This window comes from Pseudoduganella sp. GCM10020061, from assembly GCF_042683405.1.
GTDB lineage: Bacteria > Pseudomonadota > Gammaproteobacteria > Burkholderiales > Burkholderiaceae_D > Telluria.
In genome coordinates, this window is record NZ_JBHUJS010000003.1 from 858363 (window position 1) to 914315 (window position 55953).

Genomic DNA, 55953 nt, shown 5'->3' on the forward strand with positions numbered 1-55953 from the left:
TCGCTGCTCAAGGTATTCCCGCGCCTTGCGGTTACCCGGCGTGCCGGTGCGGCGGCCTTCGTAGGCCGGCGACGACAGCGTACGCGCGTCGGCGAACAGCTGCTCCCTGTCGACCGTAGGCGCCGCGGGGTGCGCTTGCGCTGCGCAGGCGATCGCGATGGCGAACAGGCAGGTCAAGGCGTGGGACATCGTGATCGTTTTCATACGCTTAAGGGCCGGAAAAAGACGGCAGCATACCCCAAACAACGTAAAATATGGGGGCGATGATTACTCTCCTTCCCCTCCCTGCCATCAACGCCCTGATCGAGGAATCGCTCGACGCAGTCCTGATCATCGACGGGGACAGCACGATCCGTTATGCCAATGCGGCGATGGCGCAGCTGACCGGCTATCCGTCCGGTGAGCTGGTCGGCCAGTCCTTCAACCTTCTGATCGATCCCGAGCTGGTGGCGGAGCACGATGGCTACGTGCAGCATTACGTCGCTGCCCGGCGCAAGTCCTCCGTGCTGGGACGGGTGCGCGAATTCATGGTCCGGCACCGCAGCGGCGAAATGATCCCGGTCAGTATGAAAGCTGTCGACCTGGGAGATACGGACGGCGTGCGCTTCCTTGGCGCGTTCATGGAAGACCAGCGTCCCCGCCGCGCGCTCGAAGCAAAACAGCGCGAGCTCCTCGAACAGCTGGAACACCAGGCGCTGACCGACATGCTGACCGGGCTGCCGAACCGGCGCGCGTTCCAGAACGAGGCGCGGCAGGCGATGGCGCGTGCGCGCCGCGACGGCGCGCCGGTGACGGTGGGCGTGGCCGATGTCGACCACTTCAAATCGATCAACGACCGCTACGGGCACGCGGCGGGCGACCAGGTCCTGCAGGAATTGGCGGAGGTGATCCGCAAGGCGGCGCGCGCCAGCGATGTCGTGGCGCGCACGGGCGGCGAGGAATTCAGCCTGCTGTTCCCCAGCGCGACCGTGGCGCAGGCGATGCGGGTCGCCGAGCGCATTCGCGCGGCGGTGCAGGCGCACGAGGTGGAGACGCCGGGCGGGAACGTGCTGCGCGTGACGCTCAGCGCGGGACTGGCGCAACTGCCGATGGACGATAGCGAATTCGATGCCACCGTGGCGAAGGCGGACGAGGCGCTGTACCGGGCCAAGCATGGCGGGCGCAACCGGGTTGAGGCTGCGTAGCGCCCGGCATCCGCGGACGACTCCAGGCGCACCAAATAATCGGGTGACGGTCCCGCCGGGGACCGTCCCCTGATTCAGTCGACGGCCTTGACCATGTCTTCGATGACCTTTTTCGCGTCGCCGAAGACCATCATCGTGTTGGGCTGGTAGAACAGGTCGTTGTCGAGGCCCGCATAGCCGGACGCCATCGAGCGCTTGTTCACGATGATCGATTTGGCCTTGTAGGCCTCCAGGATCGGCATGCCGGCGATCGGCGATTTCGGGTCCTTGGCGGCCGGGTTGACGACGTCGTTCGCGCCCAGCACCAGCACCACGTCGGTCTGCCCGAATTCGGCATTGATGTCCTCCATCTCGAACACCTGCTCGTACGGCACCTCGGCCTCGGCCAGCAGCACGTTCATGTGGCCCGGCATGCGCCCTGCCACCGGGTGGATCGCGTACTTCACGTTCACGCCCTTCCCGGTCAGCTTTTCCACCAGCTCCTTGAGCGGATGCTGTGCGCGCGCGACCGCCAGGCCGTAGCCCGGCACGATGATCACAGACTCGGCGTTCGACATGATGAAGGCGGCATCGTCCGCGGAGCCCGACTTGACCGGGCGCTGCTCGGTCTTGCCCGCCGCGCCGGCCGCCGCCGGTTCGCCGCCAAAGCCGCCCAGGATCACGTTGAAGAACGAGCGGTTCATCGCCTTGCACATGATGTACGAGAGGATCGCGCCGGACGAGCCGACCAGCGAGCCTGCGATGATCAGCATCGAGTTATTCAGCGAGAAGCCGATACCCGCCGCGGCCCAGCCGGAGTAGGAGTTCAGCATCGATACCACCACCGGCATGTCCGCGCCGCCGATCGGAATGATGATCAGCACGCCCAGCACGAACGAGAGCGCCGCCATCGCAAGGAACGGCGTCCACGCCGGATCGACGCCGGGATCGAAGGTGAACACCAGGCCGAGCGAGATCACGGCGACCGCCATCGCGAGGTTGATCAGGTGCTGCCCCGCGAACTGCACCGGCGCGCCCTGGAACAGGCGGAACTTGTATTTGCCCGACAGCTTGCCGAATGCGATCACCGAACCGGAGAAGGTCACGGCCCCGACGAAGGTGCCGATGAACAGCTCCAGGCGGTTCCCCACCGGCAGCGGGTCGCCGCGCGTGGCGATGTTGAAGGCCCACGGCTCGGACACCGCCGCGATCGCGATGCACACTGCCGCCAGGCCGATCAGCGAGTGCATCGCTGCGACCAGCTCGGGCATCTTGGTCATCTCGACCCGCCTGGCGAGCATGGCGCCGATCGCGCCGCCCACCAGCGTGCCGAGCGCCACCAGCATGTAGCCGAAGGTGCCGTCGGCCGCTTCGGCCTTGAGCCGGACAATCAGCGCGACCGTGGTGGCGAACGCGATCGCCATGCCGATCATGCCGAAGGCATTGCCCTTGCGCGCATTGGCCGGCGAGGACAGGCCCTTGAGCGCCTGGATGAAGCAGATCGATGCGACCAGGTACAGCAGGGTGACCTGGTTCATGCTGATGTAGTTCATGCCTTGTCTCCCGCCTTGGCTTTCGGTTCCTTCTTCCGGAACATCTCGAGCATGCGCTGCGTGACGAGGAAGCCGCCGAACACGTTGACGGCAGCCAGCGCCACCGCAACGGTGCCCGCGACCTGGCCGGTGAGGCCTTCGGTAAGGCCCGCCGCCAGCATCGCGCCGACGATGATGATCGCGGAGATCGCGTTGGTGACGGCCATCAGCGGCGTGTGCAGCGCCGGCGTGACGGTCCACACCACGTGGTAGCCGACGTAGATCGCCAGCACGAAGATGATCAGGTTGGTAATGGTGTCGCTGACTTCCATGTGGTCCTCCTTGTTATTTGCGCAGTACCTGGCCGTCCGCGCACAGCAGCGTGGCCTTGAGGATCTCTTCTTCGCGGTCGATCACTAGCGGAGCGCCGCCCGGCTTGTCGTCCTTGTCGATGATCAGCTTGAGGAAATCGAGCACGTTGCGCGCGTACAGCGCCGAGGCGTCGGCCGCCACCAGCGCGGCCAGGTTCGGTTCGCCCACGATGTGCACGCCGTGCCGGGTGACGGTCTTGCCCAGCTCGGACAGCGCGCAGTTGCCGCCCTGTTCCACCGCCAGGTCGACGATCACGGAGCCCGGCTTCATGGCCTTGACCGTGTCTTCGGGGATCAGGATCGGCGCGTTGCGGCCCGGGATCAGGGCGGTGGTGATGATGATGTCGGCCAGCTTGGCGCGCTCGTGCACCAGTTCGGCCTGGCGCTGCATCCATGCGGCCGGCATCGGGCGCGCATAGCCGCCCACGCCCTGCGCGATCTCGCGCTCTTCGTCGGTCAGGTAGGGAACGTCGATGAACTTGGCACCCAGCGACTCGACCTGCTCCTTGACGGGCGGGCGCACGTCGGACGCTTCGATCACCGCGCCGAGGCGCTTGGCGGTGGCGATCGCCTGCAGGCCGGCCACGCCCACGCCCATGATCAGCACGCGCGCGGCCTTGACCGTACCTGCGGCGGTCATCAGCATCGGCATGAAACGCTGGTAGGTGTTCGCCGCGATCATCACGGCCTTGTAGCCGGCGATATTGGCCTGGGAGGACAGCACGTCCATCGACTGGGCGCGCGTGATGCGGGGCACCGCTTCCAGCGCGAAGGCGAGGATGCCCGCCTGCGCCATGGCTTCGGTGTTTTCCTTGTCGAAGGGATTGAGCATGCCCACCAGGACGGCGCCGCTGCGCATCAGGGCGCGCTCGCCGGCATCCGGGGCGCGCACCTTGAGCACCAGGTCGGCGCCGAACGCGTCGGCGGCGCTGCCGATGCTGGCGCCCGCTGCGGCGTAGGCCTCGTCCGGGACGGACGCATGCAGGCCGGCGCCGGATTGCACGATCACCTGGTGCTTCGCGGCCAGCTTCTTGACCGTTTCGGGCGTTGCCGCAACGCGGGTTTCGCCCGGCCGGGTCTCGGCCGGGATACCAATCTTCATGAGTTGCCTCCTTACAATTGACTTCGGGTCATCTTACAACATTGGCATGACCGCAGCTTATCGATATGAAAGATTGTCAAGAAATATGCAAATACGGAATTTGCCTGATGCGGCGCTGCCTCGGGGCGTCCGCAAGTTGAATTGCGCGCTCCCCCGCCGCGCGGGTGCGGTAGAATGCGCGGCGCGCAATTTCATGCCAAAAAGACAATTATCGGCAAGCGTTGCGCCAGCAGTATTACCCTGCCCCATGTAGAATGTCGGCTCATTAAAAAGGACGCGCATGCCGCACACCTGGAAACCCAACGTCACCGTCGCAGCGGTCATCGAGCGCGACGGACGCTTTCTGCTGATCGAAGAAGAGACCAGCGACGGCGTACGCCTGAACCAGCCTGCCGGCCACCTCGACCCCTTCGAATCGCTGCCGGAAGCGGTCACGCGCGAAGTGCTGGAAGAGACTGCGCATGACTTCAAGCCGACCGCGCTGGTCGGCATGTACATGTCGACCTACCATTCCTTGCGCCGCAAGGAGGACGTGACCTACCTGCGTTTCGCATTCTGCGGCGAGGTCGGCGCGCACTATCCGGACCGGCCGCTCGACCACGGCATCCTGCGCACCATGTGGATGACGCGCGAAGAAATCGCAGCCTGCCAGGAGCGCCACCGCAGCCCGCTGCTGCTGCAGTGTATCGACGACTACCTGCGCGGCCAGCGCGCGCCGCTCGATATCGTGCACACGCACGATTCCGTGTACGGCAATGGCAATGGCAACGGCAAGGCTGCCGCTTAAAGGATCAAACCAAGCATGAGCAAGAAAAAAGTCGTGATCGGCATGTCCGGTGGCGTGGACTCCTCGGTGTCGGCATGGCTGCTGAAGGAACAGGGCTACGAGGTGGTGGGCCTGTTCATGAAGAACTGGGAAGACGACGACGATTCCGAATACTGCTCCACGCGCCAGGACTGGATCGACGCGGCCAGCGTGGCCGACGTGGTGGGCGTGGACATCGAGGCGGTCAACTTCGCCGCCGAGTACAAGGACCGCGTGTTCGCGGAGTTCCTGCGCGAGTACCAGGCCGGGCGCACCCCGAATCCGGATGTCCTGTGCAACGCCGAGATCAAGTTCAAGGCTTTCCTCGACCACGCGATGAAGCTGGGCGCGGACCTGATCGCGACCGGCCACTACGCGCGGGTGCGCGAGAACGCCGGCCGCTTCGAACTGCTCAAGGCGGTGGACCACACCAAGGACCAGAGCTACTTCCTGCACCGGCTGAACCAGGCGCAGCTGTCGCGCACGCTGTTCCCGCTGGGCGAGATCCCGAAGACCGAAGTGCGCAAGATCGCCGAAAAGCTCGCCCTGCCGAATGCGGCCAAGAAGGATTCGACCGGCATCTGCTTTATCGGCGAGCGGCCGTTCCGCGACTTCCTCAACCGCTACCTCTCGTACAAGCCGGGTCCGATCAAGACGGACGACGGCAAGACCGTGGGCGAGCACGTGGGCCTGTCGTTCTACACGCTGGGCCAGCGCAAGGGTATCGGCATCGGCGGCCTGAAATCGTACAAGAACCCGGACGGCACCAGCGACGCCTGGTACGTGGCGCGCAAGGACGTCGAGAACAACACGCTGTACATCGTGCAGGGCCACGACCATCCGTGGCTGCTGTCGCCGCAGCTGGAAGCGGGCCAGGCCAGCTGGATCGCCGGCGTGCCGCCGGAGGCGCGCGCGCTGTCGGCCAAGACGCGCTACCGCCAGCACGATGTGGCCTGCAGCGTGGCGCCGCAGGGCATGGACCGGTTCACGCTCGATTTCGCGGAGCCGCAGTGGGCCGTGACGCCGGGACAGTCGGCCGTGCTGTATGACGGCGACGTGTGCCTGGGCGGCGGCATCATCGACAGCGCCAGCGCGACCCGGCGCTGACTGTTCCCGGGGACCGTCCCGTCCCTACGTTTGCTGTTTGCGGACCACGGACAGGACCGTATTGCGGATCGCCTTGAGCACCGCATCCGCCTTGAACGGCTTGACGATGAATCCGTGCGCGCCGCGCGCCAGCGCTGCCTGCACGGTAGCCGCATCGAGCGTGGCCGACACCACGAACACCAGCGTCTTGGGCGCGGCCATCCGCACCTGTTCGATCATCTCCCCCGTATCGCCCGCCTGTTCCGAGGCCAGGCAGATGAAATGCGGCGCGTGCTTGACCGCCAGAGCCAGCCCCTGCGAGGCATTATGCGTGGCGCCCACCACCTCGTAGCCGCCATCGGCCAGCACCGTGCCCAGCAGGCCGCGCGCAACCGCGTTCGGATCCACGATGACCGCCTTGAGCGTCATGCCGCCACCTGCCCGTAGGCCAGGGCCTTCCAGGTGACGCCCAGGCGCACGTCCAGCTTGAGTTCGACCAGCTTGCGCGACACGTCGAGCGTCTCGCGTTCGGCGCGCAGGCGCTCCCCCACCGGGGTCTTGAGGATGCCTGCGCCGGCGATCACCGCGTCCAGGTTGCCATAGGCGTTGAGCAGGCGCGCCGCGGTCTTCATGCCGATCTTGGACACGCCCGGCACGCCGTCGGTAACGTCGCCCATCAGCGCCAGCAGGTCGGGCAGCAGCTCGGGCGCGACGCCGAAGCGCGCGCGCACCCAGGCGTCGTCGTGCCACTCGCCCTTGAAGTGGTCCCACACCAGCGCGCCGTACCCGATCAGCCCATGCAGGTCCTTGTCGGTGGTGGCGACGATGGCGTCGCCGCGGCCCTCGTTCAGCCAGCGCATCACGCAGGTCCCGATCACGTCGTCCGCCTCCACTTCCGGCACGCAGCACACGTGCACGCCAAGTTCGCGCAGGCGGTCGTAGAAGCCCGGCAGCGCCTCGCGCAGCGGCGAGGGCATCGGCGCGCGCTGCTCGCGGTAGCGCGGGTACAGGGTGTGGCGCCAGGTCATGCCGCCATGGTCGAACGCGGCCAGCACGTGGCTGGGCGCGTGCGCGCCCAGCAGGTTGCGGAACGAGGACAGCGAATGGCGCAGCGCGGCCTCCGCCTTCGCGGGGGAATCCGGTTCGTCGCTGGCGGCTTCGTACACGCGCCGGACGATGTTCAGGCCGTCGATGGCTAACAGCTTGGCCATGGGAGTGGAATGGGTGGGAGACGAGTCCGATAGCTTAGCATTCCGCCTGCCGGCGCGAAAGCGGCCGGCTAGCGCAGGATGACGTGTTCGAACGGCACGCCGTAGCGCCACACGTTGAGCAGCTCGTCGGTGCCGGCCACGCCGATGGTGGCGACCATCCGTTCGACGTAGTGCAGCGCCTCGTCCTTTTCATGGGGGCCCAGGCGGTCCAGGCGCGGCAGTTCGCGCTTGAGGGCGGCCAGCAGGGCCGAGCGGCGCGGCTGCTCGGAAATCGACAGCTCGACCGAGGCGATGATCGCGTCGACCGCGCGCTGCGCCTCGGCGCGCACCATCTCGTTGGGCGCGCCCTGGTACATGGTCTGCGGGTCGGGATAGAACTTGCGCTCCATGCGCAGTCCTTCCAGGCGGGCGAAGGTGTGCGGGTGCAGCACCAGCGAATGGTCGTTGGCGCCGGTAGGCCACAGGTAGAACAGCACGCCTGTCAGGCACGCCGCCGCCAGCGCGGACAGCGCGATCAGGGCGGCAAGCAGGTAACGGCTGATGGTTTCCATGGCGGGGCTTTAGGCTCGGAACGCAAGCATACCTGTTTTAAATTTAACAAAATGCGTTCTTTGTCACGCGTGGCAAAACTGCCCATGCCGCTTTGCTAAAGGAGCCAGGGATCGGTACTATGCAGCGGCGCGATCGTACTGACAGCGAATCGCGCGCCAGCCATTTCACATTCGGAGACCTCATGCCGCGCCGTTCGACCGCCCGACTTTCCCTGCTTTGTGCCCTGCTTGCATCCGGTTTTTCCGCCCACGCCGACACGCCGCCGATGCAGCCGGACATTCCGGCATCGTTCGACAGCGCGCTCCCTGCCAACGCCAACTACGTGCGCCGCGTGGCCATGATCCCGATGCGCGACGGCGTCAGGCTGCACACCATCATCCTCATGCCCAAAGGCGCCGCCAAAGCCCCGATCATGCTGACCCGCACGCCCTACAACGCGGCGCGGCGCAGTGCGCGCGCGCTCAGCCCGGACATGGCGACCGCGCTGCCCGAAGGCGACGACCAGTTCATCGCCAACGGCTACATCCGGGTCTACCAGGACGTACGCGGCAAGCACGGCTCCGAAGGCGACTACGTGATGACCCGCCCGATCCGCGGTCCGCTGAACGGCACCGCGGTGGATCATGTTACGGATGCCTACGACACCATCGACTGGCTGGTGAAGAACGTCCCCGAGACCAACGGCAAGGTCGGCATGGTCGGCTCCTCGTACGACGGCTTCACCGTGCTGATGGCGCTGGCCGATCCGCACCCGGCCCTGAAGGCGGCGGTGCCAATGAGCCCGATGGTGGACGGCTGGCGCGGGGACGACTGGTTCCACAACGGCGCCTTCCGCATGCCGAACCTGTTCTACTTTGCCAGCCAGACCACCGCGCGCGGCAGCGGGGCGGAAGTGGCGACCGGCGTGTATGACGACTACGAGGGCTACCTGCGCGCCGGCTCGGTCGGCGGCCTGGCGCAGCAGCTTGGCGTGGCGGGCCTGCCTTACGTGAAGAAGGTGTTCGAGCATCCGGCCTACGACAGCTACTGGCAGGGGCAGGCGCTCGACCGCGTGCTGGGCAGCCGGCCGCTGAAGGTGCCGACCATGCACGTGGTGGGCCGCTGGGACCAGGAAGACATCTACGGCGCCTACGCCGTGTACGCGGCCACCGAACCGAAGGACAGGCAGAACGACATGAACCACCTGGTCGTGGGTCCGTGGCGCCACAGCCAGGTCAACTATGAGGGCCGCGCGCTCGGGCCGCTGCGCTTCGACGGCGACACCGCGGCCGAATTCCGCCGCGAGACCATGCTGCCCTTCCTGAACCAGCATCTCAAGGACGGCGCGCCGCGCGCGCAGACGCCGCCGGTGCTGTCGTACGAAACCGGCACCGGCCGCTGGCGCCGGCACGCGCAATGGCCGCTGGCCCAGGCCACCACGCCGCTGTACCTCGCGGCGGGCGGCAAGCTGGGCTTCGACAAGCCGGCCCGGGGCGCGTTCGACGAATTCGTGTCCGACCCGTCCAAGCCGGTGCCGTTCGTCCCGCGCCCGGTGCGCGCCACCGATCCGGACGTGTGGCGCCCATGGCTGGTGAGCGACCAGCGCTTCGTCGCCGATCGCCCGGACGTGCTCACCTGGGTATCCGAGCCGCTCAAGTCGCCCGTGCACCTGGCCGGGGCGCCGATGGTCAACCTGTTCGCCTCCACCACCGGCACCGATGCCGACTGGGTGGTCAAGGTGATCGACGTGTACCCGGACGAAGTCCCGAACGAGCCGCGGATGGGCGGCTACCAGCTGGGAATCTCGATGGACATCTTCCGCGGCCGCTATCGCAACAGCCTCGAAACGCCGTCCGCGATCCCGGCCAACAAGGTCGAACGCTACCGCTTTGCGCTGCCGAACGCGGACCACGTGTTCCTGCCGGGGCACCGCATCATGGTGCAGGTGCAGTCCAGCTGGTTCCCGCTGTATGACCGCAACCCGCAGACCTTCGTGCCCAATATCTTCCTCGCGCAGCCGGCGGACTACCGCAAGGCGGTGCACCGCGTCTACAGCACCCCGGATGCTCAAAGCGTGATCGAACTGCCGGTCGTGCAGTAATACCGCCCGCCCGGGGCGGTTGCGCGGCGCCGGGAATAAATGTAGCATTCGTAGTGCATGTTTATTCCCGGCTTACCATGTCTGCGCTGACCCTCGACCGTTCTTCCCTGTCCCGCCTCGTCCACGAATTCTACGGCGACGTGCGCGCCGATCCCGTGCTCGGGCCAGTCTTCGACAATGCCATTGGCGATCACTGGGACGCGCACTTCGAGCGCCTGACCGATTTCTGGTGCACCGTCATGCTGGGCACCCGGGAGTTCCAGGGCAATGTGTTCGGCACCCACATGCAGATCCGGGGCGTCGAGCCGGAACATTTCCGCCGCTGGCTCGACATTTTCGGGGCCACCGTGGCGCGGCTGTTCGCGCCGGACGTGGCGGACGAGTTCATGCTGGTTGCACGGCGCATCGCCGGCAGCCTGCAGTACGGCTACTTCGGCAAGATCGAAGTCCAGTAAGCGTGTGTGGCATGCCGAACAGATAAGCGCCAAGCCCGGGCTTACGCTGTGGGGCATGGGCGGCAAGATCTACATCGGCATTTCCGGCTGGCGCTACGTGCCGTGGCGCGGCGAGTTCTATCCGCCCGGCCTGGCGCAGCACCGCGAGCTGGAATACGCCTCGCGCCAGCTGCCCACCATCGAGATCAACGGCTCCTTCTATTCGCTGCAACGCCCGGAAAGCTACGCGGCCTGGTACGAGGCGACGCCGCCCGGCTTCGTGTTCTCGGTCAAGGGCAACCGCTACATCAGCCACATCCTGCGCCTGCGCGACGTCGATCCTGCGCTGTCGAACGTGCTCGCCTCGGGCATGTTCAAGCTGCGCGAGAAGCTGGGGCCGATGCTGTGGCAGTTCCCGCCCAACTTCGCGTTCGATCCGGAGCGGATGGAGCACTTCCTCAGCATCCTGCCGCACGACACCGCGCACGCGCTGGAGCTGGCGCGCCAGCACGAACCGCGCATGGCAGGACGCGCCGCGCTGGAGATCGACGCCAAGCGCAAGATGCGCCATGCGGTGGAAGTGCGGCACGACAGCTTTGCCGACGAACGCTTCGTGAAGATGCTGCGCAAGTACAAGGTCGCGGTGGTGGTGGCCGACACCGCCGGCAAATGGCCGTACTTCGAGGACGTGACCGCGGACTTCATGTACCTGCGCCTGCACGGCGAGAAGGAGCTGTACGCGAGCGGCTACACGGACGAGGCGCTGGACCGCTGGGCAGATCGCATCCGGGCCTGGTCGCTGGGCGGCCAGCCGGACGATGCGCGCACCGTCAGCGCGCTGGCGCCGCCAAAGCGCGCCAGCCGCGATGTGTTCTGCTACTTCGACAACGACATCAAGGTGCATGCGCCGTACGACGCGCACCGGCTGATGGTGCGGCTGGGACTGCGTGACAGCGTCGCGCCGCGCCCCGCGCCGCCGCTGAAGCCGGGATAGGGCCCGCGCCTACAGGTGCTTGTCGAAAAAGTCCACCACGCTCCGGTTCATCGTCGCATGGAAGGCGCGGCGGTCGAATTCGCCCTGCTCCCTGCACAACCCCGGCGGCCCGACAAGCCCGCAGGGCACCAGGAACGAGAAGTGCCCGGCGCCGCGCACCTCGTGGTACTCGGCCTTGTCGCCCAGTCCGCGGCGCACCGCGTCGATGGCATCGGGCACATTGGTGTCCAGTTCCGCTTCCCACACCTGCACCGGGATGTCGACCCCGTCCAGGGCGCCGGGCCGCATGGCAAAGCCGAGCGCGGGCGCCGCAACCACCGCCGCCCTGATGCGCCCATCCTTGCCCCAGGTGTCGTCCACTTTGGCATCCGCCTGCACCAGCGGAGACTTCAGCTGGCGCAGCAGGCCGCAGGTGAACTCCTGCGCCTTCGCGCAGTGGGTGGCCACATACGCCAGGTCAGGCTTTGCGCCGGCCGCGGCCAGCACCGTCAGCCCGCCGGCCGAGAAGCCATAGGCGCCAACGCGCTTCGGATCGATATGCGCGCGCCCGCCCCACTGGCCGAGCATGTAGTCCACGGCAGCTGCCAGCTCGCGGGTACGGTTGCCGAGGTAGGTGGCCGAAGCGAGCCCGGACTGGTCGGCGTAGTTGTCGCCGGTGTGCATCGGCGCGGCGACGACGTAACCTGCGGAAGCCAGCGCCAGCGCCATGTCGGCGTGGCCGCCCGGCCCGCCGCCGTTGCCGTGCGAGATCACCACCAGCGGCAGCCCCTTGCCGGACACCGGACCGTCCGCCGCGACATCCATCACGACCATCCCGAGCAGCGTGGTGGGCCAGGTGGTGGCGGTGGTCGGATACCACACGCCCATGGCGAAGCGCTGCCCGCCGCCGGTGGTGGCGACCACCGTCTGGAACCCAACCGGGCGTTCCGAGCGCAAGGCGCTCACCCACAAGGCGCCAATGACCGCGCCGGCCAGCAGCAAGACTGCGATCGCTATCCTGCGAACCCATTTCATGGCATGTCTCTCGTGGTTGTTTTGATCAGACGCCTATGGTCGCACGGAAAGGCGGCGCTGGCACGAGGCGTGAGACAGGCGGAGGCCGGTGTCGACCGAAACCGCGCAGGATGGGAGTAAAGCGGACCCGCTCAGTCGCGCGGGTGGATGCGGATGACGCGCCCGGCCGGACCGGCCGGACCGGGCGCAGGGGTGGTGTCGCAGCTGCCGCAGGTATCGCAGCCGCTGCCGCAGCCGGCGGACTGGCCGAACCAGCGCGCCACGCGCGGGTGCGCCGCGAGCCGCAGCGACAGCCTGCGCCGCAGCGCCGCCGGCATGTATTTCATGCCGATATAGATGGCGGCGACGGCGACGATCAGTGCGACGGCGAGTTCCTGCATTTAGCCTCCGGCCAGCGCCAGCGCGGTGCGGTAGGTGATGAACGACGCCACGTAGGCCAGCGCGAACATGTAGCCCGCCATGATCAGGGGGTAGCGGATGCTGTTGGTTTCGCGGCGCACCACCGACAGCGTGGACAGGCACTGCGGCGCGAACACGTACCACGCCAGCAGCGACAGCGCGGTGGCCATCGACCACGATTGCGCGATCAGCGGCACCAGGGCGGTTTCGATGTCGCCCCCGCCCTGCGCGGACAGCGCATACACGGTGCCCAGCGCGCCCACCGCCACTTCGCGCGCGGCCATGCCCGGCACCAGCGCGATGCAGATCTGCCAGCCGAAGCCGATCGGCTCGAACACCACCGCCAGCGCGCGGCCCAGCATGCCGGCGATGCTGTAATAGATGTCCGGCTGGGTGGCGCCTTCCGGGGCGCCGGGGAAGCTGGACAGGAACCACACCAGCACCATCAGCGTCAGGATCAGCGTGCCGACCCGGCGCAGGAAAATGCGCGCGCGTTCCCACAGGCCAAGCGCCAGGTTCTGCATGTGCGGCCAGTGGTAGCTCGGCAGCTCCAGCATCAGCGGCTGCCGGGTCTTGGAGCCGAGCGAATGCTTGAAGAACCATGCCACGCCCATCGCGCTGACGATGCCGGCCGCGTACAGGCAGAACAGCACCAGGCCCTGCAGGCTGACGCCGGCGCCGACTTCGCGGTCGGGGATGAAGGCGGCGATCACCAGCGCGTACACCGGCAGGCGCGCCGAACAGGTCATCAGCGGCGCGATCATGATGGTGACCAGGCGGTCGCGCGGGTTCTGGATGGTGCGCGCCGCCATCACGCCCGGGATCGCGCAGGCGAAACTGGACAGCAGCGGAATGAACGCGCGCCCCGACAGGCCGACGCCGCCCATCATGCGGTCGAGCAGGAAGGCTGCGCGCGGCAGGTAGCCGCAGTCTTCCAGTACCAGGATGAAGAAGAACAGGATCAGGATCTGCGGCAGGAACACCAGCACGCTGCCGACGCCGCTCAGGATGCCCTCCACCAGCAGGCTGCGCAGGATGCCCTCGCCCATCTGGGCGCCGACCCACTGGCCAACCGCGTCCACGCCGGCGGTGATCATGTCCATCGGCACCGCGGCCCAGCTGAACACGGCCTGGAACACCAGGAACATCAGCGCCGCGAAGATTACCGGGCCGGCGACCGGGTGCAGCACCACGTTGTCGATCTTTTCGGTCAGGTTGCCGGTGTCGTGCTCGTGGCTGGTGGCGGCATCGAGGATGCGGCGCACCTCGCGCTGGGTCTCTTCGACCGGCACCGCATCAAGCTCGGACAGCGCGCGCGGCGCCACGGCCGGTCCGAATGCGAGCGCGTCGAGCGCGCGCACCAGCGCCTGCTCGCCGCCGCTCTGCACCGCGACCGTCTCCACCACCGGCATGCCCAGCTCCTGCGACAGGCGGGCGGTGTCGATGCGGATGCCGCGCTTGCGGGCGACGTCGGTCATGTTCAACGCCAGCACCATCGGCAGGCCGAGGCGCTGCACTTCCAGCACCAGGCGCAGGTTCAGGCGCAGGTTGGTCGCGTTGGCAACCATGACCAGCGCTTCGGGCGCGCGTTCGCCGGCGCGCAGGCCGGCCACCACGTCGCGCGTGATCGCTTCGTCGGGGGTCTGCGCGGACAGGCTGTAGGCGCCCGGCAGGTCGAGCACGCGGTAGTGGCGCCCGCCGGGGGAGGTGAAGCCGCCTTCCTTGCGCTCGATCGTGACGCCGGCGTAGTTGGCGACCTTCTGGCGCGCGCCGGTGAGGCGGTTGAACAGCGCGGTCTTGCCGCAGTTGGGATTGCCAAGCAGTGCTACCAGCGGCTGGACGGCCGCCTGTTGTTCCATCGCGCCCATCATTACTCCGCGGTGACCGAAATCAGCGCCGCCTCGAAGCGGCGCAGCGCGAAGGTGGACTGGCCCACCCGGACCGCGACCGGCTCGCCGCCGGGGAAGCCGCGCTTGAGCACGCGGATGCGCTCGCCCGGCACGAAGCCCAGCTCCATCAGGCGGCGCGAGACGTCGATGCCGCTCCAGGCCAGGTCGGCGCTGGGCGCCAGGTGGATTACGGTCGCGCTCTGGCCAACCGTGAGGTTGTCGAGCGTGGTCAGGGTCGGAGCGAGAGTCATCGGGTGGCCTTGAGAGTGGGCGCTGCGGCGCAGGGGCCGCGTACCCTGACATGATACGTCTAAATGCGAATAATTTCTATTTATCGAGGTCGCAACGCAACAAATCGCTTGCATCGGAAACGCGTTTACCGCACAATGAACGTGAATGATAATGATTCTCATTAGTGAAACGGCAAGTGCCCTCACCTGAGATTGACCGGATACCAATAGCCATGATCGTCTGCGTTTGCAACAACATCTCCGACCGTGAAATCCGCCAGGCGGCCGACCTCGGCCTGACCTCGATGGGCGACCTGCGCCGCGACCTCGGCGTCGGCACCTGCTGCGGCAAGTGCGTCAGCTGCGCGCGGCAGGTCCTGCACGACCACATCGAAAGCACCACCGTCGCGGCGACCGAACTGTCGTTCCGCCGCGAGCCTGCCGGCGCGTAAGCCGGCCGCGCATACTCCCCCAGTATCTGCCCCCGGCCCGGCCCGGGGCACATACCCCCCCTCTTTTTCGGGCGGCCCGCCCGTCCGGCACATACCCCCCCTCCCCTCCCGCTGCCTTCATATTTGTTATGATGGCCGACACGACAACAAACACCCGGGAAGGCATCTCATGAAGGGCGACAAGAACATCATCCGGCTGCTCAACGCGCAGCTGACCAACGAGCTCACCGCGATCAACCAGTACTACCTGCATGCGCGCATGTACCGCCACTGGGGCTTCGAAAAACTCGGCAAGAAGGAGTACGACGAGTCGATCGGCGAGATGAAGCACGCCGACAAGCTGATCGAGCGCATCCTGATGCTGGACGGCCTGCCGAACCTGCAGGCGCTGCACAAGCTGCTGATCGGCGAAAACGCGCCGGAAATGCTGGATTGCGACCTCAAGCTGGAGCAGGCGGCGCAGGTCACGATCAAGGAAGGCATCGCGGCGGCCGAGCAGGTCGGCGACTACGTGTCGCGCGAACTGCTGGTGGAGATCCTCGACGATACCGAGGAACACATCGAATGGCTGGAGACCCAGCTGGACCTGATCAACAAGATCGGCCTGCAGAACTACCTGCAATCGCAGATGTGATCGGCGGGGGCCGTCCCCTTTACAGGTGGGGGACGGTATCGCGGAACGACGGGCGCTCGGCCAGCTTGTCGTACAACCGCGCGAGGTTGGCGAAATCGTCGCGCCAGCCGATTTCGGGGAAGCGGAACGACAGCCACCCCAGCATGCATCCCACCGCCACGTCGGCCAGCGTGTAATGGTTGCCGGCGCAGTACGGCGATTCGCCCAGGTTGGCCGAGATCACCGACAGCCCCGCCTGCACCTTGTGCATCTGGCGCTCGATCCACGCATCGCTTTGCTGCTCGCGCGGGCGCAGCGTGCGCTCCAGGCGCACCAGCACGGCCGCGTCGAGCACGCCGTCCGCCAGCGCTTCCCAGCACTTCACGTCCGCACGGTCGCGCCCGTTCGGCGGCAGCAGCTTGCCGACCGGTGACATGGTGTCGAGGAATTCGACGATCACGCGCGAGTCGTACAGCGCGGTGCCGTCGTCGAGGATCAGGCAGGGCACCTTGCCCAGCGGGTTGGCCTCGTGGATGCGGGTCCCTGCGTCCCAGACGTTTTCCAGCTCGTACTGGTAATCGAGCTTTTTTTCCGCCAGCACCACGCGGGCTTTGCGGACATAGGGACTGGTGTTGGAACCGATGAGTTTCATAAAAAATGCAGTAGCGGATTGATCCCAAGTATAGCACCGGGGCCTGCCGCGTCCCCAGCGCCGCGGCCGTTGTGGCAGCCCGCATACATCGGAAGGACGGCTCCTTCGGTGGTAAAATCGCATTCTTTGCGCCTCCCATCCAACGCCATGACCACGACTCCCTACTCCACGCTGTCGGCCCTGTCCCCACTGGACGGCCGCTACGCCGCCAAGACCGACAAGCTGCGCCCGATCCTGTCCGAAGCAGGCTTCATGCACCACCGCGTGAAGGTGGAAATCGCCTGGCTGCAGGCCCTGTCGCAAGCCGGCTTCGACGAGATCAAGCCCTTCTCCGCAGAAGCCAACGCGCACCTGGAGCGCATCGCCGCCGACTTCAACGAAGACGCCGCCGCGCGCATCAAGGACATCGAGCGCGTCACCAACCACGACGTGAAGGCGGTCGAATACTGGCTCAAGGAACAGGTCAAGGATGTGCCGGAGCTGGTCGCGGCGACCGAGTTCATCCACTTCGCCTGCACTTCCGAGGACATCAACAACACCTCGCACGGCATGATGCTCAAGGCCGCGCGCGACGGCGTGATGCTGCCGGCCCTGCAAGCCATCATCGACAAGCTGACCCGCCTCGCGCACGACAACGCGGCGCTGCCGATGCTGTCGCGCACGCACGGCCAGACCGCCAGCCCGACCACGCTGGGCAAGGAGATGGCCAACGTGGTGGCCCGCCTGCAGCGCGCGGTCAAGCGCATCGCCGCGGTCGAAATCCTGGGCAAGATGAACGGCGCGGTGGGCAACTACAACGCGCACCTGTCGGCCTACCCGGAATTCGACTGGGCCGCGTTCTCGAAGGACGTGATCGAGCAGCGCCTTGGCCTGACCTTCAATCCGTACACCATCCAGATCGAGCCGCACGACTACATGGCCGAGCTGTTCGACGCGATCGCCCGCGCCAACACGATCCTGCTGGACCTGAACCGCGACATCTGGACCTACATCTCGCTGGGCTACTTCAAGCAGATCACCAAGGCGGGCGAAATCGGTTCCTCGACCATGCCGCACAAGGTCAACCCGATCGACTTCGAGAACTCCGAAGGCAACCTGGGACTGGCCAACGCGACGCTGCGCCACATGGCCGACAAGCTGCCGGTCTCGCGCATGCAGCGCGACCTGACCGATTCGACCGTGTTGCGCAATATCGGCGTGGGCTTCGGCTACGCGCTGCTGGCCTACGACAGCTGCCTGCGCGGCCTGAACAAGCTGGAAGTGAACGCCGCCCGCCTGGAGCAGGACCTGGACGCGAACTGGGAAGTGCTGGCCGAGCCGGTGCAGACCGTGATGCGCCGCTACGGCATCGAGAACCCGTACGAGCAGCTCAAGGAACTCACGCGCGGCAAGGGCATCTCGAAAGATGCGCTGCGCGAGTTCATCACCGGCCTGGCGATCCCGCAGCAGGCCAAGGACCAGCTGCTGGCGATGACGCCGATGAACTACACCGGCATCGCCGAGCAGCTCGCCCGCGCGATCTGACAGGGAACGGGGACTGCCGCCGCATGCCAGGGCGGCAGCGCTGACCCCGCATTCCGTTCGCATTCGCGGTAGCAGCAATACAGGGGACCGTCCGTCATGGACGGTCCCTTTTTTGTACGCCTCAACGCAGGCCGGTGTTTTTTGCTACTATTTTGTTCTAACAAGAACTATAGAGTCCGGAGACCCGCGTGATGCAGCGCTACACCGCCACCGCCATTGCCCTGCACTGGCTGATCGCCCTGCTGGTGATCGCCAACTTCGCGCTCGGCGTCTTCATGACCGACATCCCCGGCCTCACCCCGGCCAAGCTGCGCTACTTCTCCTGGCATAAGTGGGCGGGCGTCACCATCCTGCTGCTGGCCACGCTGCGCCTGCTGTGGCGCCTCAGGCATCGGGCGCCGGCTCTGCCCGACACCATGCCCGCCTGGGAGAAGATGGCCGCGCATGCTTCGCATTCCCTGCTCTACGTGCTGCTGTTCGCGGTGCCGCTGTCCGGTTATTTCTATTCGCTGGCCGCCGGCGTGCCGGTGGTGTATTTCGGCGTGATCGAGCTGCCCGTGCTGATCGGCCGCGACCCGCAACTCAAGGAACTGCTCGAGACCACGCACTTCGGCCTCAACATGCTGCTGGCCGCCACCGTTGCACTGCATGTGCTGGCCGCGCTGAAGCACCAGTTCATCGATCATGACAGCGTCCTCCGGCGTATGCTGCCGGTCCGCACCTGATTCGGAAAGCCCATCATGAAACGTCTCCTCCTCCCCCTGCTGCTCGCCATCCCCGCGCTTGCGATGGCCGGCCCGCTCAAGACCGATGCCGCCAACAGCAGCGTCACCGCGGTCTTCCGCCAGATGAACGTGCCGGTCGAAGGCGTGTTCAAGCGCTTCACGGCCAGGGTCGACTACGATCCGGCCAAGCCCCAGGCCGCCCGCGCGGACGTCCAGATCGACACCACCACGCTCGATGTCGGCGACGAGGAGATGAACAAGGAGGTGGGCAAGAAGGAGTGGTTCCACACGGCGCAGTATCCGCGCGCGTCCTTCGTGTCCACGGCCATCCGCGCCACGTCGCCCGGCAAGCTCACCGTCGACGGCAAGCTCACCATCAAGGGCCGCACCGCGAACGTGCGCTTCCCGCTGACGGTCAGGCAGACCGGCACCAGGTTCCTGTTCGAGGGACAGCTGCCGATTCGCCGCACCGCGTTCCTCGTCGGCGAAGGCGACTGGCTCGATACCAGCATGGTCGCCGACGAAGTGATCATCAAGTTCCGCATCACGGCAGCACAGTAATCCCACCCCACCGTAAGGATGAACATGAAAGCAAAGATCTTCGCAGCAGCCCTCACCGCAGTCCTTGGCAGCAGCGCATTTGCCGCTGACGTCTACCAGATCGACCCGAACCACACCTACCCGAGCATGGAAGTGGACCACAAGGGCCTGTCCATCCTGCGCGGCAAGTTCAACAAGACTGAAGGCACGATCACCCTGGACCGCGTCGCCAAGACCGGCACCATCAACGTGACCATCGACGCGGCGTCGGTGGATTTTGGCCATGACCGCCTGAACAACCACATCAAGTCGGCCGACATGTTCGACGTCGAAAAATTCCCGACCGCCGTGTACAAGGGCACCTCGATGACCTTCAACGGCGACGTGCCGGCGACGGTGAATGGCGAGCTGACGCTGCATGGCGTGACGCTGCCGGTGCAACTGAAGATCAACAAGTTCAAGTGCGTGCAGAACACGCAGCTCAAGCGTGAAGTGTGCGGCGCGGATGCGTCGGCGGAGTTCAAGCGGACCGATTTCGGCATCGGCTACGGCGGCGCCGCCTTCGATCCGCTGGTGAAGCTGCAGATCGAAGTGGAAGCCATCAAGCAGCAGTAAGCGACACCGGGGGGGGCGGGCCCCGGCCGTATCAGGCGGGCTGATACCTGGCGAAGGCGTGGCCCGGGCCAGGCAGGCCGCGGTACAGGCTTGGCGTGAACTTGCAGCTTTCCACGGCACGCACGGCTTCGGCGCGGGCCGCATCGTCATGCGATCCGCGCTCGGCCTTGATGCCGAACGCCGTGCCCGCCGGCGTGATCAGGAAGCGCAGGAGCACGCCCTGCCCACCGGCAGGCCCCTCCGTCAGTACCAGCCGCCCTGCCGCCGCGCAGGACTCCGGCACGATCTCGGGTCGCGTGCCCGGCGTATTCCCGCCATCCTCCAGCGCCCATGAAAACGCCATCTTCTTCCACGTCGCGCCGGCCAGCTTGCCGTCGCGCGTCATGGGCGTGAAGCGGCAGGCCGACATCGCCCCAAGGGTGGCGTCATCCAGCAAGGCCCAGCCGCTCGACGCGAGCACGCGCTTGTCGTGTACGCGCCCATCCTCTCCGATGAGCAGCTCGATGACGGTTTTCCCTTCCAGCTCATAGCGCCGGGCCTCCGCCGGGTAGGCGGGTCCGGCGCAGTTGCGCGGGATGCCGCCGGCCAGTTCGCCCTGCATCGGCGGCGGGTGCCTGGCCACGAGGTCGTCCGAATTGGCGTACGCAAAGGCGGCCAGCGCGGCCAACGGTAAAAATAGTCTGTTCAGCTTCATGTATTCAGTTGGCGCAGGCGGTGCGCTGCATCGGAAAATCCATCGAAGTGTCCTTGCCGTTCATGCTGCCATCGATGCGTGCGTCCGGCAGCGCGGCGGCGTATGGTTTCATCGATTGCCCGTGTGTTTGTATGTCGAGGTCGTACGTTAACACGGCCGCCAGCCATCCGTCATCCCCGGGCTGCCGCCATCCCAGCGAAGGCTGGAAGCCACCGGCCCGAAGAAAAACAAAAAAGGGCGCTGCCCTTGCGAGGCAGCGCCCTCCTGATTCAAGCCATGGGACAGTCCCGCAGGGACCGTCCCCGGCTGATTAACGGCCGTCGCGGTCCGCGTCGCCCGGCATCGCGCGCTCGACGCGATCCCACGCCGCACGGGTTGCAGACTTGGCCTGCTCCCAGTTCAGGCGCGATTTGCCTTTTACGCGTTCCCAGTCATCCGACAGGTCGTTTTCAGCGCTGTCGAACGAGCCAGGATAGCGGCCGCGGCCGTTGTAGCCCAGTTCGTAGGCAGGACCGTAGTCGTCATAGGTGTAGCCCGGGGTGTAGTAGGACGAGGTCTGGTAGTTCTGGCTCCAGTACTCGCGCTCCTGCTCCGGGTTGACCATGTGGCCGATGCCCTTGCCAGCCATGCCGCCTGCCACTGCGCCGATCGCAGCGCCAGCGGCCATGCCGACCGGGCCGCCAACCGCGCCTGCAGCCGCGCCCACTGCCGCGCCGGAACCGGCGCCGACACCCTTGGCCAGGTTGTGGTCATGCAGCTCGTCGCCGCGCTTCGGATTGACGACTTCGGCCGCGCCTTTGCCTGCCAGGCCGCCCGAGATGCCGCCGATGGCCGCACCAGCCGCCATCCCGATAGGACCGGCTGCAGCGCCGATGCCCGCGCCGGCCAGCGCGCCAGCGCCAGCGCCCAGGCCGGTGCCGATCACGTGCTCGCCCTTGTTGTCCTTCCAGCTCTGTTCGATGTGGGCTGCGTCTTCGTCCGAACGCGGGCTCACGCCCATCACGATGCCGCCGCTCTTGATGCCTTCTTCATAGTGCTTGACGCGCTCTTCCGGGATGCCGGCGCCGATCAGCGCGCCGATCAGGCCGCCAGTCACGCCACCCGCGCCCGCACCTGCCAGCGCAGCGGCCACAGGACCGGCGATCACGATACCCATGCCTGGCAGCACCAGCGTGGTGCCCACGGCTGCGATGCCTGCCAGCACGGCGCCGATCGCGCCGCCGATGCCCGCACCCACGCCCGCGCCTTCAGCGGCCTTGGTGCCCAGTTCGGTCTCCTGATCGCCGAAGTGGCGCTTGCGCGTGTCGTCCGACATCACCAGGTTCACGTCATCCTTGCTGTAACCGCGCTCGTGCAGCGTGTTATATGCACGCTCGGCGCTGTCGCGGTCGCGGAACAGGCCGGTCACCATGCGGTTGCTCTTGGTCGTGTCGTCATAAGTTGCCATGTCTCATTTCCTTTCTGGGAATTGTGTGGTGGGCAGGCTCACTTGCTTGCCGGTCGAACTACGTTAAGCTCTTCGATACCCGGCATCTGTACGGTGCCGCACCTACGCGCCACCGATTCTGCAAGCGTTGCGCTACGTTCGTTGCCGCACCGACCCCGAACTCGACGATGACTAATCTGCATTCACGGCCAGCGCTTTCGCATTGGTCAATGCGTGTTAATTACTTTAGGAGGGATCGACATGTTATTCATTATCTGGATCGTCATTGGCGGTATTATGGGTTGGCTTGCCAGCCTGGTCATGAAAACGGATGCCGAACAGGGCATGATTCTCAACGTTGTCGTCGGTATCGTTGGCGCGTTCCTGGGTGGCTGGCTGCTGTCGCCGCTATTTGGCACCGGCACCATCAACCAGGACGACTTCAGCGTCACCTCGCTGCTGGTTTCCTTCCTTGGCGCAGTCATCCTGCTGGCCATCGTGAACCTGCTGCGTCGTGGCCGCGTTCGTTAAAAAATGTAGTTTGCCCACCGAAACCAACGCTTGATCGGAAAGCGTTGGTTTTTTTTCGCCCCGGAATTTATCCATGAGATCGCCCATAATGATCGCGCTCGTATCCGTACTGCTGACGCTGCTGGCCGTATTCCTGACGTTCAACCTGATGCCCGGCGAGCGGCGCCTCGAGGAAAAACTGTCGCGCAGCTATGGCACCGACGACGAGCAATTCCGCCGTTCCCTGGGCGTGCTGCTCGGACCGCCCATCCTGGAAGGCAACCACGTCGAAGAGCTGATCAACGGCGACCGCATCTTCCCCGCCATGCTCGAAGCGATCCGCTCGGCGCAGAAGACGGTCACCTTCGAAACCTTCATCTACTGGTCCGAATCGATCGGCAAGGAATTTGCCGACGCGCTGTCGGAACGCGCCCGCAACGGCGTCAAGGTACACGTGCTGCTCGATTTCATGGGCAGCGTCAAGCTCGACGCCGCATCGATCGAGGAGATGCGCGAGGCCGGCGTGGAAGTGGAGCGCTACCACAAGCCGGCGTGGTGGAAGTTCACGCGCCTGAACAACCGCACCCACCGCAAGGTGCTCGTGATCGACGGCAAGCTCGGCTTCACCGGCGGCGTGGGCGTGGCGGACCAGTGGCGCGGCGACGCGCAGGACAAGAACCACTGGCGCGACACCCACTTCCGCGTGCGCGGGCCGGTGGTCGGACAGATGCAGGCCGTGTTCAACGACAACTGGAGCAAGTCGACCGGTTCCGTGCTGGATGGCGAGGAATATTTCCCCGCGCTGGAGCCCGCCGGCAACATGCCCGCGCAGATGTTCAGCAGCTCGCCCACAGGCGGCAGCGAAAGCATGCACCTCATGTACCTGATGGCGATCACCGCGTCGCGCCGCGAGATCATGCTGTCGAGCTCCTACTTCGTCCCGGACAAGCTGGCCATCGACGCGCTGGCGGAAGCGGCCAAGCGTGGTGTGCGCATCCGCATCATTACCCCCGGCAAGCACATCGACACGGCCATCGTGCGTGCGGCATCGCGCGAGCGCTGGGGCGACCTGCTCAAGGCCGGCGTCAAGATTGCCGAATACAAGCCGACCATGTTCCATGTGAAGTGCCTGATCGTGGACGGCCTGCTGGTGTCGGTCGGCTCCACCAACTTCGACAACCGCTCCTTCAAGATCAACGACGAAGCCAACCTCAACGTGTTCAGCCGCGAGTTTGCCGCGCGCCAGGCCGAAGTGTTCGAAGCGGACTGGAAGAAATCGCGCCAGATCACGCTTGCCGAGTGGGAAAACCGGCCCCTGCTGGAAAAAATGACATCCAAGTTCTACTCCATGTTCGGCGCCCAGCTGTAACACAATCACAACTCCCCAAAATGGGGACAGACCCCATTTCACATACCGAAATGGGGTCTGTCCCCATTTTTGGGTCTGTCCCCATTTTGGGTATTTTTCATTGACTATTACGGCAGCGGTGCGGATACTCTCAGACGCTCCCGGCAGAGCACATCTGCCGCAATGTATGCATACATATATATTCAAGAGACCGACAAGCATGAAAAAATCACTTCTCGCGCTCGCCATCCTGTCGACCGCCTCCGCCGCCTACGCGGATGAAGGCATGTGGATGCCGCAGCAGCTGCCGCAAATCGCCAACCAACTGAAGGCTGCCGGCCTCGAGCTGGATCCGGCCAAGCTGACCAAGCTGACCGAGTTCCCGGCTGGCGCGATCGTGAGCCTGGGCGGCTGCTCGGCATCGTTCGTCTCGCCGCAAGGCCTGGTTGCAACCAACCACCACTGCGTCTACAACAGCGTCGCCGTCAACTCGACCAAGGAACGCGACCTGCTGGCCAACGGCTTCCTGGCCAAGACCCTGGCCGAAGAACTGCCTGCCGCACCTGGCAGCCGCGTGTTCGTGACCGAAGAAGTGCTGAACGTCTCCGACCGCATCATCACCCCTGCCGTGGCCAAGCTGACCGGCAAGAAGCGCATCGATGCGATCGAAAAGAACCAGAAGGCGCTGGTGGCCGAGTGCGAAAAAGAAGCCGGCTACCGCTGCACCGTGGCCTCGTTCTACGGCGGCCTCGAGTTCTACCGCCTGAAGCAGCTGGAAATCCGTGACGTGCGCCTGGTGCACGCGCCGGCTGAAGGCATCGGCAAGTTCGGCGGCGACACCGACAACTGGATGTGGCCACGCCACACCGGCGACTACGGTTTCTACCGCGCCTACGTCTCGAAAGACGGCAAGGCAGCCGACTACTCCAAGGACAACGTTCCTTACCAGCCGAAGCACCACCTGAAGATCGCCAAGGAAGGCGTGAAGGAAGGCGACTTCATCATGGTGATGGGCTACCCAGGCCGCACCAACCGCCACCGCCTGCCGTCGGAAGTGGCGTACACCTTCGAGTGGAACTACCCGGCATTCGTGCAGCGCTCGGCTGAGACGCTGGCGATCATCGAACGCGAAACCGCAGGCGACCGCGGCGCAGCGCTCAAGTACGCCGGCCTGAAGGCGAACGTCAACAACTACTTCAAGAACCGCAAGGGCATGCTGAGCTCGTACGAGAACAGCGACTTCCTGGCCCGCAAGACCCAGGAACATGCGGACCTGAAGGCATGGGTCAACGCCGATGCCAAGCGCAAGAAGGAATTCGCGGCCGACATCGAAGCGGTCGAGAAGCTGATCGCCCAGCGCGACGCCCAAGTCAAGCGCGACTGGAACCTGGACAGCTCGTCGCCACGCTTCCTGACCGCCGCCCGCACCCTGTACCGCCTGGCGCACGAAAGCACCAAGCCTGACGCGGAGCGCCGCGCCGGCATGCAGGAACGCGACATGGGCCGCCTCAAGGCGTCGGTCGAAGGCATGGACCGCACCTACGTCGAGAAGGTCGACAAGGCACTGGTCCTGAACAGCCTGGTCAAGTACGCAGCACAGCCAGCCGCCGAGCGCAACGCCGCCTTCGACGCAGCGATGGGCATCAAGGACGGCATGAAGGAAGCCGAACTGAAGGCACTGCTGGATACCATGTATGCAGGCTCCAAGCTGGCCAACAGCGCCGAGCGCGCCGCATGGCTGGGCAAGAAGCCGGCCGACTTCAAGGCATCGAACGACAGCTTCATCAAGGCTGCCGTCGCGATGTACGAGGACAGCATGAAGCGTGAAGCGGCCGACGAAGAGCTGGCCGGCAAGATCCAGCAAGCCTACGCCAACTACATGAAGGCCAAGATCGCCTACATGAACAGCAAGGGCAAGGCCGTGTACCCTGACGCGAACGGCACGCTGCGCGTGACCTTCGGCAAGATCCAGGGCCGCGACCACGGCGCCGACGGCACCGGTTCCTGGACCGCGTTCACCACCGTCAAGGGCGTCGTTGCCAAGGCAACCGGCGAAGGCGAGTTCAACGCACCTGTGAAGCAGCTGGCAGCGATCAAGGCCAAGGACTTCGGCAAGTATGTCGATCCGAAGCTGGGCACCGTTCCTGTCAACTACCTGGCCACGCTGGACATCACCGGCGGCAACTCCGGTTCGGCAGCGCTGAACTCGAAGGGTGAGTTCATCGGCCTGGCATTCGATGGCACGCTCGATTCGATCATCTCGGACTGGGACTTCAACGCCGCCAACACCCGCGACATCCAGGTGGACGTGCGCTACATGCTGTGGGTAATGAAGCATGTCGACCACGCCGACAACCTGATCAAGGAAATGGGCGCCGAGTAATCGTCCCCTGCCCCATCAAAAAGCCCGCTTCCAAGCGGGCTTTTTTTATTTACAAGCCCTGCTGGACGAGTTGGCCGACCGGGATCTACAACAGACCGTCCTCGCTCGCCTCGCCGATAAATCGCGGCTGGTCGAGGTAAGCCTTGACGAGCTCTGAACGATCAGCCAGCGCTCCTTACCGTCTCTTCTCCATCAGGATGCGCTCGCCGAGTGGCAAGCGCTCCACGGCTCAGTCAAAACGCTCTTGAATAAGGCGCTGGCAAAGCATGCTGATCGTGCAGGTGCTCGCTGTAGACAAAGGGAGGACAGCGCCGCGTACAGGTCCGCTGTCGCGAGGTTGATTGCCTCGGTAAACCGAGGCAGAGCAGGCTGAATGAAGGGCAGCACGTTTGCGCTGCCCCTGCATAGTATTAGCTGCGGTTCAGGCGCGAGTTGCGCACGCTGTAGGTGAAGTAGGTCAGGACCGCGACCGCCATCCAGATCAGGAAGATGCGGAAGGTCGACGGCGGCAGCCCCACCATGATGTACAGACAGGCTGCGACCGACAGGCACGGGATCACGTACGGGCCGAATGGCACGCGGAAGCCTTCCACCGGCGCGCCCGGCGTCTCGCGGCGGCGCATTACCGGCACCGCGATCGAGACCACGATGAATGCGGTCAGCGTACCCATCGACACCATGTCCCACAGGAAGGTGGAGTCCACCAGGCCGGCGATCACCGCCACCACGATGCACACCAGGACCGTGTTGCTGACCGGCGCTCCGCTGCGCTCGCCCACCTTGTGGAACGACGGCGAGATCAGGCCATCGCGCGACACGGCGTACAGAATGCGGGTCTGGCCGTAGATGGTCACCAGGGTAACAGAGAACACCGAGATCACCGCGCCTGCGGACAGGATCAGCGCAGGCCAGGCCTGGCCGGTGACGTTCTGCAGGATCACGGCAAGGCCGGCTTCCTGGTGCGCGAACATGGCCGCAGGCTGCGCGCCCACGGCGGCCACTGCCACCAGCATGTAGAACACGGTCACGATGACCAGCGCGGCCAGGATGCCCAGCGGGACGTTGCGGCGCGGGTCCTTGACTTCTTCGCCCGCCGTGGCGACGGTATCGAGGCCGATGAAGGAGAAGAACACGGTGCCGGCAGCGGCCGTGATGCCGGCCATGCCCGCGAGGCCCTTGGAGTTGTCGGTATTGAAGAATGGGGTGAAGTTGGCCGCGTCGAAACCGGTAAAGGCGATCGCGACGAAGAACAGCAGGATCGCCAGCTTAATCATCACCATGACGTTATTCGCGGTGGCCGACTCCTTGGCGCCGCGCAGCAGCAGCACGCCGCACATCGCGACCAGCAGGATCGGCGGCAGGTTGATGTGCCCCGGACGGAATTCGACGCCGTGGTCGGTCGAGACGATCATGGGCGAGCGCAGCTCGCGCAATATCTCGTAGCCCGTTGAATTGACCAGGAAATTGTTCAGGTAATCCGACCACCCGATCGCCACGGCGCTCGCGGCCAGTCCATATTCGAGCAGCACGCAGGCAGCGACGATGAAGGCGGCGAATTCGCCCAGCGAAGCGTAGGCAAAGGAATAAGCGGAACCGGATGCGGGGATCTTGAAGGCCAGTTCCGCATAGCACAGTGCCGTGAGGCCGGCGGTAATCGCCGCGAGCAGGAAGGACAGGATCACCGACGGACCGGCCTTGGGAACCGCTTCGACCATGGTGAAGAAGATGCCGGTGCCGATGGTCGCGCCCACGCCGATCATCGTCAGCGGGAAGGCGCCGAGCGTCCGTTTCAGCTCTCCCTGGCCTTGGCCATCGGGGTGCTTTGCTACCGGTTTGGTGCGGAACAGCTTATAGCCAGGGTTCGTGGTCGTCACGGGTGTCCTCAGTCGCGGGAAAAAAACCTAGCGATTATAGGGCCGTTTTACTGAGTGAAAGACAAAAAACGATGCACCGGCCGCAATTTGCACGACCGCGTGCGGCCAACGCCGTCATCCCAGCCGAATGCCGCCCTGGCGCCGGGACGGCGGGCCGCTATTCGGCCGGGACGGCAGGAGCGTCGGCTGCGAACTGGAATTCGATCCGCGCGTCGTTCGGGAAGCGGCGGTCGCCCAGCGGCGCGACGAAGCCCATGCCCTCGTCGCTGAGTTCGAGCGGCTTGCGCACCGCGCCGTCCACCAGCGTCGCCGCACTGATCTTGCGGTCGGCGCGGCTCGACAGCTGCAGCTTCTCGACGCTGCACCAGTCGGTGGTCAACAGGAAGCTGTTGACGAGCAGCTTGACCCACAGCGGCATCTCTTCCTTGGCCACGGCGACCATGACCCGGCATTCCAGGCGCAGGTCGCCCAGCCGGCGCATGCCGTCCGGTACGCCGGCGCTGCGCACGTCGGCATGCCAGCGGAAGCCTCCCTTCTTCTTGTTCAGCATGAGGTCGGCGTTTTCGTCGTCCGCCTGCTCGCTGCGCGGCAGGACGAAACTGCCGTCCGTGCCGATCGGCACGGGAATCGACACGGTGTCGCCGGTGATGTGCAGGGTCAGCTTGTCCATCGCGTCGGACGCGGCGCTGGCGCGTGGACGCAGCTTGAAGCGCAGCTCCTTCGCCTGCGGAGCCAGGGCGCGGTTGTCGTCGAATGCGTCGAGGCCTGCTGCCATGGCGCGGTAACGCTTCAATTCAGGATTGCGCAGGGCGCTGACGTGGACTGGTTCCTGTTCGGCGGCGACGGCTTGCGCGAACGCGGGCACGGAAGAAAGCGTGAGGAGTGCTGCGGCGCAGAGGCCGCGGAGAAGCTTGGTAGGCATGTTGGTCCAGTCAGGCGTTGCAGGGGACCGGTCCCGGGTGCCGGCGCAAGAGCCGGGGACTGCCCCCCATCGGGGACAGTCCCCCGCTCTATTTTAGTTGACGACCTGGACGCGCTTGCCGCTGACGGTGCGCTGCGCAGGATTGCCGTAGACGGTGATGTGGCCGGAGCCGTTCGACTTGGCGATGACCGCGTCCTTGACGATGGCGGAGATGTCGCCGGAGCCGTTGCTGTACAGGTCAGCGGTCTGGCTGGACAGGCGCGCGAAGTTGGCGCCGCCGGAGCCGTGCACGCTGGCGTTGAGCTTTTCGACATTGCCGCCTGCTTCGATCTGGCCGGAACCGTTCAGGTTCGCCGACAGCGAGCGGCCGCTGACGCTGCCCAGCACCATGCTGCCGGAGCCATTCAGGCCGACGTTGGCGTCGCCCACGGTCAGGCCGGTGGCGATGACGCCGCCGGAGCCGGTCAGCTGCGCATTCAGGCGGTCGACGCGGCCGGACAATTCGGTGCGGCCCGAGCCGCTGGCGATCAGCGTGAAGGTGCCGCCGTTCAGGCCCGTCACGTTCAGGCGGCCGGAGCCGGCGGTGGTGACATGGTCCAGCGACGCGACGGTGTAGCGCACGCGGATCGGGTTGTCGGTCTTGACGCTGCCTTCCATCCAGATGCGCAGCGTGTCGCCGGTCTGTTCGGTCCTGACCAGCGGCAGCAGGTTGCTGTCCGCCTCGATCTCCAGCGACGGGGTGCCGCCGACGCGCACGTCGGCCTGCATGCGGCCGCCGAGGTTCAGCGAACGCAGGGCGACGACGTCGCGGCGCTCTGCCTGCAGGTTGCCGTTGCCGACGGTGGTCTTGCTGCTCCAGGCGGTGTAGATGCCGGATTCGCCGTTACCCGGCGCGATCACGATGGCGCAGCCGCCCAGCAGGGTGGCGCAGGCGAGGGCGAGGACGGAAAGAGTACGCATGGTGAAGTCCCTTATTGTTATTGACCGGCTAACGATAGCAAAACGCCGCCCGGGTGGGGCGGCGTTATGCGATAGCCTGCATTTTTCGGGGGCTGAACCGCAAAATTACGCGATCCGCACCACCATCATCCCTGCCCTCAGCCCGGGCCGGACGCCCGGATTCGGGAACACGATCATTTCGCTCTCGTGCTGCACCGTGTAGGTGGTGTCGCCGTCGGTGGCGATCACCATTCCGCGCGGCGCCGAGGTGAAGTTCTGCGTCTCGCTGCCGAAGTTCATGGAGAACGACTCGGACAGCTTGATGATGTTCTGCGCCACCTTGAACACATGGGGCGCCTTGCCGGCCTGCGTGGCGCCGCCGCGCAGCAGCGCATCGAGCGCGCGCTGGGCATCGGCGAACTGGCCGATGTCGTTCTGCCCCAGCGTGCCGATCCGGCCCAGCTCCACGGTGGCAGCAGCGGCGCCGTGGTGTTCGGCCGAATAGTAGCTGTAGGTGCCGGCGGACGACGGGTTCATGATGATCGCGCCGATCCCGGCCGCTCCCATCCATGAGATCAGCTTTTCCTTCGGCCCCTGCGCGATCAGCTCGGGCACGATCGCGAAGGCCGGGTAGTAGGACGGGCGGATCGCGGTGTGCAGGTCGAGGTGCCAGCGCTCCGGTCCCGCCCCGGCGAAGAAGCCGGCGGTGGCGGCGATCATCGCATCGGCGCGGGCCGACTCCGCGGTCCCTGCCAGCGAGCCGCGCTCGGACCGGAACATGCGGTTCAGGTCAGCGTCGATGAAACGCTTGCCCTGCGAGATGGCGTCGATATTGCCGACGCAAAGCATGAGGTCCACCGCCAGCGCCGACGGTTCGCGCGACAGGGCTTCGAGCACGTGGGCGACCATTTCGATCGGCCCCGTCTCGTCGCCATGCACGCCGACGGACAGCAGCACGCTGGCCGGGCTGGCCATCCGTGGTGCCGCCTGCGCTACGGCGCCGGAGCGCACGGTCAGGATGCCCCTGGCGGGCAGCCCGACCGTGAATCCGGCGGCGCCGAACCGGCGCGCGACCTCGCTGAAATCAGCTTCGGCCAGCGCGCGGACAGCGGCAGGGACCCCTTGCGTCATTTCGCCACGGTGTTGGCTGCTTCGGACAGCGCCCACACGTCGAGCATTGCCTGCTCGAGGTCGGTCGCCTGCGCATAGCCGGACAGGCCCATGGTGCTGGTGACCTGCTTGACTGCGTCCGAGGTGTTGCCGCCGTTGGAGCTTGCCAGCACCTGCGCCAGCAGGCGCTGTTGCGTGCGGCGCAGGGCCTGCTGCGCATAGCTGCGCAGCTGTTCCTGCGACTTGCTGGTGGCCGACAGCTTCAGGCCGCGTTCCAGCGTGTCGATGCCGGCCTGGCTGCGCAGGGCCATGCCCACTTGCAGGAACTGGGCCAGCGACATGCCGGTCGGACGGGTCACCGAGACTGCCGAGAACACGAAGCTTGCCACCGAGTCGATCGCGTCGACCGCTTTCCAGGCCTTGGCAAACGCCGGCGAGATGCCGGCCGCGGTGTCGGCGTCGGCATGCGCAGGCGCCAGGGCGGCCAGCATTGCCGGGTCGGCGAACAGGCGGGTCAGTTCCGCCATGCCTTCCGCCGCGCGCTGCTTGTCGCCGCCCACGGACAGGACGCCTTCGATCACGCCCTTGAACATCACGCGGGTGCGCGCATCGACCTTGATCGAGACGTCACGCGGGATCTTCAGCGCGTCCGCGTCCAGCGCCTCGAACACCGGCGCCAGGTGCAGTGCGGACCATGCCTGGCCCCATGCCTTGACCACTTCGGTTTCGTCGACGTTGTGCGAAATGGCCATCTCGCGCAGCATCAGCGGACCGCAACGGTTGACCGACTCGTTGGCCAGCACGGTCGCCAGGATCGCGTTCGCCAGCGGGTGCTCCAGCGCGCTGCGGCTCTCCACCATCATGGCCGGGAAGTACGGCTTGAGCACGGTTTCGGCCCATGGCTCGTCCACCAGCGGCAGCGCGGACAGGGTGCGCTTGTAGCGGTTCTTGACGTTGGCGATGACGACCGCCAGTTCCGGCGTGGTCAGGCCGATGCCCGCTTCCTTGCGCGACGCCAGCACGGTGTCGGTCGGCAGCTGCTCCAGCTCGCGGTTGACCGCGCCTTCCTTCTCCAGCGCGGTGATCAGCGCCGCATAGCCGTCGACCACGTCCGGGTTCGACTGCGCCTGCCACTCGCGGGTCAGCAGGTGGGTCTGCAGGGTGTTGTCGCGCAGGACCAGGTCTTCGATGTCGCCGGTCATGTCGAACAGCAGCTTGTTGCGGTCCTCTTCGGACAGCTTGCCTGCGTTGACTTCGGTGTCCAGCCAGATCTTGGCGTTCACTTCGTGGTCGGAGCAGTCCACGCCGGCGGAGTTGTCGATCGCATCGGTGAAGATGCGGCCGCCGTGCAGCGCGAACTCGATACGGCCGGCCTGGGTCGCGCCCAGGTTGCCGCCTTCGGCCACGATGCGGGCGCGCAGTTCACGGCCGTCGACACGGATGTTGTCGTTGGCGCGGTCCTTGACCTGTGCATGGGTTTCGGTCGATGCCTTGATGTAGGTGCCGATGCCGCCGTTGTAGAACAGGTCCACCGGCGCCAGCAGGATGCGGTGCATCAGTTCCTGCGGGGCCAGCGAGGTCTCTTCGATGTCCAGCGCCGCGCGCACTTCAGGCGTCAGTTCGATGGTGCGGGCGCTGCGCGGGAACACGCCGCCGCCCTTCGAGATCAGGTCCTTGTTGTAGTCTTCCCACGAGGAGCGCGGCAGCGCGAACATGCGCTGGCGCTCGGCGAACGACACCGCGACGTCCGGCGTCGGATCCAGGAAGATATGGCGGTGGTCGAATGCAGCGACCAGTTTCATCTGGTTCGACAGCAGCGCGCCGTTGCCGAACACGTCGCCGGACATGTCGCCCACGCCGACCGCGGTGAACGGCTCGGTCGCCATGTCGTGGCCCAGCTCGTAGAAGTGGCGCTTGACCGCTTCGAACGCGCCCTTGGCGGTAATGCCCATCTTCTTGTGGTCGTAGCCGTTCGAGCCGCCCGACGCGAACGCGTCGCCCAGCCAGAAGCCGCGCGAAACCGCGATGCTGTTGGCGATGTCGGAGAAGGTCGCGGTGCCCTTGTCGGCTGCCACCACCAGATACGGATCATCCTGGTCGTAGCGCACGGTGTCGGCCGGCGGCACGATCTCGCCGCGCACGCGGTTGTCGGTCACTTCCAGCAGGCTGGAGATGAACAGGCGGTAGCATGCCTCGCCTTCGGCCGCGATCTGCTCGCGCACCGCGTCGGCAGGCATCTGCTTGCAGACGAAGCCGCCCTTGGCGCCGGCCGGCACGATGACGGCGTTCTTGACCATCTGCGCCTTGACCAGGCCAAGGACCTCGGTGCGGTAGTCTTCCATGCGGTCCGACCAGCGCAGTCCGCCGCGGGCAACCGGACCGCCGCGCAGGTGCACGCCTTCGAAGCGGCGCGAGAACACGTAGATCTCGCGGTACGGACGCGGCTCGGGGACCAGCGCCAGGTTCGAGGTGTCGAACTTGAAGATGATCTTGTCGCCCTGCTGGGCGTTCTGGAAGTAGTTGGTGCGCAGGGTGACCGACATCAGTTCGATCAGCGCGGCGAAGATCTCCTCGGTGTCGGCGTGGTTGATGGTGGCCAGGCGCGACTTGATCGACGCCAGCATTTCGTTGCCCTCGGCACGCGCGGCGTCGCCGCCTTGCGGATCGAAGCGCTTGATAAAGGCTTCCACCAGTTCCTTGACCAGGGCCGGCTGGCGGCGCAGGCAGTCGGCGATGTAGCGCACGGTGAACTTGGAACCGGCCTGGCGCCAGTAGCTGATGTAGGCGCGCACCAGCTGCACTTCGCGCACCGACAGGCCGCCTTCGATCACGAGGCCGTTCATGCGGCCGTCTTCGGCCTGGTCGTTGAACAGGGACTCGAACAGCTCTTCGGCCACGCGCACCACCTGCGGGTTGGCCAGCTTGGCGTCGCTGGCATCGTCGGCGGTCAGGCTGGTCACGTAGTGGCGCTTGCCTTCGATGGTGATGTAGTGCGAATGCTCGCGCTCGATGCCGATGCCGGCATTGGCCAGCGATGGCAGCAGGCGCGACAGCGGCGGCACCTTGTTGACCGAGTAGATGCGGATCGATGCGCCATTGGCGCCGGTGTCGATGCGCACCGAAACATGGTCGTCCGAGCCGTTCGACAGGATCTTCTGCAGGTCGCGGAACGCCACTTCAGGATCGGTCGCCGCGACATAGTTGACCGGCAGGGTGGCGCCCAGCTTGCGCAGGTTGTTGCGCAGGTCGGAGTCGGTAACATGGCCGGTCAGCGCGTCGAACGTGTTGTGCCAGCCGCCCAGCACCGCCATCAGCGGATACTCGATGTCGGCCTGCAGGTCCAGCGGGTGGCGTGCACCGCGCGCGATCAGGTAGACGCGCGCCAGCGGGCCGTCGGCGACCAGGGTCTGGGTGCGCACGTCGTTGGCGCCGGTGCTGTCCTTCAGCGCCTGCGACAGCGAGTGCACGACGGCTGCGGAGTAGCGCTCGCGCGGCAGGTACACCAGTACGTTCATGTGGCGGCCGTACACGTCGCGGCGCGCGAACACCTTGGCGCGCGGCTGCTTGTACAGCGACACCACCGAGCTGCACACCTGCGCCAGCCATTCCGGATCGGCTTCCAGCGCTTCGGTGCGCGGCAGCGATTCGAGGATCTCGATGAATTTCTCGGCGCGGAAGCCCTCCTGGCGCACGCCGGCGATCGACAGCACTTTGGTGACGCGGCCGCGCGCGAACGGCAGGCGCGCCAGCGGGGTCGAGTTGCCGGCGCGGGTGAACAGGCCGACGAAGCAGTGTTCGCCGACGATATTGCCCTTCTCGTCATTGGCGCGCACGCCGATGAAGTCGAGCGGGGTGTCGCGGTGCAGCGTGCCTTCGACGTCGGCCTTGACGATCGACAGCGGGTGCTGGCGCGCGCCCAGCGCGTCGAGCTGGCCCGGGATGTTGGCCAGGCAGGTGCCGTACACCGGATGCGCGGTGTCCTGCAGCACGCCGATGCGGCTCGGGATGTCGCGTTCCAGCTCGTTCGAGCCCGGCTTGACGAAATAGTAGGCGTAGCCGAACGGCTCGAAGCCTTCGTTCTTGGCCCATTCGAGGAAAGCGGCAACTTCCTGGCCTTCCGGACCCTGCTGCGCCGAAGCGGCGGCCACGGAGGTCAGGCGGTCGGCCATCGCCAGCGCGTCACGGCGCACCACGGCGGCGTCGCGCGCCACCATCTGGATGCGGCCGACCAGCGAGGACATTTCGTCGGCGTTCAGTTCTTCCGCCAGCAGGCAGACGATCATGGATTCCAGCGGGGTGCCGGCTTCGCACACCGACACCACCATCCCGTTCGCGTCGCGGCGCACCGGCAGCACGGCGTTCAGAACGGACGATGCGACCACTTTCTCGCGGCGCATCGCCATCACGATCGAATCGACCAGGTATGGCATGTCGTCGTTCAGGATCAGCAGGGCCGAAGCAGGCGCGCCGCTGGCGTCCTGGTAGCGCAGCTGGGCGATCTGGCAGCCTGGCACGATGCGCTTGGACGCCTGGCGGAAGCCTTCCCACAGCACTGGCGCGAGGCTGGCCGGCGAGGTGCCTGCCAGGTCTTCGTCGTCCAGCGAGCCGAGCCAGGCAGCGATCAGGCTTGGCACCTGGCCGTTGTCGCCGGCGGGCATGCTGGCATTGACCAGGTCCAGCGTCTGTTGACGCAAATCGTTAGGCTGTTGATTCATCTGCTTCTCCATACTGTTTTGGGTGTCCGGCGGCCGGCTTCGGCTTGTGGCTTCCACTTTGCTGCCAGAATTGCAACGGGGTTGGCCCGTTAAAAATAAACCTCGGAATTATAAGTCGTACAGGCCCGGCAAATCGAGGACCTGGGTCAAGTCTTCCAGCGCTTGCTGGCATTCGCGTGCGAACTGTGCATCGGCGAGGTCCTGCGGTTCGACGCGGTCGCGGTAGTGCTTTTCGACCCACGCGACCAGCCTGGCGTACAGCGCCTCGGTCATGATCACGCCCTGGTGCATCGCCTGCGCCTCCTCGGCGGTTAGTACCACACGCAGGCGCAGGCAGGCAGGCCCGCCGCCGTTGCGCATCGACTGGCGCAGGTCGAAGTGGATCAGTTCCTCGATCGGGCCGCCGCTGCCGACCATGCCGTCGAGGTAGTGCGCGACCGCCGCGTTCTCGTGGCACTCCTGCGGCACCACCAGCGCCATCTTGCCATTCGGCTTTTGCAGCAGCTGGCTGTTGAACAGGTAGCTGGCCACCGCGTCGGCGACCGTCACGTCTGCAGCCGGGACGCGCACCGGAACCAGCTCGGCGTTATCGAGCGCCATCGCGTTGCGCAGGTCGGCGATCGTCGCCGCCTCGTTGGCGAAGGCCAGCTCGTGGTAGAACAGCACGTTGCCCGAGCCGACTGCGATCACGTCGTTGTGGAACACGCCCATGTCGATCACGTCCGGATTCTGCGACGCGAACACGGTGCGCTCCAGGTCCAGGCCGTGCAGGCGCGCGACCGCCTGCGACGCCTCGAAGGTCTGTCGCGCAGGGTATTTCTTCGGATGCGGCGCCGAAGGATCGAACTCGACGCGGCCGTACACGAAGAACTCCACGCCGCGGCTGCCGTGCGTGGCGCACAGGCGGGTGTGGTTGGCCGCGCCCTCGTCGCCGAACGCGCCGGTGGAAGGCAGCGCCGGGTGCACCGCGAAGTACTTGTCGTCCTTGAAGATGGCTCGCAGCGTGCGCTCGGTCTGCACGTGCTCCTCGGAGCGGTGCAGCTTGTTGTTCAGGTTCGCGGGCGTGAAGTGGACGCGCTTGTCATGCGTGTCCGCCGACGGGCTGACGGTGGCCGCGTTCGCGGTCCACATCGACGAAGCGGAGTAGGCGCAGGCGAGGATCACCGGCGCTTCCTTGTACGCCTTTTCCAGCACCTGCGCGTCGGTGCCGGTGAAGCCGAGGCGGCGCAGCAGGCGCATGTTCGGCCGGTCCTGCGGCGGCAGCAGCGCCTGCGCGAAGCCGCGGCGCGACAGCTCGCGCATCTTGGCCAGGCCCTGCAGGGCGGCCTGCTTCGGGTTCGATGCGCTCTTCACGTTCGAGAACGACGCCACGTTGCCGAACGAGAGTCCGGCATAGTTGTGCGACGGGCCGACCAGGCCGTCGAAATTGAATTCGCGTGCGGTCATGCGATCCTCCTCTTACAGGGAAAGGCCGGGCGAGAGCTTGGCCGGCAGCTCCAGTTCGGACGTTTCGATCGATGCGACCGGATAGGCGCAGTAGTCCGCTGCATAGTAGGCGCTCGGGCGCAGGTTGCCGGACTTGCCGACGCCGCCGAACGGTGCGGAGCTGGCGGCGCCCGTGGTCGGGCGGTTCCAGTTGACGATGCCGGCGCGCGCCTTGATGCTGAATTTCTTCCACAGCGCTTCGTCGTTCGACAGCAGCGCGGCGGCCAGGCCGAATTCGGTATTGTTGGCCGCCTTGATCGCACTGTCGAAGTCCTTCACGCGCACCACCTGCAGCAATGGACCGAACCATTCCTCGTCCGCGATGCCCTGCGCGTCGGTGGTGTCGACGATGCCGGCGGTGACGAAGCCCGCATTCGGATCGGGCTGCGTCATCTGCAGCAGCACCTTGCCGCCCTTTTCGGCCATCTCGGCCTGTGCCTGCACCAGGCGCTTCGCGACTGCGGCCGACACCACAGGCCCCATGAACGGTTGCGGCTCGGCCTTGGACGGGCCGACCGACAGCTTCGAGGCCACGTCGACCAGGCGCTTGACGAAGGCGTCGCCCTCGGCGCCATCCTTGACGATCAGGCGGCGCGCGCAGGTGCAGCGCTGGCCGGCCGAAATGAAGGCCGACATCACGGCATGGTGCACGGCGGCGTCCATGTCCTTGACGTCCCACACCACCAGCGGGTTGTTGCCGCCCATTTCCAGCGCCAGCATCTTGCCGGGCTGGCCGCCGAACTGCTTGTGCAGCGCGGTGCCGGTCTGGCTGGAACCGGTGAACAGTACGCCATCGATGTCCTGGTTCTGTCCCAGCGCGATACCGGTGTCGCGGCCGCCGTTGACCAGGTTCAGCACGCCCTTCGGCAGGCCTGCCTGCTCCCACAGTTGCACGGTCTTGACGGCGGTGCGCGGCGCGAATTCGCTCGGCTTGAACACGATCGTGTTGCCCGCGATGAGGGCGGGAACGATATGCCCGTTCGGCAGGTGGCCGGGGAAGTTGTACGGGCCGTAGACGGCGAACACGCCGAGCGGGCGGTGGCGCAGCACGGCGTTGCCGTCGGCGACCTTGGCCGAGGTCTCGCCGGTGCGCTGCTCGTACGACTGCACCGAGATGTCGACCTTGTTGGCCATGGTGGTCACTTCGGTGCGCGCTTCCCACAGCGGCTTGCCGACTTCCTCGGCGATGGTCGCGGCCAGGTCCTCGGCGTTTTCCTTCAGCAGGTCGCGAAACTTGCGGGTGATCGCGATGCGCTCCTGCACGTCCAGTTCGGCCCATGCGTCGAAGGCCCCGCGCGCGGCCTGCACGGCGCGCGCCACGTCGTCCGCGGTCGATTCGTTGCTGGTCCAGGTCTGGCGGCCGGTGGAGGGATCGATGGTTTCCAGCTCGCGGCCGGAACCGGCCAGCCACTCGCCGTTGATGAAGTTCGACAGGTTTGCCATTTATTTCTTCCTTACGTTGAGTGTCAGCGTGCGTACCTGCTCGCCCGGCTGGCAGTGCAGCTGTTCGCGTTCCTGGTCCGTCAGGGCGAGCCTGCCGCCGACCGGATTGGTGCGCGCCAGGATCATGCGGAAATCGCGCATGCCCGTGTTGGAGACGATCAGCGGCTCGGTGTCCTCGGACTGCGCCTGCGGGTCGACCGTCACCAGCTCGCTCTCGCGCATCGCACGCAGTTCGGTGATGCGGGCCTGCAGGACCGGGCCGGCATCGAAAATGTCGACGTAGCCTTCGAAGTGCATGCCTTCCGCCTCCAGCAGCCGGCGCGCAGGCACGGTATTGGTGTGCACGCGGCCGATGGTCTCGCGCGCGTCCTGCGGCAGGTAGTCCACGTACATCGGCTGGCGCGGCATCAGCTCGGCGATGAAGGACTTCTTGCCCAGCCCCGTCAGCTCGTCGACGTGGTTGAAGTCGGCCTTGAAGAAGTGGCGGCCCAGGCCCTCGTAGAACGGCACGCGGCCGTCCTCGGACTGGTAGCCGCGCATCTCGGCGATCAGGCGCTCGGTGAACAGGTGCGGGAACTGCGCGATGAACAGGAAGCGGCTCTTGGACAGCCACTTTCCGTTGTTCCCGCTGCGGTATTCGGGACGCAGGAACAGCGAGCACAGTTCGGTCGATCCGGTCAGGTCGTTCGACAGGTACAGCGTTTCCATGCGCGTGAACACGTTCAGTTCGCGGCTCGAATGCACCAGCGTGCCGATGCGGTAGTTGTAGAACGGCTCGTCCAGGCCGACCGCGCCCTTGATCGCGCACACGCCGGCGATGACGTTGTTCGCCAGGTCCTCCATCACGAACATGTAGTCGCGCTTTTCGGGCGGGATCTCTTCGGCGAACGAGGCGACCGCGGTGTCGACGCGCGCGCCGAGCAGCACGCGGTCCGGCTTCAGCGTCGTCATGCCGCTGCCGGCGCCGCGCGCCATTTCCATCAGGGCGTCGAGGTCGGCGGCTTTGATTGCACGGATGACCAGCATGGGTAGCTCCTTAGATGCGAACGCAGACGACCGAGTCGCCCGCGGAAACGCCAAGCAGGCGGCGCGCCTGGGTGGACAGGGTCACGGTATCGGATTGGTCCAGCGGCGGGCATTCGACGATGACGGCACGGAAGCGCGCGCCGGCGCCGGTGGCGACCGCGTAGGTGGTCGAGGCTTCGCTGAAGGCCTGCGGCTCGTCCGACACGCGGCGCTGCAGCGAGCTGGTGAAGGTGCGCAGGCTGTGCTTGTGCGCCTGCAGGATCGGGCCGCCATCGAAGATGTCGATGTATTCGTCGGCCTCGAAGCCCTCCTCGGCCAGCAGGCGGAATGCGAGTTCGCCGTCCGGATGGATCTGGCCCATCGCAGCCTGCGCATCGCCCGGCAGCAGCGGCACGTAGACCGGGTAGTGCGGCATCAGTTCGACGATCAGGGTGCGGTTGCGGGCGCCGCCGATCACGCGCTCTGCGTCCAGGAAGTCCATCTTGAAGAACTTGCGGCCCAGCGCGTCCCAGAACGGCGAGTTGCCGTTGGCGTCGGTGATGCCGGCCAGCGGCACGAAGAAGCGGTCGGCGAAGCGGTGCGGCGCCAGCACGGCGAACATCAGGCGCGCGCGCGACAGCAGCGCCGCCTCGGGACCGGCATGCGCGCGGTCGCGCACGTAGAAGGCGGACAGCTGCGAGTAGGCGGTCAGTTCCGAGCACAGCGTCAGCGCGTGCACGCTGTGGCTGACGTTCAGGTCGCGCGAGACCTGCTGGATCACGTCATTGCGGAACGAGAAATAGGTGCCGTTGGAGCCGGCCGATGCGTGGATCGCGGCGGTGCCGGCGATGGCGCCGGTCTCGGCTTCCTCCAGCACCAGCATGTACGACTCCTCGCTGGGGATGTCGACGTGGGCGGCGAAGGAGGCGATCGAGAGTTCCACCGAAGCGGCGATCTGCTCGCGGGTCCTCGGCAGCGTGTGCACGCCCGGCATCGACTCGTGGGCGAGCGATTCGAGCGCATCGATATCCGTGTGTGCTACGGGACGGACAACAAACATGTGGTCTCCGCTGGATGAGCGTTGATATGCGCAACGGCCCGCCGGGCGCGCCGGCGGGCCGCTGACAGGTCGTCAGGCTGCGTTGACGATGGTCTCGACGGCCTGGCGCAGCAGGCGGTCTGCCTCGGCGATCTGCTCGTCCGAGACGATCAGCGCAGGCGCCATGCGGATCACGTCGGTGCCGGCGATCAGCAGCATCAGGCCGAGCGCTTCGGCGGCCTTGGTGAAGTCCTTGGCGCGGCCCTTGTAGGCGTCGGCCAGCGGCAGGCCGATCAGCAGGCCGGCGCCGCGCGCCTTGCCGAACACGGTTGGGTAGTCGGCGCCCAGCTTGTCCAGGTTGGCCATGATCCTGGCGGATGCTTCCTTGACGCGCGCCAGGAATTCCGGCTGGTTGATCGTTTCGATCACGTTCAGCGCCACGGTCGCGGCCAGCGGGTTGCCGCCGTAGGTGGTGCCGTGCGAGCCGACGCCGAAGTGCTGCGCGATCTCGTTGGTGGTCAGCATGGCGCCGATCGGGTAGCCGTTACCAAGCGCCTTGGCCGAGGTCAGGATGTCCGGGGTCACGCCGTGCTGCATGTAGGCGTACAGCGCGCCGGTGCGGCCCACGCCGGACTGCACTTCGTCGAACACCAGCAGCGCGCCGGTCTGGTCGCACAGCTCGCGCAGCGCCTTCAGGAACGCGGTGTCGCCCGGGATCACGCCGCCCTCGCCCTGGATCGGCTCGACGATCACGGCTGCCACGTCGTCGGTGATCGCGGCGCGCGCGGACTCGATGTCGTTGTAGCGGATATGGTCGATCGCCGGCGGCAGCGGCTCGAAGCCTTCGGTGTACTTCGGCTGGCCGCCGACCGACACGGTAAACAGGGTGCGGCCGTGGAACGAGGACAGGCAGGAGATGATGCGCGACTTGTGCGGACCGAACTTCTCGTGCGCGTACTTGCGCGCCAGCTTGAGCGCGCCTTCGTTGGCTTCGGCGCCGGAGTTGCAGAAGAAGGCGCGGTCGGCGAAGGTGGCTTCGGTCAGCGCCAGCGCCAGGCGCAGCACCGGCTCGTTGGTGTAGCCGTTACCCAGGTGCCAGACCTTGTTGAGCTGCTCGGTGAGGGCCGAGACCAGCTTCGGGTTGCAGTGGCCCAGGCTCGACACCGCGATGCCGGAGGTGAAATCGAGGTAGTGCTTGCCGGACTGGTCCCACAGGTCGAGGCCCGAAGCGCGCACCGGCACCATGGCGGCGGGCGCATAGGTAGGCACCAGGACGTCGTCGAAAGTCTGTCGCGTGACAGGGCGGGTGGTGGCAGTCTCGGTCATTGCGTTCATGTGCGGTCCTCATCCGTGGGGTCGAAGTTGCCATTGCTGTGTTCGCAACGGCGGATCAAGCCATTATAGGAAACGCAAGTGCAAGATTCTTTTGAAACTGCGACAGTATTTTTCGCTTTTCCCGCCCCCAAAATGGGGACAGACCCAAAATGGGGACAGACCCCATTTCCGAAGTCTGGAAATGGGGTCTGTCCCCATTTTGGGCGGGGTCTGTCCCCATTTTGCGGTTAGCGGGTGGAGAGCTTGCGCTGGCGCTCTTCGCGCGGGGTGTTGCCGAACAGGGCGCCGAAGGCGGTGGAAAAGTGCGAGCCGGACGAGAAGCCGCACATCAGGCCAACCTGGACGATGGAATAGTTGGTGTCGAGCAGCAACTGGCGGGCGCGGCGCAGCCGCAGCTCCAGGTAGTAGCGCGACGGCAGGCTGTCGAGGTATTGCTTGAACAGGCGCTCCAGCTGGCGCCGCGACAGGCCGACCAGGTTGGCGATGTCGTCGGTCGAGAGCGGTTCCTCGATGTTGGCTTCCATCAGGGTGACCGCTTCGGACAGCTTGGGCTGCAGCGTCCCGAAGCGCGCCTGCAGGGCGACGCGCTGGCGCTCTTCGCGGCCGCGCACCCGGTCGATGCACAGCGTTTCCTTTATCTGGGCCTGGACGCCGGCGCCGAACATCGACTCGACCAGCGTCAGGGCGAAGTCGATGCTGGCAGCCCCGCCACAACAGGTCAGGCGGTTGCCGTCCATCTCGTAGAGATTGGGGATGAGGATGGCGTGCTCGGCAGCGGTGTCGACTTCGGCGTACAGCGCCCACGGCAGGGCGCTGCGCACCCCGTTCAGGGCGCCGCAGTCGGCCAGCCACAGCACGCCCGCGCCGACGCCGCCCCAGAACTGGGCGCTGCGGCAGCGCTCGCTGACCACGCGCAGCTGGGCCGGACGCAATGCCGCCTGCGCCTCGTCGGCCACCAGCAGCACCAGGTGCCAGTGGCGCTGCGCTTCGGAGGCAAACTTGTCGGGATGGCGCACGTCCACGTGCAGGCGCTCGGGGCCGAGGATCTTGGCGGCCAGGCGCAGGGGCTGGTACAGGCCGGACCAGGTCAGCGCATCCGGTTCGCCCGCGTGGATCAGCAGGACGCGCAGCGGCTTCTCCTGCGCGAGGCGCGCAAGGTCTTCAAATGGCATGGGCTGCGGTAGCGGGCATGGACGGTCCGGGATTGGATGCCCGTTATGATACCGGAGTTGCAAGCCGCTCCCCTGGCGCCGGTGCGATCATGCAGTTTTGCCAGCACGGATATAATCACTCCACTATGGGTGAACGCTACGTTTCGATGCGATCGACGGGCCGCTCTTGCACCTGACGGAGCTGCTGGCCAGCGCCAGCCAACATGAACACAACGAGGAAAAAATTTGAAAACCGTGCTGCTCCAAGGCAAAAAGCCTGCCAATTACGACAAGACCATCATCGCCAACATCCTGCTGGAACAGGCCAGCGAAGCGGAAGTGCGCAAGGAGAAGATGATCATCGGCCTGCGCAATGAGGATGGCGAAATCTACCGCCTGATCGGCGCGACCAAGCCGAACAGCTTCATGAATGCGGTCGAGGAGCTGGACGACATGGGCCTGGAAGACGAGCTGGAGGATTCGGACGGCCCCCAGGACGGCTACGACGCCATCTTCGGCGAGCCCTGAACCGCCCCGCTGTCGCTCAATGGAGACAGGAACCGTCCTGCAGGGACGGTCCCATGGCGATGCAATAAATTTTACTTCTAGGAATCTTTGTTCTGTGATTTCTGGAGTATTATTTTTTGCATGCACAGACTTGACGCCTTCCGGAACATCGCCACGCAAGCCAGCCGCGGCGAACTGACCTTCCCCACGCACGTCGACGCCACGCTCAGGCTGCAGCGCGCCCTGAGCGAGCCCGACTGCCATCTCGACGCCGCCGCGCGCCTGGTCCAGGCCGAGCCGCTGCTGGCCGCCCGTACCGTGGCGATCGCCAACTCCGCAGCCTACGACCGCGCCGGCAACGAAGTCACCAACGTCAAGGGCGCCGTGCAGCGCGTGGGTTTCCGCACGCTGAACGCGCTGGTCGCTTCCGTGATCGTGCGCCAGCTGAACGGCGCCATCCGCGATCCGGCCCTGCGCGAGATGTCCAACCGGCTGTGGGAGCATTCGGCCCACGTGGCCGCGCTGTCCATGGTGATTGCGCGCCGCATCACCCGCATCGATCCGGAGACCGCGCTGTTTGCCGGCATCGTGCACGAAATCGGCGGCTTTTACCTGCTCTCGCGCGCCGAGGAATATCCGGGGCTGCTGGAAGGCGAGCCGGAAGAATGGATCGAACACGGCGAAGCCGAAGTCGGACGCGGGGTACTGCTCAAGCTGGGCGTGCCGCAGCAGGTGCTGGCCGCCGTGGAGGACATGTGGGACGGCATGCGCGTGCTGCCGCCGGAAACGCTGGGCGACACGCTGATGCTCGCCAACGACTTGTCCCCTACCCCGTCGCCCCTGCACCAGCGCCCAGGCGCCACGACGCACCAGGCGGCGTGCACCATCGACTTCGCGGTGGGCGAAGGGACGCTCGCCGCCATCCTCGAAGAATCGGCGGACGATGTGCGCTCGCTGACGGATGCGCTGAGGTAGCACCCATGCTGTCGATCGGAGAGCTGGCCGCGCGCACCGGCGCGAGCGTGCGCTCGCTGCGCCACTACGAACAGAACGGTTTGCTGGTCTCGGTGCGCCAGCCGAATGGCTACCGCCGGTTCGATCCGTCCGCGGTGCAGTTCGTGGACCGCATCCGCACCCTGCTGCGCAACGGCTTCACGCTCGACGAGATCCGCCCGATCGTGTCGATGCTGGATGCGCGCACCGCCGGTCCCGGCATCTGCCCGGACGTGATCGCGCAATACGGCCGCAAGCTGGACGAACTGGACCAGCGCATCGCTGCGCTGGCGGAGATCCGCGCGCGCGCCGCCGAACGCCTGGCGGCGCTGCAGGAACAGCAGCGCGACCCGCCCACCTCCTGGTAGTCGCGCGGCAGAGTCACAGCACGGCGGGCAGCGGGTGCGCCGGCTTCTCGGCATCCCAGGTCGCGGACAGGATGCACCAGCGCGTCCCGTCGTTGAGCATCTGGAAGGTGTTCACGCCACGGTTCTGCACGGGGCCGTCCACCTTCTCGCGCGTCTCGTACGAACTCCATACATGCGCCACGTGCCCCAGCACGCGCACGTCCTGGGACAGCTCGCGCTCATAGAAGCCGCGCTGGCCGAACAGCCTGTCGTTCAGGCCGATGAACTGTTCCAGCGTCTGCGGGGCGGCGAGGAAGCCGCCGTCGCCATGCAGCGTCGGCGTGATCAGGGCGCCCGGTGCGTGCAGGCGGCGCAGGCGCGCCCAGTCCTTGGCGGCGCCGGCCGGGCCGGACACGATCTCGTAGAGCGCGCGCGCCAGCGTGCCGGGCGAGGCGGCGGCCGGGTCGGAAGGGCCGGTGCCGCAAGCTGCGGTCGCGCCCAGTACGTTGGCCGATGCGTGGGCCGAAAACGCCAGCGCGATGGCGGCAAACAGGGCGCGGGAAGTAGGATGCATGCGTGTTCCTTTCGTGGTGACGGTATGTGGAACACGCATGGTGGATGCTGACGCTAGTGTCAGGGTCAAGCGCTTTATGCGCCGTGCGGCGCTGACCCGCTCGTCCCGCGTACTCAGCGCACGCGAATGCTTGCCATTGCGCGGTTGGCGAGCGCCAGGTGTGCAGTCTCGACCTCGTACGAGGCGCTGGCCAGCGCGCGCAACTCGGGGTCCTTGGTGCCATACATGCGCTTGCGGTCTTCGTTGGTGCCATCCTTGTGCGCGCTGATCGAACGCCTGATAAACGCCTCGTCGAATTCCACGCCGGACATGCCCTTCAACCGTGTCACCGCCTTGAGGTCGCGCTCGGTGGGGGCCGCGGGAATCTCCAGCTTGCGGGCCGCGGCCAGCTTGCGCACGTTGTCCAGCGCGCGCTGGTGGTCGTTCAGCAGCCGGTACGCGAACGCCCGCACCTCGTCGGTCGTCGCCGTCTTGCTGCCCAGCTGGCCGGCCTGCACGTCGACCATCAGGGTGCGAGCGCGGTCGCGCAGGTATTCCTGGTCCGCCTTGCTCAGCTCGGCGGCCGAGACGGATCCGAGGGCGAGGGGAAACATGATGGCGATCGCCGCTATTTTTCCGGGGCTCATGGCGCTTCCTTTCAAAATCCGTCAGGGGGAAGGATCACCATACTCCTCGGCGGGAAAATCCCGGAATGACCGAAGTCAAACGCGCGCCGAACAAAAAAAAGCCCGCTGGGGAAGCGGGCTGAAGTCCAAAACTAGGGATGTCCTGAAAGAGACGTGTCCATATTAGGATTCCGACTACGTTTGTTCCGTGCGGTGGCGCACACAACTCCTGAGATTTCGGCGAAATCGTCGAAAAAACCGTGTTTTCTGCCAGAAAAACGGGTTTTCTAACCCATTGCGTCAATACGGAGCGTATTTCCGCCCTATTTCGCCGATCCGGGCCGATCCGTGCCGATCCGCAGCCTTTCAAGGCATACACGGTGCTTCTGGCGTCATCTTGCGATAACTGGAGGCAACTTACGTGATCTGCGGCGATCTGTACGGCACAGCCGAAAAAAATGCCGCGCGGCGCGAGCCGGGCGGCATTTCTGGTCGGGGCGGGCTCGCTTAGACGACGGCACCGTCGGTTTCGTCGCGCTCCTTGACCGGCTTGATCAGGTCTTCGCGCTTCACGCCCAGCCACATTGCGATCGCTGCCGCAACGAACACCGACGAGTAGATGCCGAAGCAGATACCGATCGTCAGCGCGAGTGCAAAGTTGTGCAGCGTGTGGCCGCCCAGGAGCAGCATCGACAGCACCATCATCTGCGTGCTGCCGTGGGTGATGATGGTACGCGAGATGGTGCTGGTGATCGCGTTATCGATCACTTCGTGCACGCTCATCTTGCGCTGCTTGCGGAAGTTCTCGCGGATCCGGTCGAAGATGACGACCGATTCGTTGACCGAGTAACCCAGCACCGCCAGCACCGCCGCCAGCACCGTCAGCGAGAACTCCCACTGGAAGTAGGCAAAGAAGCCAAGGATGATGACCACGTCGTGCAGGTTCGCGATGATCGCCGAGACGGCGTACTTCCATTCGAAGCGCAGCGCCAGGTAGGCCATCACGCCGATCACCACCATCACCAGCGCGTTCAGGCCGTTCTGCGCGAGTTCCTCGCCCACCGACGGGCCGACGAATTCCACGCGCTTGAGCGACAGCACTTCCTGGCCCGCCGCGTTCACGCAGTTGGTGCGCACCGTCGTGTCGCCTTCGTTCTGGATCTGGCGTGCCGTGCCGCCTTCGGCCTGGCACAGTGCGCCGAACACGCGTTGCGCGTCGGTGCCGCCGGTGCCGTCGGCCGGCGGCAGGCGCAGCAGCACATCGCGCGCGGTGCCGAAGCTGGTCACTTCAGGCGCCTCGTAGCCGATCGAACGCAGCGTGGCCCGGATCTTCTCCTGGTCGGCCGCCTTCGGGTAGGACAGCTCCATCACGGTGCCGCCGGTGAATTCGACCGAGTAGTGCAGGCCGTTCTTCCACAGGAAGAACACTGCAGCCACGAAGGTCAGCGCCGAGATCACGTTGAAAATCAACGCGTGGCGCATGAACGGGATGTCCCGCTTGATCTTGAAAAATTCCATCTTGTTCTATCCCGTCCTTAATTCTTGGCTTCGTTGTGCTTCCACACGGTGCCGATGGAGATATTGCTCAGCTTTTTCTTGCGGCCGTACCAGAGGTTGACCATGCCGCGCGAGACAAACACCGCCGAGAACATCGAGGTCAGGATGCCGAGCGTGTGCACCACCGCGAAGCCGCGCACCGCGCCGGAACCGAACACCAGCAGCGCCAGGCCGACGATCAGGGTGGTGACGTTGGAGTCGACGATGGTGGCCCATGCGCGCTCGAAGCCTGCCGCGATCGCAGCCTGCGGCGTGGCGCCGCTACGCAGCTCTTCGCGGATACGCTCGTTGATCAGCACGTTGGCGTCGATCGCCATGCCCAGCGCCAGCGCGATCGCGGCGATACCGGGCAGCGTCAGCGTGATCTGCAGGGTCGACAGGATCGCCAGCAGCAGCAGCACGTTGACCGCCAGCGCGAACACGCTGAAGAAGCCGAACACGTGATAGTAGATCAGCATGAAGATCGCGATGGCGATGAAGCCGTACAGCGTCGACTTCAGGCCGCGCTCGACGTTCTCCGCGCCCAGCTGCGGGCCGACCACGCGCTCTTCGATCACTTCCATCGGGGCCGACAGCGCGCCGGAGCGCAGCAGCAGCGCCAGTTCGGCCGCTTCCGCCGCGGTGCCCGCGCCGGTGATCTGGAATCGGGTGCCCAGTTCTTCCTGGATGGTCGGCGCCGACAGGATGGTGTACTGGCCCTTCTCCTTCAGCAGGATGGCCATGCGCTTGCCGATGCGTTCGCGGGTCGCTTCGCGCATGCGGCGGCCGCCGTCGCCGTTCAGGTCGATCGACACGGCCGGACGCTGGTTCTGGTCGAAGCTGGCCACGGCGCTGGAGATGTAGTCGCCGGTCAGGATCACTTCCTTCTTCACGACCAGCGGGCCGCCCTGCGCCGCGCCGAAGAACTCGGAATCCAATGGCACGCTCGCCGCCGACTCGGTGCCCGGCAGGACGGTCTCGTCCACCATGCGCAGTTCCAGCGTCGCGGTGCGGCCGATGATGTCCTTCGCGTGCGCCGAATCCTGCACGCCTGGCAGCTGGACCACGATGCGGTCCGCGCCCTGCTGCTGGATGATCGGCTCGGTCGTGCCCAGTTCGTTCACGCGCTTGGACAGCGTCGAGATGTTCTGCTTGACGCCTTCGCTGATGATCGCCTGCAGCGCGGTCGGCTTGAGCGTGACGCCCAGCTTGAAGTCGGCGCCGTCGGCGAGATTGGTGAAGGCCAGGTCGGGAATTTCGTTTGCCAGTACCTGCTGCGCCGCGGTGCGGGTCGCCTCGTCGCGGAAGCGCACTTCAATGCGGTCGCCCACGCGCTCGATGCCGGCATGGCGCACGTTCTTGTCGCGCAGCTGGCTGCGGATGCCTGCCTGCAGGCCCTTGATGCGGGTGTCGACGGCCGCCTTGGTGTCGACCTGCATCAGGAAGTGGACGCCGCCGCGCAGGTCCAGGCCCAGGTTCATCGGCAATGCACGCACGGCCTGCATCCACTGCGGGGTGTTCTTGGCCAGGTTGACGGTGACGATGAAGTCAGCATTTTCCGGGTCGCGGTTCAGGTCGTGTTCCAGCGCCAGCTTGGCCTTGAACTGTTCGTCCGGCGAGGCGAAACGCGCTCGCACGGACCGGGTCGCACCCTCGCCTTCGAGACTGATGCCGTCATGCGCGATGCGTTCCGACTTGAGGGCGGCTTCCACACGCGAGGCGGTGTCGTCCGTCACCTTGACGGTGGCCTTGCCGGACGTGACCTGCAGTGCCGGGGACTCGCCAAAGTAGTTCGGAGCCGTGTACAACGCGCCGAACAGCAGCGCGATGACGATCAGGATGTATTTCCAGACGGGGTAGCGATTCATGGTGGTCTTATCAGATGGACTTCAGGGTGCCTTTCGGCAGCAGCATCGTGATGGCGTTCTTCTGGACCACGATCTCGACGCCGGTCGCGACTTCCAGGGTGACGTGCGCGTCGGTGACCTTGGAGACCTTGCCGAGCAGGCCGCCGGCCGTGACCACTTCGTCGCCGCGGGTCAGCGCATCGATCATCGCCTTCTGTTCCTTGGCGCGCTTTTGCTGCGGACGGATCATGAGGAAGTACATGACCACGAACATCAGGATCAGTGGCAGGAAGGTCGTCAGGCTGCTGGTGGCGGCCGCAGGTGCGGCGGCTTGCGCGTAGGCGTTAGAGATGAACACGGGTACTCCACATTGTCAGGTTGAAAAAACAGCGCTGTATTCTAGCACCCGCCGCGCGCACGGGATAATTGCAACTGGTGTAATGACATCATGTCCGTCATCCCGGTGAAGGCCGGGATCGATGCTGGGCAGGAAGTGGGGGCACATTGCAATAAATCAAGCTCAGCATGGATGCCCCCGCACGCCGGGAGGACGGGTGCATATTTACACGCCCCGGGCGCGGTCGGCGTTGAAGCGCAGGCGGAAGGCGTGGAACTCGTCTCCGTCGATCGCCGCACGCATTTCGCGCATCAGCTGCAGGTAATAATGCAGGTTGTGGATCGTGTTCAGGCGCGCGCCCAGGATCTCCTTCGAGCGCTGCAGATGGTGCAGGTAGGCGCGCGAGAAGTTCTTGCAGGTGTAGCAGCTGCAGGTTTCGTCCAGCGGCAACTGGTCGTCCTTGTAGCGCGCGTTCTTCAGCTTGATGTCGCCGAAGCGGGTGAACAGCCAGCCGTTGCGCGCATTCCGGGTCGGCATCACGCAGTCGAACATGTCCACGCCGTTGGCCACGCCTTCGACCAGGTCTTCCGGCGTGCCCACCCCCATCAGGTAGTGCGGCTTGTTCTCCGGCAGGCGCGGGCCGACGTGCGCCAGGATGCGCATCATGTCTTCCTTCGGCTCGCCCACCGACAGGCCGCCAATCGCCAGGCCCGGGAAGTTGATCTCTTCCAGCCCGGCCAGCGACTCGTCGCGCAGGCGCTCGTACATGCCGCCCTGGACGATGCCGAACAGCGCGTTCGGGTTTTCGCCGGCCCTGAACTCGTTCATCGAGCGCTGCGCCCAGCGCAGCGACATGCGCATCGACTTGGCAGCTTCCTCGGCGGTGGCCGCGCGGCCGTCGATCTCGTACGGCGTGCACTCGTCGAACTGCATCACGATGTCCGAGTTGAGCGCCTTCTGGATCTGCATCGACACTTCCGGCGACAGGAACTGCTTGCTGCCGTCGATCGGGGACTGGAACTTGACGCCCTCCTCCGTGATCTTGCGCATCGCGCCCAGCGAAAACACCTGGAAGCCGCCCGAGTCGGTGAGGATCGGCTTGTCCCAGCCCATGAAGCGGTGCAGGCCGCCGAACTTGTTCATCACCTCGGGTCCCGGGCGCAGCCACAGGTGGAAGGTGTTCCCCAGGATGATCTGGGCGTCGATCTCCTTCAGCTCGACCGGCGACATTGCCTTGACCGAGCCGTAGGTCCCGACCGGCATGAAGATCGGCGTCTCGATGGTGCCGTGGTTGAGCTTCAGGCGGCCGCGGCGCGCGTGCGACAGGCCGCTGGTGTCCTTCTTCAGGAGGGTAAATTCAAGCATCAGTAGATTTCCTTGGTGGTCAACAGCATGGCGTCGCCATAGCTGAAGAAGCGGTACTCGCTGGCGATCGCGTGCGCGTAGGCGGCGCGGATCTCCTCGAAGCCCGCAAAGGCCGAGACCAGCATCAGCAGCGTGGACTTCGGCAGGTGGAAGTTGGTGATCAGGCGGTTCACGGTGCGGAACTTGTAGCCGGGCGTGATGAACAGGGCCGTGTCGGCGCTGCCCGCTTCCAGCTGTCCCGATTGCGAGGCCGACTCCAGCGCGCGCAGGCTGGTGGTCCCGACGGCGACCACGGCCTTGCCGGCAGCTTTGGTCTCGCGCACCGCGTCCACGGTCGCCTGCGGGATCGTGTACCACTCGGTGTGCATCTTGTGTTCGTCCAGCTTTTCCACGCGCACCGGCTGGAAGGTGCCGGCGCCCACGTGCAGCGTGACCTCGGCGGTCCGGATGCCCTTGGCGCGCAGCTTGTCCAGCAGCGCCTCGTCGAAGTGCAGGCCGGCGGTCGGCGCGGCGACGGCGCCCGGCTCCTTCGAGTACACGGTCTGGTAGCGGTTTTCGTCGACCTCGCCCGCGGCGTGCTCGATGTAGGGCGGCAGCGGCAGGCGGCCGTAGGTTTCGATCAGGTCGAACACATCGGCGTCGAAATGCAGGGTGAAGAACTCGCCCGCGCGCTCGCCGGCGGTGACCCAAAACGCGTCGGACAGGCAGATCTTCGTGCCCGGCTTGGGCGACTTGGAGGCGCGCACCTGGGCCAGCACGGTGCGGTTGTCGAGCACGCGCTCGACCAGCACTTCCACATTGCCGCCGGTGTCCTTGACGCCGAAGAAGCGCGCCTTGAGCACGCGCGTGTTGTTCATCACCAGCAGGTCGCCGGGCTGGAGCAGGTCGACGATGTCGGCGAAAGTACGGTCGATGATCTGCGCGCCGTCGAGGTGCAGCAGGCGCGAGGCGCTGCGGTCCGGCAGAGGAAACTGCGCGATGCGCTCGGGCGGCAAGTTAAAATCGAAATCGGAAAGCGAGTACATGCAAGACATTCAAAGTTGAGCTACGGCGTCATCCCCGCGAAGGCGGGGATCCATAGTGAGCATCCGAAGTCACCGCCAGCATCGCCCCTGCAATCGCGGGGATGACGCCACTACGGCAATGAACGATAATTCGGGCGCGGGGCAACCCTCTATTTTACGCCTAAAACGCAGCAATATGGCCTCATCCAAACCGAAAACCGCCCCCAAGAACGCCGAAAGCAAGCTGGCAAAGCTGGGACTGCGCACGGACATGGACCTGGTGCTGCACCTGCCGATGCGCTACGAGGACGAAACCTCGGTCGTGACGATCCGCGAAGCCTGCCTGCGCGGCGGCCATGTGTCGCAGGTCGAGGGGGTGGTGGTCAAGAATGAAATCACCTACCGCCCGCGGCGCCAGCTGCTGGTGACCATCGAGGACGAGACCGGCAACCTGCAGCTGCGTTTCATGAATTTCTACGGCAGCCAGGTCAGGCAGCTGGAAGAAGGCACCCGCATCCGCGCCCGCGGGGAACTCAAGCACGGCTTCTTCGGCGCCGAGATGGTGCACCCGTCTTACAAAGTGATCAACGAAGGCGCGCCGCTGCCCACCTCGCTCACGCCGGTGTACCCGTCGGGCGAAGGCCTGTCGCAGATCGTCCTGCGCCGCGCGATCGCCGACGCCATGAAGCGCATCGACTGGACCGACACGCTGCCGCCTACGCTGCGTTCGAGCATGAGCCTGTCCGACTTCGAGCCATCCGTGCGCCTGCTGCACTACCCGCCGCAGGAAGTGGACACGCACGCGCTGGTCGAGCGCTCGCATCCCGCATGGGTGCGCATGAAATTCGACGAGCTGCTGGCGCAGCAGCTCTCGCTGAAACGGGCGCAGCGCGCACGCCGCACCAAGGGCGCGCCGAAGCTGGCGGCGGTGGGATCGCTGTCCGCACAGTTCCTGCAAGCCCTGCCTTTCAGGCTGACGGGCGCGCAGGAACGGGTACTGCAAGAGATCCGCGCCGACCTGCGCCAGTCGTATCCGATGCAGCGCCTGCTGCAGGGTGACGTCGGCAGCGGCAAGACCGTGGTCGCCGCGCTGGCCGCCGCGCAGGCCATCGACAGCGGCTACCAGGCCGCGCTGATGGCGCCTACCGAGATCCTGGCCGACCAGCACTTCCGCAAGATCGCCGCGTGGATGGAACCGCTCGGCGTCAAGGTGGCGTGGCTGACGGGCAGCCTGAAGAAAAAGGACAAGCTGGCCGCGACCGCGCTGGTGGAATCGGGCGAGGCCCAGCTGGTGATCGGCACGCACGCGCTGATCCAGGACACGGTCGAATTCGCGAAGCTGGGCCTGGTGATCGTCGACGAGCAGCACCGCTTCGGCGTCGGCCAGCGGCTCACGCTGCGCAACAAGGGCAAGGACGGCAAGGTCCCGCACCAGCTGATGATGTCCGCGACGCCGATCCCGCGCACGCTGGCGATGACCTACTACGCGGACCTGGAAGTCTCCGTCATCGACGAGCTGCCGCCCGGCCGCAGCCCGATCGTGACGCGCGTCATCGACCAGAACCGGCGCGACGAAGTGATCGAGCGGGTGCATGCTGCCGCGCTGGAAGGCCGCCAGGTCTACTGGGTATGCCCGCTGATCGAGGAATCGGAAGCCTTGCAGCTGCAGACCGCGACCGATACGCACGCCACGCTGGCCGAAGCCCTGCCCGACCTGAAGGTAGGACTGGTCCACGGCCGGCTCAAGCCCGCGGAAAAGCAGGCCGTCATGGATGCGTTCTCGGCGCGGGAGGTGCACGTGCTGGTCGCGACGACCGTGATCGAAGTGGGCGTGGACGTCCCCAACGCTTCGCTGATGGTGATCGAACATGCGGAGCGCTTCGGCCTGTCGCAGCTGCACCAGCTGCGCGGCCGCGTGGGCCGCGGTTCTGCCGCCAGCGTGTGCCTGCTGATGTACCAGGGACCGCTCGGCCCCGTCGCCAAGGAGCGCCTGGCCACCATGCGCGAGACGCAGGACGGCTTCGAGATCGCCCGCCGCGACCTGGAGATCCGCGGTCCCGGCGAATTCCTCGGCGCGCGCCAGTCGGGGCAGGCGATGCTGCGCTTCGCCGACCTGGAGACCGACCAGTGGCTGGTCGAGCGTGCGCGCGACGTCGCGCAAAAGCTGATCCACGCCGAGGACGAAGAGACGGTGGATGCGCACCTCGCCCGCTGGCTCGGCGGCCGCGAAGAATTCCTCAAAGTCTGAAAGAGGACAACGTCATCCCAGCGAAGGCCGGGATGACAGTGGCCGATTTAGAACTCCCGCGTCAGTCGGCCGGGTAGCGCAAGCCGATCTGGCTGCGGATGTCGTCCAGCACACCCATCAGCGCGACCGTTTCGTCGAGCGGCATGCGCGGGCTTTCCAGCAGGCCTGCGCCGAGGCAGCGCTGCACTTCCATGATTTCGTGGACGTAGCCGTTGCCGAGGTAAGGCGTGTCGATGGTGCGCGAGCCGCCCGCTTCCGTGTCCACCGTAATCGACGGCGCGCGATGGAAGCGCGAGTTCAGGCGCAGGTAGCCGCGATCGCCGGAGACGACCAGTTCCACCGGAGTGCGCGCGCGCATGGATGCGTTGCAGATCGAGAGTCCGCCGCCTGTGTGCTTGAGCGTGAAGGCGGTCTGTGCGTCCACGCCGTTCGGCTGCATCACCGCCTGCGCGCTCACGCTCTCGACCGGGCCGAGAAGGTAGGCAGCCGCCGACAACGGATAGATGCCCAGGTCGAGCAGCGCGCCCCCGCCCAGCTCCGGGTTGACCAGGCGGTGCTCCGGCGCGACGCTGGCAAAAAAGCCGAAGTCGGCCACGACCTGGCGTGGGACGCCGATCCCGCCCGAGTCGAGGATGCGCTTCGCCTCTTCGAACGCCGGCAGGAAGCGCGTCCACATCGCCTCCATCAGGAACAGCTTGCGCTCGCGCGCCAGCGCGACCACCTGCGCGGCCTCGCGGCGGTTGATGGTGAACGGTTTTTCGCACAGGACGGCCTTGCCGCCGCCCAGCGCCAGCAGCGCATTCGACGCGTGCAGGGTATGCGGGGTGCCGATATAGATGGCGTCGATGTCCGGGGCGGCGGCCAGCTCTTCGTACGAGCCGTATGGCGTGCCGCCGAATTCCGCACTGAAGGCTTGCGCGCTCGCGACAGTGCGCGAGCCGACGCCTGCCAGCACCGCGCCGGGCGTGTCGCGCAGCGCTTCGGCGAAGGCGCGCGCAATCTTGCCGGTACTGAGAATGCCCCAGCGGACTTCGTTCATGCGCTTCTCCTTTTGGGTCGGAATACGGTCGTGTCGGCGTAGAAGGCTTCGTCCTGCTGCGCCCACCAGCCCGGTACGCCCAGCACCGGGAGCGGAGTGAAACTGGCAGTCGTCAGTCCCTCTCGTTCCAGTTGCGCGCTCACTTCCGCGTCGAGCCATGCCCGGCGCGCATCGAATGGCAGGGCAAAG

53 protein-coding genes (2 of these 53 running past the window's edge) are annotated in these 55953 nt (G+C 65.9%); 19 read left to right on the top strand and 34 right to left on the bottom strand.

Translation table 11 applies throughout. The features are described from left to right. Positions 1–189: the 5' end (the start) of a M20/M25/M40 family metallo-hydrolase gene (locus ACFSQR_RS11280; protein WP_377729872.1), read on the bottom strand. 753 nt of this gene lie to the left of the window's left edge; the window shows 189 of its 942 coding nt (coding positions 1–189); the start codon lies at positions 187–189; the stop codon falls past the left edge of the window. A 74-nt stretch (positions 190–263) separates the two neighbouring features. On the opposite strand from ACFSQR_RS11280, the gene ACFSQR_RS11285 reads away from it, so the two are divergent. Further along, the gene (locus ACFSQR_RS11285) at positions 264–1184 is read left to right on the top strand and encodes a GGDEF domain-containing protein (protein ID WP_377729873.1); all 921 of its coding nucleotides are present in this window, start codon (positions 264–266) and stop codon (positions 1182–1184) included. Between the two features lie 74 nt (positions 1185–1258). Here the strand turns inward: ACFSQR_RS11285 and ACFSQR_RS11290 are convergent, their stop codons facing one another. From ACFSQR_RS11290 to ACFSQR_RS11300, 3 genes are read right to left on the bottom strand one after another with little or no spacing between them, the layout of a single operon-like run. Continuing rightward, on the bottom strand, positions 1259–2716 hold the full coding sequence (locus tag ACFSQR_RS11290; RefSeq protein WP_377729874.1) for an NAD(P)(+) transhydrogenase (Re/Si-specific) subunit beta: 1458 nt from the start codon (positions 2714–2716) through the stop codon (positions 1259–1261). Continuing rightward, complete coding sequence (locus ACFSQR_RS11295) at positions 2713–3027, bottom strand: NAD(P) transhydrogenase subunit alpha (protein ID WP_377729875.1); 315 nt, start codon at positions 3025–3027, stop codon at positions 2713–2715. The genes ACFSQR_RS11290 and ACFSQR_RS11295 overlap by 4 nt, the downstream gene beginning before the upstream one ends. A 13-nt stretch (positions 3028–3040) precedes the next feature. Then, on the bottom strand, positions 3041–4168 hold the full coding sequence (locus tag ACFSQR_RS11300) for a Re/Si-specific NAD(P)(+) transhydrogenase subunit alpha (protein WP_377729876.1): 1128 nt from the start codon (positions 4166–4168) through the stop codon (positions 3041–3043). 280 nt (positions 4169–4448) lie between these two features. On the opposite strand from ACFSQR_RS11300, the gene ACFSQR_RS11305 reads away from it, so the two are divergent. After that, positions 4449–4955, top strand: a complete 507-nt coding sequence (locus tag ACFSQR_RS11305; RefSeq protein ID WP_377729877.1) for an NUDIX hydrolase — start codon at positions 4449–4451, stop codon at positions 4953–4955. Positions 4956–4970: 15 nt separating this feature from the next. Next, positions 4971–6080 carry a tRNA 2-thiouridine(34) synthase MnmA gene (gene mnmA / locus ACFSQR_RS11310; protein ID WP_377729878.1) on the top strand — a complete coding sequence of 370 codons (1110 nt, stop codon included), beginning with the start codon at positions 4971–4973 and terminating at the stop codon, positions 6078–6080. Positions 6081–6104: 24 nt separating this feature from the next. Here mnmA and ACFSQR_RS11315 read toward each other — a convergent pair whose 3' ends face one another. From ACFSQR_RS11315 to ACFSQR_RS11325, 3 genes are all read right to left on the bottom strand, one after another. Then, positions 6105–6488, bottom strand: a complete 384-nt coding sequence (locus ACFSQR_RS11315) for a response regulator (protein ID WP_377729879.1) — start codon at positions 6486–6488, stop codon at positions 6105–6107. Beyond that, positions 6485–7270 (bottom strand): 5'-3' exonuclease H3TH domain-containing protein, encoded by a 786-nt coding sequence (locus tag ACFSQR_RS11320; RefSeq protein WP_377729880.1) that lies wholly within the window; start codon positions 7268–7270, stop codon positions 6485–6487. The genes ACFSQR_RS11315 and ACFSQR_RS11320 overlap by 4 nt, the downstream gene beginning before the upstream one ends. Positions 7271–7338: 68 nt before the next feature. Then, complete coding sequence (locus tag ACFSQR_RS11325) at positions 7339–7821, bottom strand: DUF4844 domain-containing protein (protein ID WP_377729881.1); 483 nt, start codon at positions 7819–7821, stop codon at positions 7339–7341. 182 nt (positions 7822–8003) lie between these two features. Between ACFSQR_RS11325 and ACFSQR_RS11330 the strand changes: the two genes are divergently transcribed. The 3 genes from ACFSQR_RS11330 (at position 8004) to ACFSQR_RS11340 (ending at position 11330) form a co-directional block, all read left to right on the top strand. Then, positions 8004–9902 (top strand): CocE/NonD family hydrolase, encoded by a 1899-nt coding sequence (locus ACFSQR_RS11330; protein WP_377729882.1) that lies wholly within the window; start codon positions 8004–8006, stop codon positions 9900–9902. 77 nt (positions 9903–9979) lie between these two features. After that, positions 9980–10357 carry a group III truncated hemoglobin gene (locus ACFSQR_RS11335; protein ID WP_377729883.1) on the top strand — a complete coding sequence of 126 codons (378 nt, stop codon included), beginning with the start codon at positions 9980–9982 and terminating at the stop codon, positions 10355–10357. Between the two features lie 55 nt (positions 10358–10412). Beyond that, a complete protein-coding gene (locus ACFSQR_RS11340) occupies positions 10413–11330 on the top strand; it encodes a DUF72 domain-containing protein (protein WP_377729884.1) in 918 nt (305 codons plus the stop codon). 9 nt (positions 11331–11339) lie between these two features. Here the strand turns inward: ACFSQR_RS11340 and ACFSQR_RS11345 are convergent, their stop codons facing one another. The 4 genes from ACFSQR_RS11345 to ACFSQR_RS11360 all read right to left on the bottom strand — a co-directional run bounded on the left by ACFSQR_RS11345 (position 11340) and on the right by ACFSQR_RS11360 (position 14883). Next, positions 11340–12344, bottom strand: a complete 1005-nt coding sequence (locus tag ACFSQR_RS11345) for an alpha/beta hydrolase family protein (RefSeq protein ID WP_377729885.1) — start codon at positions 12342–12344, stop codon at positions 11340–11342. A 131-nt stretch (positions 12345–12475) separates the two neighbouring features. After that, entirely contained in the window at positions 12476–12724 is a 249-nt protein-coding gene (locus ACFSQR_RS11350) for a DUF6587 family protein (protein ID WP_377729887.1), read from the bottom strand. Further along, complete coding sequence (locus ACFSQR_RS11355; protein WP_377729967.1) at positions 12725–14611, bottom strand: ferrous iron transporter B; 1887 nt, start codon at positions 14609–14611, stop codon at positions 12725–12727. It abuts the gene before it with no gap. 2 nt (positions 14612–14613) lie between these two features. Next, positions 14614–14883: a ferrous iron transport protein A gene (locus ACFSQR_RS11360; RefSeq protein WP_377729889.1), complete on the bottom strand. Its 270-nt coding sequence runs from the start codon at positions 14881–14883 to the stop codon at positions 14614–14616. A 212-nt stretch (positions 14884–15095) separates the two neighbouring features. On the opposite strand from ACFSQR_RS11360, the gene ACFSQR_RS11365 reads away from it, so the two are divergent. Both ACFSQR_RS11365 and bfr read left to right on the top strand, forming a co-directional pair. Further along, positions 15096–15314 carry a bacterioferritin-associated ferredoxin gene (locus ACFSQR_RS11365; RefSeq protein ID WP_377729890.1) on the top strand — a complete coding sequence of 73 codons (219 nt, stop codon included), beginning with the start codon at positions 15096–15098 and terminating at the stop codon, positions 15312–15314. Between the two features lie 169 nt (positions 15315–15483). Next, complete coding sequence (gene bfr / locus ACFSQR_RS11370; RefSeq protein ID WP_377729891.1) at positions 15484–15948, top strand: bacterioferritin; 465 nt, start codon at positions 15484–15486, stop codon at positions 15946–15948. Between the two features lie 19 nt (positions 15949–15967). On the opposite strand, the gene ACFSQR_RS11375 is transcribed toward bfr, so the two are convergent. Next, the gene (locus ACFSQR_RS11375; protein WP_377729892.1) at positions 15968–16579 is read right to left on the bottom strand and encodes a glutathione S-transferase family protein; all 612 of its coding nucleotides are present in this window, start codon (positions 16577–16579) and stop codon (positions 15968–15970) included. A gap of 147 nt (positions 16580–16726) precedes the next feature. Between ACFSQR_RS11375 and purB the strand changes: the two genes are divergently transcribed. From purB to ACFSQR_RS11395, 4 genes are all read left to right on the top strand, one after another. Continuing rightward, positions 16727–18103, top strand: a complete 1377-nt coding sequence (gene purB / locus ACFSQR_RS11380; protein WP_377729893.1) for an adenylosuccinate lyase — start codon at positions 16727–16729, stop codon at positions 18101–18103. A 191-nt stretch (positions 18104–18294) separates the two neighbouring features. After that, positions 18295–18828 (top strand): cytochrome b, encoded by a 534-nt coding sequence (locus tag ACFSQR_RS11385; protein WP_377729894.1) that lies wholly within the window; start codon positions 18295–18297, stop codon positions 18826–18828. 15 nt (positions 18829–18843) lie between these two features. Continuing rightward, the gene (locus ACFSQR_RS11390; RefSeq protein ID WP_377729896.1) at positions 18844–19389 is read left to right on the top strand and encodes a YceI family protein; all 546 of its coding nucleotides are present in this window, start codon (positions 18844–18846) and stop codon (positions 19387–19389) included. Positions 19390–19413: 24 nt separating this feature from the next. After that, complete coding sequence (locus tag ACFSQR_RS11395) at positions 19414–19983, top strand: YceI family protein (protein WP_377729898.1); 570 nt, start codon at positions 19414–19416, stop codon at positions 19981–19983. Between the two features lie 31 nt (positions 19984–20014). Here the strand turns inward: ACFSQR_RS11395 and ACFSQR_RS11400 are convergent, their stop codons facing one another. Together ACFSQR_RS11400 and ACFSQR_RS11405 are read right to left on the bottom strand one after the other, a co-directional pair. Beyond that, a complete protein-coding gene (locus tag ACFSQR_RS11400) occupies positions 20015–20677 on the bottom strand; it encodes an energy transducer TonB (protein ID WP_377729899.1) in 663 nt (220 codons plus the stop codon). Between the two features lie 310 nt (positions 20678–20987). Next, on the bottom strand, positions 20988–22124 hold the full coding sequence (locus tag ACFSQR_RS11405) for a hypothetical protein (RefSeq protein ID WP_377729900.1): 1137 nt from the start codon (positions 22122–22124) through the stop codon (positions 20988–20990). 240 nt (positions 22125–22364) lie between these two features. Between ACFSQR_RS11405 and ACFSQR_RS11410 the strand changes: the two genes are divergently transcribed. The 3 genes from ACFSQR_RS11410 to ACFSQR_RS11420 all read left to right on the top strand — a co-directional run bounded on the left by ACFSQR_RS11410 (position 22365) and on the right by ACFSQR_RS11420 (position 26344). Then, positions 22365–22634, top strand: a complete 270-nt coding sequence (locus tag ACFSQR_RS11410; protein ID WP_377729901.1) for a GlsB/YeaQ/YmgE family stress response membrane protein — start codon at positions 22365–22367, stop codon at positions 22632–22634. Positions 22635–22707: 73 nt separating this feature from the next. Then, positions 22708–23982, top strand: coding sequence for a cardiolipin synthase (cls, locus tag ACFSQR_RS11415; RefSeq protein WP_377729902.1), 1275 nt, complete (start codon positions 22708–22710; stop codon positions 23980–23982). Between the two features lie 199 nt (positions 23983–24181). Further along, the gene (locus tag ACFSQR_RS11420) at positions 24182–26344 is read left to right on the top strand and encodes a S46 family peptidase (RefSeq protein WP_377729903.1); all 2163 of its coding nucleotides are present in this window, start codon (positions 24182–24184) and stop codon (positions 26342–26344) included. Between the two features lie 410 nt (positions 26345–26754). Here ACFSQR_RS11420 and ACFSQR_RS11425 read toward each other — a convergent pair whose 3' ends face one another. The 11 genes from ACFSQR_RS11425 to ACFSQR_RS11475 form a co-directional block, all read right to left on the bottom strand. Next, positions 26755–28218, bottom strand: a complete 1464-nt coding sequence (locus ACFSQR_RS11425; protein ID WP_377729904.1) for an APC family permease — start codon at positions 28216–28218, stop codon at positions 26755–26757. 157 nt (positions 28219–28375) lie between these two features. Then, positions 28376–29140: a hypothetical protein gene (locus tag ACFSQR_RS11430; protein WP_377729905.1), complete on the bottom strand. Its 765-nt coding sequence runs from the start codon at positions 29138–29140 to the stop codon at positions 28376–28378. A 93-nt stretch (positions 29141–29233) separates the two neighbouring features. Further along, on the bottom strand, positions 29234–30100 hold the full coding sequence (locus tag ACFSQR_RS11435; protein WP_377729906.1) for a GIN domain-containing protein: 867 nt from the start codon (positions 30098–30100) through the stop codon (positions 29234–29236). Positions 30101–30205: 105 nt separating this feature from the next. Beyond that, entirely contained in the window at positions 30206–31210 is a 1005-nt protein-coding gene (locus ACFSQR_RS11440; RefSeq protein ID WP_377729907.1) for a succinylglutamate desuccinylase, read from the bottom strand. Continuing rightward, positions 31207–35904: an NAD-glutamate dehydrogenase domain-containing protein gene (locus tag ACFSQR_RS11445; protein WP_377729908.1), complete on the bottom strand. Its 4698-nt coding sequence runs from the start codon at positions 35902–35904 to the stop codon at positions 31207–31209. Before ACFSQR_RS11445 ends, ACFSQR_RS11440 begins: the two co-directional genes overlap by 4 nt. Positions 35905–36012: 108 nt before the next feature. Then, positions 36013–37350, bottom strand: a complete 1338-nt coding sequence (gene astB / locus ACFSQR_RS11450) for an N-succinylarginine dihydrolase (protein WP_377729909.1) — start codon at positions 37348–37350, stop codon at positions 36013–36015. Between the two features lie 12 nt (positions 37351–37362). After that, positions 37363–38832, bottom strand: a complete 1470-nt coding sequence (gene astD / locus ACFSQR_RS11455) for a succinylglutamate-semialdehyde dehydrogenase (protein WP_377729910.1) — start codon at positions 38830–38832, stop codon at positions 37363–37365. Then, positions 38833–39858 carry an arginine N-succinyltransferase gene (astA, locus tag ACFSQR_RS11460; RefSeq protein ID WP_377729911.1) on the bottom strand — a complete coding sequence of 342 codons (1026 nt, stop codon included), beginning with the start codon at positions 39856–39858 and terminating at the stop codon, positions 38833–38835. A 10-nt stretch (positions 39859–39868) separates the two neighbouring features. Next, entirely contained in the window at positions 39869–40897 is a 1029-nt protein-coding gene (locus tag ACFSQR_RS11465; RefSeq protein WP_377729912.1) for an arginine N-succinyltransferase, read from the bottom strand. Between the two features lie 72 nt (positions 40898–40969). Next, positions 40970–42211, bottom strand: coding sequence for an acetylornithine/succinylornithine family transaminase (gene astC, locus ACFSQR_RS11470; protein WP_377729913.1), 1242 nt, complete (start codon positions 42209–42211; stop codon positions 40970–40972). Positions 42212–42438: 227 nt separating this feature from the next. After that, positions 42439–43383 (bottom strand): GlxA family transcriptional regulator, encoded by a 945-nt coding sequence (locus ACFSQR_RS11475; protein WP_377729914.1) that lies wholly within the window; start codon positions 43381–43383, stop codon positions 42439–42441. Positions 43384–43608: 225 nt separating this feature from the next. Here ACFSQR_RS11475 and ACFSQR_RS11480 point away from each other — a divergent pair, with 225 nt between their 5' ends. From ACFSQR_RS11480 to ACFSQR_RS11490, 3 genes are all read left to right on the top strand, one after another. Further along, a complete protein-coding gene (locus tag ACFSQR_RS11480; protein WP_377729915.1) occupies positions 43609–43890 on the top strand; it encodes a hypothetical protein in 282 nt (93 codons plus the stop codon). Between the two features lie 120 nt (positions 43891–44010). Continuing rightward, positions 44011–44844 carry an HDOD domain-containing protein gene (locus tag ACFSQR_RS11485; RefSeq protein WP_377729916.1) on the top strand — a complete coding sequence of 278 codons (834 nt, stop codon included), beginning with the start codon at positions 44011–44013 and terminating at the stop codon, positions 44842–44844. Between the two features lie 5 nt (positions 44845–44849). After that, positions 44850–45230, top strand: a complete 381-nt coding sequence (locus tag ACFSQR_RS11490) for a MerR family transcriptional regulator (protein ID WP_377729917.1) — start codon at positions 44850–44852, stop codon at positions 45228–45230. 13 nt (positions 45231–45243) lie between these two features. On the opposite strand, the gene ACFSQR_RS11495 is transcribed toward ACFSQR_RS11490, so the two are convergent. The 7 genes from ACFSQR_RS11495 to queA form a co-directional block, all read right to left on the bottom strand. After that, entirely contained in the window at positions 45244–45783 is a 540-nt protein-coding gene (locus ACFSQR_RS11495; protein ID WP_377729918.1) for a hypothetical protein, read from the bottom strand. Between the two features lie 113 nt (positions 45784–45896). Next, on the bottom strand, positions 45897–46409 hold the full coding sequence (locus tag ACFSQR_RS11500; RefSeq protein WP_377729919.1) for a DUF4142 domain-containing protein: 513 nt from the start codon (positions 46407–46409) through the stop codon (positions 45897–45899). Between the two features lie 486 nt (positions 46410–46895). Continuing rightward, positions 46896–47906 carry a protein translocase subunit SecF gene (gene secF, locus ACFSQR_RS11505; protein ID WP_377729920.1) on the bottom strand — a complete coding sequence of 337 codons (1011 nt, stop codon included), beginning with the start codon at positions 47904–47906 and terminating at the stop codon, positions 46896–46898. Between the two features lie 17 nt (positions 47907–47923). After that, positions 47924–49792 carry a protein translocase subunit SecD gene (gene secD / locus ACFSQR_RS11510; RefSeq protein WP_377729921.1) on the bottom strand — a complete coding sequence of 623 codons (1869 nt, stop codon included), beginning with the start codon at positions 49790–49792 and terminating at the stop codon, positions 47924–47926. A gap of 10 nt (positions 49793–49802) precedes the next feature. Further along, the gene (gene yajC / locus ACFSQR_RS11515) at positions 49803–50129 is read right to left on the bottom strand and encodes a preprotein translocase subunit YajC (RefSeq protein WP_377729922.1); all 327 of its coding nucleotides are present in this window, start codon (positions 50127–50129) and stop codon (positions 49803–49805) included. Positions 50130–50333: 204 nt separating this feature from the next. After that, positions 50334–51473, bottom strand: a complete 1140-nt coding sequence (tgt, locus tag ACFSQR_RS11520; protein ID WP_377729923.1) for a tRNA guanosine(34) transglycosylase Tgt — start codon at positions 51471–51473, stop codon at positions 50334–50336. Further along, on the bottom strand, positions 51473–52498 hold the full coding sequence (gene queA, locus ACFSQR_RS11525; RefSeq protein ID WP_377729924.1) for a tRNA preQ1(34) S-adenosylmethionine ribosyltransferase-isomerase QueA: 1026 nt from the start codon (positions 52496–52498) through the stop codon (positions 51473–51475). The genes tgt and queA overlap by 1 nt, the downstream gene beginning before the upstream one ends. A gap of 118 nt (positions 52499–52616) precedes the next feature. Here queA and recG point away from each other — a divergent pair, with 118 nt between their 5' ends. After that, positions 52617–54725: an ATP-dependent DNA helicase RecG gene (recG, locus tag ACFSQR_RS11530; RefSeq protein ID WP_377729925.1), complete on the top strand. Its 2109-nt coding sequence runs from the start codon at positions 52617–52619 to the stop codon at positions 54723–54725. 61 nt (positions 54726–54786) lie between these two features. Here the strand turns inward: recG and ACFSQR_RS11535 are convergent, their stop codons facing one another. Next, entirely contained in the window at positions 54787–55764 is a 978-nt protein-coding gene (locus tag ACFSQR_RS11535) for a Gfo/Idh/MocA family protein (protein ID WP_377729926.1), read from the bottom strand. Continuing rightward, on the bottom strand, positions 55761–55953 hold the 3' portion of the coding sequence (locus tag ACFSQR_RS11540; protein WP_377729968.1) for a DUF3025 domain-containing protein. Its footprint extends 593 nt past the window's final position; only the last 193 of its 786 coding nucleotides appear in the window; its start codon lies off the right edge, out of view; it ends in the stop codon at positions 55761–55763. The genes ACFSQR_RS11535 and ACFSQR_RS11540 overlap by 4 nt, the downstream gene beginning before the upstream one ends.

Bases quoted from the DNA above. Each gene is read 5' to 3' on its own strand.
- ACFSQR_RS11285 (WP_377729873.1), top strand. From the start codon at position 264: ATGATTACTCTCCTTCCCCTCCCTGCCATCAACGCCCTGATCGAGGAA.
- ACFSQR_RS11290 (WP_377729874.1), bottom strand. From the start codon at position 2,716: ATGAACTACATCAGCATGAACCAGGTCACCCTGCTGTACCTGGTCGCA.
- ACFSQR_RS11295 (WP_377729875.1), bottom strand. From the start codon at position 3,027: ATGGAAGTCAGCGACACCATTACCAACCTGATCATCTTCGTGCTGGCG.
- ACFSQR_RS11300 (WP_377729876.1), bottom strand. From the start codon at position 4,168: ATGAAGATTGGTATCCCGGCCGAGACCCGGCCGGGCGAAACCCGCGTT.
- ACFSQR_RS11305 (WP_377729877.1), top strand. From the start codon at position 4,449: ATGCCGCACACCTGGAAACCCAACGTCACCGTCGCAGCGGTCATCGAG.
- mnmA (WP_377729878.1), top strand. From the start codon at position 4,971: ATGAGCAAGAAAAAAGTCGTGATCGGCATGTCCGGTGGCGTGGACTCC.
- ACFSQR_RS11315 (WP_377729879.1), bottom strand. From the start codon at position 6,488: ATGACGCTCAAGGCGGTCATCGTGGATCCGAACGCGGTTGCGCGCGGC.
- ACFSQR_RS11320 (WP_377729880.1), bottom strand. From the start codon at position 7,270: ATGGCCAAGCTGTTAGCCATCGACGGCCTGAACATCGTCCGGCGCGTG.
- ACFSQR_RS11325 (WP_377729881.1), bottom strand. From the start codon at position 7,821: ATGGAAACCATCAGCCGTTACCTGCTTGCCGCCCTGATCGCGCTGTCC.
- ACFSQR_RS11330 (WP_377729882.1), top strand. From the start codon at position 8,004: ATGCCGCGCCGTTCGACCGCCCGACTTTCCCTGCTTTGTGCCCTGCTT.
- ACFSQR_RS11335 (WP_377729883.1), top strand. From the start codon at position 9,980: ATGTCTGCGCTGACCCTCGACCGTTCTTCCCTGTCCCGCCTCGTCCAC.
- ACFSQR_RS11340 (WP_377729884.1), top strand. From the start codon at position 10,413: ATGGGCGGCAAGATCTACATCGGCATTTCCGGCTGGCGCTACGTGCCG.
- ACFSQR_RS11345 (WP_377729885.1), bottom strand. From the start codon at position 12,344: ATGAAATGGGTTCGCAGGATAGCGATCGCAGTCTTGCTGCTGGCCGGC.
- ACFSQR_RS11350 (WP_377729887.1), bottom strand. From the start codon at position 12,724: ATGCAGGAACTCGCCGTCGCACTGATCGTCGCCGTCGCCGCCATCTAT.
- ACFSQR_RS11355 (WP_377729967.1), bottom strand. From the start codon at position 14,611: ATGGGCGCGATGGAACAACAGGCGGCCGTCCAGCCGCTGGTAGCACTG.
- ACFSQR_RS11360 (WP_377729889.1), bottom strand. From the start codon at position 14,883: ATGACTCTCGCTCCGACCCTGACCACGCTCGACAACCTCACGGTTGGC.
- ACFSQR_RS11365 (WP_377729890.1), top strand. From the start codon at position 15,096: ATGATCGTCTGCGTTTGCAACAACATCTCCGACCGTGAAATCCGCCAG.
- bfr (WP_377729891.1), top strand. From the start codon at position 15,484: ATGAAGGGCGACAAGAACATCATCCGGCTGCTCAACGCGCAGCTGACC.
- ACFSQR_RS11375 (WP_377729892.1), bottom strand. From the start codon at position 16,579: ATGAAACTCATCGGTTCCAACACCAGTCCCTATGTCCGCAAAGCCCGC.
- purB (WP_377729893.1), top strand. From the start codon at position 16,727: ATGACCACGACTCCCTACTCCACGCTGTCGGCCCTGTCCCCACTGGAC.
- ACFSQR_RS11385 (WP_377729894.1), top strand. From the start codon at position 18,295: ATGCAGCGCTACACCGCCACCGCCATTGCCCTGCACTGGCTGATCGCC.
- ACFSQR_RS11390 (WP_377729896.1), top strand. From the start codon at position 18,844: ATGAAACGTCTCCTCCTCCCCCTGCTGCTCGCCATCCCCGCGCTTGCG.
- ACFSQR_RS11395 (WP_377729898.1), top strand. From the start codon at position 19,414: ATGAAAGCAAAGATCTTCGCAGCAGCCCTCACCGCAGTCCTTGGCAGC.
- ACFSQR_RS11400 (WP_377729899.1), bottom strand. From the start codon at position 20,677: ATGAAGCTGAACAGACTATTTTTACCGTTGGCCGCGCTGGCCGCCTTT.
- ACFSQR_RS11405 (WP_377729900.1), bottom strand. From the start codon at position 22,124: ATGGCAACTTATGACGACACGACCAAGAGCAACCGCATGGTGACCGGC.
- ACFSQR_RS11410 (WP_377729901.1), top strand. From the start codon at position 22,365: ATGTTATTCATTATCTGGATCGTCATTGGCGGTATTATGGGTTGGCTT.
- cls (WP_377729902.1), top strand. From the start codon at position 22,708: ATGAGATCGCCCATAATGATCGCGCTCGTATCCGTACTGCTGACGCTG.
- ACFSQR_RS11420 (WP_377729903.1), top strand. From the start codon at position 24,182: ATGAAAAAATCACTTCTCGCGCTCGCCATCCTGTCGACCGCCTCCGCC.
- ACFSQR_RS11430 (WP_377729905.1), bottom strand. From the start codon at position 29,140: ATGCCTACCAAGCTTCTCCGCGGCCTCTGCGCCGCAGCACTCCTCACG.
- ACFSQR_RS11435 (WP_377729906.1), bottom strand. From the start codon at position 30,100: ATGCGTACTCTTTCCGTCCTCGCCCTCGCCTGCGCCACCCTGCTGGGC.
- ACFSQR_RS11440 (WP_377729907.1), bottom strand. From the start codon at position 31,210: ATGACGCAAGGGGTCCCTGCCGCTGTCCGCGCGCTGGCCGAAGCTGAT.
- ACFSQR_RS11445 (WP_377729908.1), bottom strand. From the start codon at position 35,904: ATGAATCAACAGCCTAACGATTTGCGTCAACAGACGCTGGACCTGGTC.
- astB (WP_377729909.1), bottom strand. From the start codon at position 37,350: ATGACCGCACGCGAATTCAATTTCGACGGCCTGGTCGGCCCGTCGCAC.
- astD (WP_377729910.1), bottom strand. From the start codon at position 38,832: ATGGCAAACCTGTCGAACTTCATCAACGGCGAGTGGCTGGCCGGTTCC.
- astA (WP_377729911.1), bottom strand. From the start codon at position 39,858: ATGCTGGTCATCCGTGCAATCAAAGCCGCCGACCTCGACGCCCTGATG.
- ACFSQR_RS11465 (WP_377729912.1), bottom strand. From the start codon at position 40,897: ATGTTTGTTGTCCGTCCCGTAGCACACACGGATATCGATGCGCTCGAA.
- astC (WP_377729913.1), bottom strand. From the start codon at position 42,211: ATGAACGCAATGACCGAGACTGCCACCACCCGCCCTGTCACGCGACAG.
- ACFSQR_RS11475 (WP_377729914.1), bottom strand. From the start codon at position 43,383: ATGCCATTTGAAGACCTTGCGCGCCTCGCGCAGGAGAAGCCGCTGCGC.
- ACFSQR_RS11485 (WP_377729916.1), top strand. From the start codon at position 44,011: ATGCACAGACTTGACGCCTTCCGGAACATCGCCACGCAAGCCAGCCGC.
- ACFSQR_RS11490 (WP_377729917.1), top strand. From the start codon at position 44,850: ATGCTGTCGATCGGAGAGCTGGCCGCGCGCACCGGCGCGAGCGTGCGC.
- ACFSQR_RS11495 (WP_377729918.1), bottom strand. From the start codon at position 45,783: ATGCATCCTACTTCCCGCGCCCTGTTTGCCGCCATCGCGCTGGCGTTT.
- ACFSQR_RS11500 (WP_377729919.1), bottom strand. From the start codon at position 46,409: ATGAGCCCCGGAAAAATAGCGGCGATCGCCATCATGTTTCCCCTCGCC.
- secF (WP_377729920.1), bottom strand. From the start codon at position 47,906: ATGGAATTTTTCAAGATCAAGCGGGACATCCCGTTCATGCGCCACGCG.
- secD (WP_377729921.1), bottom strand. From the start codon at position 49,792: ATGAATCGCTACCCCGTCTGGAAATACATCCTGATCGTCATCGCGCTG.
- tgt (WP_377729923.1), bottom strand. From the start codon at position 51,473: ATGCTTGAATTTACCCTCCTGAAGAAGGACACCAGCGGCCTGTCGCAC.
- queA (WP_377729924.1), bottom strand. From the start codon at position 52,498: ATGTACTCGCTTTCCGATTTCGATTTTAACTTGCCGCCCGAGCGCATC.
- recG (WP_377729925.1), top strand. From the start codon at position 52,617: ATGAACGATAATTCGGGCGCGGGGCAACCCTCTATTTTACGCCTAAAA.
- ACFSQR_RS11535 (WP_377729926.1), bottom strand. From the start codon at position 55,764: ATGAACGAAGTCCGCTGGGGCATTCTCAGTACCGGCAAGATTGCGCGC.